Origin of the sequence: Micromonospora cremea (assembly GCF_900143515.1) — a bacterium.
GTDB classification, from domain to species: Bacteria; Actinomycetota; Actinomycetes; order Mycobacteriales; family Micromonosporaceae; genus Micromonospora; species Micromonospora cremea.
Map to the genome: position 1 here is coordinate 2,679,037 of NZ_FSQT01000002.1, position 56,100 is coordinate 2,735,136.

55 protein-coding genes and 2 pseudogenes (2 of these 57 cut by a window edge) are annotated in these 56,100 nt (G+C 72.3%); 30 read left to right on the forward strand and 27 right to left on the reverse strand.

From position 1 onward, the window contains the following. From BUS84_RS25940 to BUS84_RS25965, 6 genes are all read left to right on the forward strand, one after another. Window positions 1-322: the final stretch of a hypothetical protein gene (locus BUS84_RS25940; protein ID WP_074316338.1), read on the forward strand. The gene continues 659 nt to the left of window position 1, outside the view; only the last 322 of its 981 coding nucleotides appear in the window; its start codon lies beyond the left edge, outside the window; its stop codon occupies window positions 320-322. Window positions 323-334: 12 nt separating this feature from the next. After that, window positions 335-2,590: a heavy metal translocating P-type ATPase gene (locus BUS84_RS25945; RefSeq protein WP_074319120.1), complete on the forward strand. Its 2,256-nt coding sequence runs from the start codon at window positions 335-337 to the stop codon at window positions 2,588-2,590. Between the two features lie 84 nt (window positions 2,591-2,674). Continuing rightward, window positions 2,675-2,848, forward strand: coding sequence for a CsbD family protein (locus tag BUS84_RS25950; protein WP_074316340.1), 174 nt, complete (start codon window positions 2,675-2,677; stop codon window positions 2,846-2,848). Window positions 2,849-3,009: 161 nt separating this feature from the next. Beyond that, entirely contained in the window at window positions 3,010-3,357 is a 348-nt protein-coding gene (locus tag BUS84_RS25955) for an ArsR/SmtB family transcription factor (protein ID WP_074316342.1), read from the forward strand. After that, window positions 3,354-3,632, forward strand: coding sequence for a hypothetical protein (locus BUS84_RS25960; RefSeq protein ID WP_208869733.1), 279 nt, complete (start codon window positions 3,354-3,356; stop codon window positions 3,630-3,632). The genes BUS84_RS25955 and BUS84_RS25960 overlap by 4 nt, the downstream gene beginning before the upstream one ends. 120 nt (window positions 3,633-3,752) lie before the next feature. Further along, window positions 3,753-5,228 (forward strand): alpha/beta hydrolase, encoded by a 1,476-nt coding sequence (locus BUS84_RS25965; RefSeq protein WP_074316347.1) that lies wholly within the window; start codon window positions 3,753-3,755, stop codon window positions 5,226-5,228. A 94-nt stretch (window positions 5,229-5,322) separates the two neighbouring features. Here the strand turns inward: BUS84_RS25965 and BUS84_RS25970 are convergent, their stop codons facing one another. The 4 genes from BUS84_RS25970 to BUS84_RS25985 all read right to left on the reverse strand — a co-directional run bounded on the left by BUS84_RS25970 (window position 5,323) and on the right by BUS84_RS25985 (window position 8,995). After that, the gene (locus tag BUS84_RS25970; RefSeq protein WP_074316349.1) at window positions 5,323-5,955 is read right to left on the reverse strand and encodes a dihydrofolate reductase family protein; all 633 of its coding nucleotides are present in this window, start codon (window positions 5,953-5,955) and stop codon (window positions 5,323-5,325) included. 29 nt (window positions 5,956-5,984) lie between these two features. Next, window positions 5,985-7,238: an RNA polymerase sigma factor gene (locus tag BUS84_RS25975; RefSeq protein ID WP_074316352.1), complete on the reverse strand. Its 1,254-nt coding sequence runs from the start codon at window positions 7,236-7,238 to the stop codon at window positions 5,985-5,987. Next, complete coding sequence (locus BUS84_RS25980; protein WP_244298901.1) at window positions 7,235-7,591, reverse strand: YciI family protein; 357 nt, start codon at window positions 7,589-7,591, stop codon at window positions 7,235-7,237. The genes BUS84_RS25975 and BUS84_RS25980 overlap by 4 nt, the downstream gene beginning before the upstream one ends. Window positions 7,592-7,738: 147 nt before the next feature. Further along, a complete protein-coding gene (locus tag BUS84_RS25985; protein ID WP_074316354.1) occupies window positions 7,739-8,995 on the reverse strand; it encodes a DUF2786 domain-containing protein in 1,257 nt (418 codons plus the stop codon). Between the two features lie 276 nt (window positions 8,996-9,271). On the opposite strand from BUS84_RS25985, the gene BUS84_RS25990 reads away from it, so the two are divergent. Both BUS84_RS25990 and BUS84_RS25995 read left to right on the forward strand, forming a co-directional pair. After that, window positions 9,272-9,763 (forward strand): DUF2243 domain-containing protein, encoded by a 492-nt coding sequence (locus BUS84_RS25990; protein ID WP_084757851.1) that lies wholly within the window; start codon window positions 9,272-9,274, stop codon window positions 9,761-9,763. Beyond that, window positions 9,760-10,644, forward strand: coding sequence for a cytochrome c oxidase assembly protein (locus tag BUS84_RS25995; RefSeq protein WP_208869734.1), 885 nt, complete (start codon window positions 9,760-9,762; stop codon window positions 10,642-10,644). The genes BUS84_RS25990 and BUS84_RS25995 overlap by 4 nt, the downstream gene beginning before the upstream one ends. A 65-nt stretch (window positions 10,645-10,709) precedes the next feature. On the opposite strand, the gene BUS84_RS26000 is transcribed toward BUS84_RS25995, so the two are convergent. From BUS84_RS26000 to BUS84_RS26035, 8 genes are all read right to left on the reverse strand, one after another. Then, a complete protein-coding gene (locus tag BUS84_RS26000; RefSeq protein ID WP_074316355.1) occupies window positions 10,710-10,979 on the reverse strand; it encodes a hypothetical protein in 270 nt (89 codons plus the stop codon). Between the two features lie 14 nt (window positions 10,980-10,993). Continuing rightward, on the reverse strand, window positions 10,994-12,079 hold the full coding sequence (locus BUS84_RS39090; RefSeq protein ID WP_208869735.1) for a WXG100-like domain-containing protein: 1,086 nt from the start codon (window positions 12,077-12,079) through the stop codon (window positions 10,994-10,996). Continuing rightward, on the reverse strand, window positions 12,057-12,398 hold the full coding sequence (locus tag BUS84_RS26010) for a WXG100 family type VII secretion target (protein ID WP_074316359.1): 342 nt from the start codon (window positions 12,396-12,398) through the stop codon (window positions 12,057-12,059). The genes BUS84_RS39090 and BUS84_RS26010 overlap by 23 nt, the downstream gene beginning before the upstream one ends. Before the next feature lie 4 nt (window positions 12,399-12,402). Then, entirely contained in the window at window positions 12,403-12,861 is a 459-nt protein-coding gene (locus BUS84_RS26015; protein WP_159451067.1) for a YbaB/EbfC family nucleoid-associated protein, read from the reverse strand. A 282-nt stretch (window positions 12,862-13,143) separates the two neighbouring features. After that, the gene (locus BUS84_RS26020) at window positions 13,144-14,289 is read right to left on the reverse strand and encodes a CaiB/BaiF CoA transferase family protein (RefSeq protein WP_244298730.1); all 1,146 of its coding nucleotides are present in this window, start codon (window positions 14,287-14,289) and stop codon (window positions 13,144-13,146) included. Further along, entirely contained in the window at window positions 14,286-16,454 is a 2,169-nt protein-coding gene (locus BUS84_RS26025) for a 3-hydroxyacyl-CoA dehydrogenase NAD-binding domain-containing protein (RefSeq protein ID WP_074316363.1), read from the reverse strand. Before BUS84_RS26025 ends, BUS84_RS26020 begins: the two co-directional genes overlap by 4 nt. Before the next feature lie 14 nt (window positions 16,455-16,468). Beyond that, window positions 16,469-17,683, reverse strand: coding sequence for an acetyl-CoA C-acetyltransferase (locus BUS84_RS26030; protein WP_074316365.1), 1,215 nt, complete (start codon window positions 17,681-17,683; stop codon window positions 16,469-16,471). Further along, window positions 17,673-18,839, reverse strand: a complete 1,167-nt coding sequence (locus BUS84_RS26035) for an acyl-CoA dehydrogenase family protein (protein ID WP_074319124.1) — start codon at window positions 18,837-18,839, stop codon at window positions 17,673-17,675. The genes BUS84_RS26030 and BUS84_RS26035 overlap by 11 nt, the downstream gene beginning before the upstream one ends. Window positions 18,840-18,946: 107 nt before the next feature. Between BUS84_RS26035 and BUS84_RS26040 the strand changes: the two genes are divergently transcribed. Further along, entirely contained in the window at window positions 18,947-19,273 is a 327-nt protein-coding gene (locus tag BUS84_RS26040) for a hypothetical protein (protein ID WP_143728511.1), read from the forward strand. Between the two features lie 77 nt (window positions 19,274-19,350). Then, window positions 19,351-20,025, forward strand: coding sequence for a TetR/AcrR family transcriptional regulator (locus BUS84_RS26045; protein ID WP_074316369.1), 675 nt, complete (start codon window positions 19,351-19,353; stop codon window positions 20,023-20,025). Here BUS84_RS26045 and BUS84_RS26050 read toward each other — a convergent pair whose 3' ends face one another. Beyond that, window positions 20,026-20,844 carry a zf-HC2 domain-containing protein gene (locus BUS84_RS26050; RefSeq protein WP_074316371.1) on the reverse strand — a complete coding sequence of 273 codons (819 nt, stop codon included), beginning with the start codon at window positions 20,842-20,844 and terminating at the stop codon, window positions 20,026-20,028. It lies immediately after the preceding gene. A gap of 72 nt (window positions 20,845-20,916) precedes the next feature. On the opposite strand from BUS84_RS26050, the gene BUS84_RS26055 reads away from it, so the two are divergent. The 8 genes from BUS84_RS26055 (at window position 20,917) to BUS84_RS26090 (ending at window position 31,444) form a co-directional block, all read left to right on the forward strand. Continuing rightward, window positions 20,917-21,957 carry a TRM11 family SAM-dependent methyltransferase gene (locus BUS84_RS26055; protein WP_074316373.1) on the forward strand — a complete coding sequence of 347 codons (1,041 nt, stop codon included), beginning with the start codon at window positions 20,917-20,919 and terminating at the stop codon, window positions 21,955-21,957. Window positions 21,958-22,419: 462 nt separating this feature from the next. Continuing rightward, window positions 22,420-22,509, forward strand: a complete 90-nt coding sequence (gene kdpF, locus BUS84_RS36770) for a K(+)-transporting ATPase subunit F (protein ID WP_036390805.1) — start codon at window positions 22,420-22,422, stop codon at window positions 22,507-22,509. Next, complete coding sequence (kdpA, locus tag BUS84_RS26065; RefSeq protein WP_074316375.1) at window positions 22,509-24,164, forward strand: potassium-transporting ATPase subunit KdpA; 1,656 nt, start codon at window positions 22,509-22,511, stop codon at window positions 24,162-24,164. The genes kdpF and kdpA overlap by 1 nt, the downstream gene beginning before the upstream one ends. Before the next feature lie 20 nt (window positions 24,165-24,184). Beyond that, window positions 24,185-26,392 carry a potassium-transporting ATPase subunit KdpB gene (kdpB, locus tag BUS84_RS26070; RefSeq protein ID WP_074316376.1) on the forward strand — a complete coding sequence of 736 codons (2,208 nt, stop codon included), beginning with the start codon at window positions 24,185-24,187 and terminating at the stop codon, window positions 26,390-26,392. After that, entirely contained in the window at window positions 26,392-27,273 is an 882-nt protein-coding gene (locus BUS84_RS26075) for a potassium-transporting ATPase subunit C (protein ID WP_074316378.1), read from the forward strand. The genes kdpB and BUS84_RS26075 overlap by 1 nt, the downstream gene beginning before the upstream one ends. A 74-nt stretch (window positions 27,274-27,347) precedes the next feature. Further along, complete coding sequence (locus BUS84_RS26080) at window positions 27,348-29,900, forward strand: sensor histidine kinase (protein WP_074316380.1); 2,553 nt, start codon at window positions 27,348-27,350, stop codon at window positions 29,898-29,900. Next, window positions 29,897-30,577 carry a response regulator gene (locus BUS84_RS26085; RefSeq protein ID WP_074316381.1) on the forward strand — a complete coding sequence of 227 codons (681 nt, stop codon included), beginning with the start codon at window positions 29,897-29,899 and terminating at the stop codon, window positions 30,575-30,577. Before BUS84_RS26080 ends, BUS84_RS26085 begins: the two co-directional genes overlap by 4 nt. Before the next feature lie 111 nt (window positions 30,578-30,688). Further along, window positions 30,689-31,444, forward strand: a complete 756-nt coding sequence (locus BUS84_RS26090) for a dienelactone hydrolase family protein (RefSeq protein WP_074316383.1) — start codon at window positions 30,689-30,691, stop codon at window positions 31,442-31,444. 44 nt (window positions 31,445-31,488) lie between these two features. Here BUS84_RS26090 and BUS84_RS26095 read toward each other — a convergent pair whose 3' ends face one another. The 6 genes and pseudogenes from BUS84_RS26095 to BUS84_RS26120 all read right to left on the reverse strand — a co-directional run bounded on the left by BUS84_RS26095 (window position 31,489) and on the right by BUS84_RS26120 (window position 37,875). Beyond that, window positions 31,489-32,013, reverse strand: a complete 525-nt coding sequence (locus BUS84_RS26095; RefSeq protein WP_074316385.1) for a DUF421 domain-containing protein — start codon at window positions 32,011-32,013, stop codon at window positions 31,489-31,491. A 72-nt stretch (window positions 32,014-32,085) separates the two neighbouring features. Beyond that, on the reverse strand, window positions 32,086-33,189 hold the full coding sequence (locus tag BUS84_RS26100; RefSeq protein WP_074316387.1) for an L-dopachrome tautomerase-related protein: 1,104 nt from the start codon (window positions 33,187-33,189) through the stop codon (window positions 32,086-32,088). A gap of 103 nt (window positions 33,190-33,292) precedes the next feature. Beyond that, window positions 33,293-34,177, reverse strand: coding sequence for an SMP-30/gluconolactonase/LRE family protein (locus BUS84_RS26105; protein ID WP_084757595.1), 885 nt, complete (start codon window positions 34,175-34,177; stop codon window positions 33,293-33,295). 38 nt (window positions 34,178-34,215) lie between these two features. Beyond that, the gene (locus BUS84_RS40185; RefSeq protein WP_244298731.1) at window positions 34,216-34,416 is read right to left on the reverse strand and encodes a PfkB family carbohydrate kinase; all 201 of its coding nucleotides are present in this window, start codon (window positions 34,414-34,416) and stop codon (window positions 34,216-34,218) included. Window positions 34,417-34,616: 200 nt separating this feature from the next. Then, window positions 34,617-35,036, reverse strand: a pseudogene (locus BUS84_RS41345) (ATP-binding protein); the annotation flags it as partial. 97 nt (window positions 35,037-35,133) lie between these two features. After that, window positions 35,134-37,875, reverse strand: a complete 2,742-nt coding sequence (locus tag BUS84_RS26120; protein ID WP_280175167.1) for a S8 family serine peptidase — start codon at window positions 37,873-37,875, stop codon at window positions 35,134-35,136. Window positions 37,876-38,461: 586 nt separating this feature from the next. Between BUS84_RS26120 and BUS84_RS26130 the strand changes: the two genes are divergently transcribed. Next, window positions 38,462-39,637 (forward strand): zinc-dependent alcohol dehydrogenase, encoded by a 1,176-nt coding sequence (locus tag BUS84_RS26130; RefSeq protein ID WP_074316395.1) that lies wholly within the window; start codon window positions 38,462-38,464, stop codon window positions 39,635-39,637. 9 nt (window positions 39,638-39,646) lie between these two features. Here the strand turns inward: BUS84_RS26130 and BUS84_RS26135 are convergent, their stop codons facing one another. Further along, a complete protein-coding gene (locus BUS84_RS26135) occupies window positions 39,647-40,126 on the reverse strand; it encodes a winged helix-turn-helix transcriptional regulator (protein WP_074316397.1) in 480 nt (159 codons plus the stop codon). A gap of 286 nt (window positions 40,127-40,412) precedes the next feature. Here BUS84_RS26135 and BUS84_RS26140 point away from each other — a divergent pair, with 286 nt between their 5' ends. Next, on the forward strand, window positions 40,413-41,882 hold the full coding sequence (locus BUS84_RS26140; RefSeq protein WP_244298733.1) for an MFS transporter: 1,470 nt from the start codon (window positions 40,413-40,415) through the stop codon (window positions 41,880-41,882). Here the strand turns inward: BUS84_RS26140 and BUS84_RS38355 are convergent. Further along, a complete protein-coding gene (locus tag BUS84_RS38355) occupies window positions 41,879-42,055 on the reverse strand; it encodes a hypothetical protein (protein WP_159451068.1) in 177 nt (58 codons plus the stop codon). The genes BUS84_RS26140 and BUS84_RS38355 overlap by 4 nt on opposite strands. 44 nt (window positions 42,056-42,099) lie before the next feature. Between BUS84_RS38355 and BUS84_RS38360 the strand changes: the two genes are divergently transcribed. Then, a complete protein-coding gene (locus BUS84_RS38360; protein ID WP_159451069.1) occupies window positions 42,100-42,258 on the forward strand; it encodes a hypothetical protein in 159 nt (52 codons plus the stop codon). 60 nt (window positions 42,259-42,318) lie between these two features. On the opposite strand, the gene BUS84_RS26145 is transcribed toward BUS84_RS38360, so the two are convergent. From BUS84_RS26145 to BUS84_RS26155, 3 genes are all read right to left on the reverse strand, one after another. Further along, window positions 42,319-43,500: a low temperature requirement protein A gene (locus tag BUS84_RS26145; protein WP_074316401.1), complete on the reverse strand. Its 1,182-nt coding sequence runs from the start codon at window positions 43,498-43,500 to the stop codon at window positions 42,319-42,321. A gap of 172 nt (window positions 43,501-43,672) precedes the next feature. Continuing rightward, window positions 43,673-44,227, reverse strand: coding sequence for a DUF5994 family protein (locus BUS84_RS26150; protein WP_143728512.1), 555 nt, complete (start codon window positions 44,225-44,227; stop codon window positions 43,673-43,675). A 7-nt stretch (window positions 44,228-44,234) separates the two neighbouring features. Beyond that, window positions 44,235-44,567, reverse strand: coding sequence for a lipopolysaccharide assembly protein LapA domain-containing protein (locus tag BUS84_RS26155; RefSeq protein WP_074316405.1), 333 nt, complete (start codon window positions 44,565-44,567; stop codon window positions 44,235-44,237). Window positions 44,568-45,185: 618 nt separating this feature from the next. Here BUS84_RS26155 and BUS84_RS38710 point away from each other — a divergent pair. The 6 genes from BUS84_RS38710 (at window position 45,186) to BUS84_RS26185 (ending at window position 51,308) form a co-directional block, all read left to right on the forward strand. Beyond that, window positions 45,186-45,359, forward strand: coding sequence for a hypothetical protein (locus BUS84_RS38710; RefSeq protein WP_167627081.1), 174 nt, complete (start codon window positions 45,186-45,188; stop codon window positions 45,357-45,359). Then, window positions 45,356-46,360, forward strand: coding sequence for a glycosyltransferase family 4 protein (locus BUS84_RS26165; RefSeq protein WP_074316409.1), 1,005 nt, complete (start codon window positions 45,356-45,358; stop codon window positions 46,358-46,360). Before BUS84_RS38710 ends, BUS84_RS26165 begins: the two co-directional genes overlap by 4 nt. Window positions 46,361-46,472: 112 nt before the next feature. Next, entirely contained in the window at window positions 46,473-47,609 is a 1,137-nt protein-coding gene (locus BUS84_RS26170) for a glycosyltransferase (protein WP_074316410.1), read from the forward strand. After that, window positions 47,606-48,658: a glycosyltransferase gene (locus tag BUS84_RS26175; protein WP_074316412.1), complete on the forward strand. Its 1,053-nt coding sequence runs from the start codon at window positions 47,606-47,608 to the stop codon at window positions 48,656-48,658. The genes BUS84_RS26170 and BUS84_RS26175 overlap by 4 nt, the downstream gene beginning before the upstream one ends. Beyond that, window positions 48,655-50,145 carry a glycoside hydrolase family 130 protein gene (locus BUS84_RS26180; protein ID WP_074319127.1) on the forward strand — a complete coding sequence of 497 codons (1,491 nt, stop codon included), beginning with the start codon at window positions 48,655-48,657 and terminating at the stop codon, window positions 50,143-50,145. The genes BUS84_RS26175 and BUS84_RS26180 overlap by 4 nt, the downstream gene beginning before the upstream one ends. A 95-nt stretch (window positions 50,146-50,240) precedes the next feature. Further along, a complete protein-coding gene (locus tag BUS84_RS26185) occupies window positions 50,241-51,308 on the forward strand; it encodes a DUF2855 family protein (protein ID WP_074316414.1) in 1,068 nt (355 codons plus the stop codon). Window positions 51,309-51,342: 34 nt separating this feature from the next. Here BUS84_RS26185 and BUS84_RS26190 read toward each other — a convergent pair whose 3' ends face one another. Beyond that, window positions 51,343-52,143, reverse strand: a complete 801-nt coding sequence (locus BUS84_RS26190; RefSeq protein ID WP_074316416.1) for an SDR family NAD(P)-dependent oxidoreductase — start codon at window positions 52,141-52,143, stop codon at window positions 51,343-51,345. Window positions 52,144-52,848: 705 nt separating this feature from the next. Here BUS84_RS26190 and BUS84_RS26195 point away from each other — a divergent pair. Beyond that, complete coding sequence (locus tag BUS84_RS26195; protein ID WP_074316417.1) at window positions 52,849-53,157, forward strand: helix-turn-helix domain-containing protein; 309 nt, start codon at window positions 52,849-52,851, stop codon at window positions 53,155-53,157. A gap of 160 nt (window positions 53,158-53,317) precedes the next feature. On the opposite strand, the gene BUS84_RS37725 is transcribed toward BUS84_RS26195, so the two are convergent. After that, window positions 53,318-53,503, reverse strand: coding sequence for a hypothetical protein (locus tag BUS84_RS37725; RefSeq protein ID WP_143728513.1), 186 nt, complete (start codon window positions 53,501-53,503; stop codon window positions 53,318-53,320). 227 nt (window positions 53,504-53,730) lie between these two features. Beyond that, window positions 53,731-53,989 (reverse strand): annotated as a pseudogene (locus tag BUS84_RS26200) (GNAT family N-acetyltransferase); the annotation flags it as partial. A 71-nt stretch (window positions 53,990-54,060) separates the two neighbouring features. Here BUS84_RS26200 and BUS84_RS26205 point away from each other — a divergent pair. Next, window positions 54,061-55,230, forward strand: a complete 1,170-nt coding sequence (locus tag BUS84_RS26205; protein WP_074316419.1) for an ATP-grasp domain-containing protein — start codon at window positions 54,061-54,063, stop codon at window positions 55,228-55,230. Then, on the forward strand, window positions 55,227-56,100 hold the 5' portion of the coding sequence (locus BUS84_RS26210) for an IucA/IucC family protein (protein WP_074316420.1). The gene runs 752 nt beyond the window's last position; the window shows 874 of its 1,626 coding nt (coding positions 1-874); the start codon lies at window positions 55,227-55,229; its stop codon lies beyond the right edge, outside the window. The genes BUS84_RS26205 and BUS84_RS26210 overlap by 4 nt, the downstream gene beginning before the upstream one ends.

The window sequence follows — 56,100 nt, forward strand, 5'->3', positions numbered from 1 at the left end:
CTACCTGGGCGCGTACGGCCATCTCGTGGCGCTTCGCCGGGGCGACCTGGCGTACCTGCACGTCCACCCGGAGGGGACACCCGGCCACGGGCGCACCCGGCCCGGACCGGCCGTCAACTTCCTCGCCGAGGTGCCCTCGGCCGGCAGTTACCGGCTCTACCTCGACTTCCGGCACGGCGGGTCGGTGCACACCGCCGAGTTCACCGTGGTCGCCGGCACCCCGCCGACCGGCGCACCGGCGACCGGTGGCGACCCCACCCCGAGCGGACCCACACCGACCGGGGGCGCCGACCACGGCACCCCCGGGCACGGGCACAACTGACGGGACCAGATGATGACCACCACCAGCAGACCGCTGCCCGAGGCGCCGAACCGGATCGAGTTGGCGATCGGCGGAATGACCTGCGCCGCCTGCGCCGCCCGGGTCGAGAAGAAGCTGAACCGGATGGACGGGGTCAGCGCGACCGTCAACTACGCCACCGAGAAGGCCACCGTCCGGTACGCCGACGGTGTCACGCCGGACGACCTGATCGACACGGTGCAGAAGACCGGCTACACGGCCGCTCTGCCGTCCCCGCCGGCCACCGCCGAGGAGCCGGTGGACGCGCTGCGCGGTCCGCGTACCCGGCTCTGGGTGTCGGTGGCGCTCAGCGTGCCGGTGGTCGTGCTGGCGATGGTGCCGGCCTGGCAGTTCGACTACTGGCAGTGGCTGTCGTTGACCCTGGCCGCCCCGGTGGTGGTCTGGGGTGGGCTGCCGTTCCACCGGGCCGCCTGGACCAACCTGCGGCACGGCGCGGCGACCATGGACACCCTGGTCTCGCTCGGCACCCTCGCCGCGTTCGGTTGGTCGCTCTGGGCGCTCTTCCTCGGCGATGCCGGGGTGCCCGGAATGACGCACCCGTTCCGCTTCGACATCACCCGCAGCGACGGCGCCGGCAACATCTACCTGGAGGCGGCCGCCGGGGTGACGGTGTTCATCCTGGCCGGCCGCTACTTCGAGGCCCGCTCGAAGCGGACCGCCGGCGCCGCCCTGCGCGCCCTGCTCGAACTGGGCGCCAAGGAGGTGGCGGTGCTCCGCGACGGGGTGGAGACCCTGATCCCGGTGGACCAGCTCGCCGTCGGTGACCGGTTCGTGGTCCGCCCCGGCGAGAAGATCGCCACCGACGGCGTGGTCGACGAGGGCACCTCGGCCGTCGACGCCAGCATGCTCACCGGCGAGTCGGTCCCGGTCGAGGTCGGCCCGGGCGACGGCGTGGTGGGTGCCACCATCAACGCGGGCGGCCGGCTCGTCGTCACCGCCACCCTGGTCGGCGGGGACACCCAGCTCGCCCGGATGGCCGACCTGGTCGAGCAGGCCCAGAGCGGCAAGGCGGCCGTGCAACGGCTGGCGGATCGGATCTCCGGCGTGTTCGTGCCGATCGTCATCACGCTCGCCGTGGGCACCCTCGGCTGGTGGCTCGGCACCGGTGCCGGGCCGACCGCCGCGTTCACCGCCGCGGTGGCCGTGCTGATCATCGCCTGCCCCTGCGCGCTCGGTCTGGCCACGCCGACCGCACTCCTGGTCGGCACGGGCCGGGGCGCCCAGCTCGGCGTGCTGATCAAGGGACCGGAGGTGTTGGAGTCGACCCGGCGGGTGGACACCGTGGTGCTGGACAAGACCGGCACCGTGACGACCGGCCGGATGACCCTGGTGGACGTGGTGCCGGCGGCCGGTGCGGACCGTGCCGAGCTGCTCCGGCTCGCCGGGGCGGTCGAGGCCCCCTCCGAGCACCCGATCGCCCGGGCGGTCGCCACGGGCGCGGCCGAGGCCGGGGCGCTGCCGTCGGTGACCGGCTTCGCCAACGTCGAGGGACTGGGCGTGACCGCCACGGTGGACGGCCGGAGTGTGCTGGTCGGCCGGCTCCGGCTGCTGCGCGAGCGCGGGCTCGACGTACCGCCGGAGGTCCAGCGGGCGGTCGCGGACGCGGAGGCCGCCGGCCGGACGGCGATCGTCGCCGGTTGGGACGGGCGGGCCCGGGGGGTGCTCGCGGTCGCCGACGTGGTCCGGCCGACCAGCCGGGCGGCGGTGGCCCGGCTGCGCGCCCTGGGGCTCACCCCGGTCCTGCTGACCGGGGACAACGTCACCGTGGCCCGGGCGGTCGCCGCCGAGGTGGGCGTGGACGAGGTGATCGCCGAGGTGCTGCCGGCCGGCAAGGTCGACGTGGTCAAGCGGCTCCAGGCCGAGGGGAGGTCGGTCGCGATGGTCGGCGACGGGGTCAACGACGCCCCGGCGCTGGCGCAGGCCGACCTGGGCCTGGCGATGGGCACCGGCACCGATGTGGCGATCGAGGCGTCGGACCTCACCCTGGTCCGGGGGGATCTGGACGCCGCGGTGGACGCCATCCGGCTGTCCCGTCGCACGCTCGGCATCATCCGGGGCAACCTGTTCTGGGCCTTCGGGTACAACGTGGCGGCCCTGCCGCTGGCCGCTGCCGGGCTGCTCAACCCGATGATCGCCGGCGCCACGATGGCCCTCTCCTCGGTGTTCGTGGTGGCCAACAGCTTGCGCCTGCGCCGGTTCCGCTCGGCCGCCCCCGGTGACGGGGTGTAGTGGCGGAGCCGACTGAGATGGTTGGACCGGGGACGGCGGGGGTACTGCTGGTGGCGTAGCAACGCTCGCAATGGAGGTTGGCACATGGGTATCGACGACAAGCTCAACAACGCCACCGAGGACGCGGCCGGCAAGCTGAAGGAAGGCGCCGGTCGGGCCACCGACAACGAGCGGCTCGAGGCCGAGGGTCGCAACGACCAGGCCGGGGCCAAGCTCAAGCAGGCGGGCGAGAAGATCAAGGACGCCTTCAAGAGCTGACGTACGACGTACTCCGCACGCCGGGCCGGTGATCTCACCGGCCCGGCGTGCTGTCTGTCCGGCCAGTGCGGCGACCCTGAGATCCCCCTGATTCCGCTCCCGATCCCGGTCGCCGCACACCGGCACCTGCTAACTTCTCTTGGCATGTGCAAGGGCTGCTTATGAGTGCCGCTCCGCCGCCGACCGGCGACGACCTGGTCCGGGTGCTGGCCACCCTGGCCAACCCGCACCGGCTGCGGGTCGTCGCCGCTCTGGCCCGGGAGCGCGCCTACGTGAGCCGGCTGGCCCGGCAGCTGGGCATCAGCCGGGCGCTGTTGCAGGTCCACCTACGGAAGCTGGCGGCGGCCGGGCTGGTCACCGCCCGCCTGGAGTTGTCGGAGGACGGGAAGGCCATGAACTACTACGAGGTGGAGCCGTTCGTGCTCACACTCACCCCCGAGATCATCGCGGCGGCGGTCGAGACGCTGACCGTGCCCGAGTCGGCCGAGCAGCCCGGAGCGGAGCGATGACCGGGATGAGCGACCACGACTGGACCGAGGTGGTCGGTGCGATCGGCATCTTCGCCCTGCTGATCACCGTGTTCGCGGTGACCGTCGTCCAGATCGCTAAGACCCGGCGGGCCCGGTACGACGGGGCCCGCTCCGACGACTACCGCCGGATGGCGGAGACGGCCGCCCGCGCCCAGGAGGAGAACGCCCGCCTGCTGGCCTCGCTGGACGGCCGGCTGGGCGGAATGGAGACCCGGATGGGCGTGCTGGAACGCGTCCTGCGCGAGGTCGACTGAACCCGGTGGAAAAGGCCCGGGCCGTCGAGCGGCTACTCGACGGCCCGGTGGAAGCAGCACCACCTCGCCCGATGGGCGAGTTTCTCCCGTGACGCTCCTTCGAGGAGAGGACAGCACTCCATGCTGCGCGTACGCAAATCGACCGTCGGTTGGGCGGTCGCCCTGGCTCTCACGGCCACCGGTCTGGCCCCGGTCAGCCCGGCCGCCGCTCGACCACAACCAGGCCTCACCATCGACTGGCGGCCCTGCCTCAAGGACGTGACCGCCGAGTGCGGCACGCTGTCCCTGCCGGTGGACTGGCGCCGACCCCGGGGCGAGCGCTTCGACCTGGCGCTGGCCCGGCGGACGGCCACCGACCCGTCCGCCCGGATCGGCGCGCTGGTGTTCGGCCCCGGCGGGCCGGGCGACAGCGGGGTCGACCGGGTGGTGACCGGCAGCTCCCGGTTCAGCGCCGAGCTGCGCCGCCGCTTCGACATCGTCAGCTTCGACCCGCGCGGCACCGGTCGCAGCCACCCGGTGGTCTGCTCGACCGACCTGCTCGCCCGGCAACCGCAACTGCTGGCCGATCAGGCTCAGTTCGACGCCACGCTGGCCGGCAACGCGTTGCTGCGGGCCGACTGTCGGGCCCGCACCGGACCGCTCTACGACCACGTGGACACGACCAGCGCGGCCCGCGACCTCGACGCGGTCCGCGCCGCGCTCGGCGAGCGGCAGCTGACCTTCCACGGCAGCTCGTACGGCACCCTGCTGGGGCAGCGGTACGCGGAGCTGTTCCCGCACCGGGTCCGGGCCATGGTGCTGGAAGCCGCGATGGATCACAGCCTCGGCATCCGTGCCTTCCTCGACACCCAGGCCGTCACCGCGGAGGGCGCGTTCGACGAATTCGTCGCGTGGTGTGCCCGGTCCACCGGCTGCGTGCTCAAGGGGCGGGACATTCGGGAGGTCTGGGCCGAGCTGCACGGCCGGGCCGCAGGCGGGACGTTGACCGACCCGGACCGGCCCGGGGTGGCGCTCACCCCGTTCGAGCTGAGCCGGCTCGCCCACAAGAAGCTCTACGAGACGCACTGGTGGCCGGAGCTGGCCGGGTGGATCGTCAGAATGGACGCCGCCACCACGCCGAACACGGCATCGTCGGCCGGTGACAGGTCGACGGGCGACGCCGTCGCTCCGTACCCGTTCGCGGTCTTCTGCCAGGACTGGAGCCTGCCCGTCCGCGACTACCGCGAGTACGCCGGACACCTGCGCCGGATGGCCCGGCTCGCGCCCGACCTGCGCTACCCGCCGGCGGTGTTCGCTCCGGTGACCTGCCTGGGCACGCCGGCGCCGGTCGCCAACCCGCAGCACCGGATGCGGGTCCGCACCGATGTGCCGCTGCTGCTCGCCGCCACCGTGCACGACCCGGCCAGCGGGTACAACTGGGCCACCAACGTGGCCCGGCAGTTGGGTGAGCACGGCGTGCTGCTCACCTACCAGGGCTGGGGGCACGGCAGCTACACCACCAGCCCGTGCGTGGGCGGCGCGGTCGACCGCTACCTGACCAGCGTGGTGGCGCCCCGCCCTGGCACCAGCTGCCCGGCCATCGAACCGTCGTCGTGACCGACCTGCCGGTCTGACCGGGCGCAACCTGGGCCTGTCGACCCCCGGTCGCCGAGCGGCAGGATCCGCGCGGCGACCGGGGGCGGCGCCCCGATCAGCGCAGGACGCGGTAGCGCAGGTGGGCCACGGTCGGCCCGGCCACCACCGCCTCCTGCTCCAGCCGCGGCGCGATGCCATCGAAGAGCCGTTCGCCGGCCCCGAGCACGATCGGCACCACATGCAGATGCAGCGTGTCGATCAGCCCCGCGGCCAGGCACTGCCGGACCGTGCTCGCGCCGCCGCCGATCGACACCTGCCGCTCACCCGCCGCCTCCCGGGCCTGCCGCAGCGCCGACTCGATCCCGTCGGTGACGAACCGGAACTCGGTGCCGCCCCGCATCACCAGCGGTGCCCTGGGATGGTGGGTGAGCACGAAGACCGGGGTGTGGAACGGCGGATCGTCGCCCCACCAGCCCTGCCAGCTCTCGTCCCAGTCGCCGTCCCCACCGCCGAACATCCGCCGGCCCATGACGTACGCCCCGACGTCGCGGGTCAGCTCCTCGACCAGTTCGGCGTCGACGCCCCGCTCGCCGCCGGTCAGCCCGTGCTGCGCCCGCCAGCTGTCCAGGCCGAAGAACCACTCGTGCAACCGCAGCCCGCCCCGGCCCAGCGGATCCTGCCGGCTCTGGTCCGGCCCGGCCACGTACCCGTCCAACGAGATCGACAGTTGACTGCTCACCGTTCCCATGCCAGGTCGACTCCGGCGACCGCCGGAACTCATCGCTGTGCGGCCAGTCGGGCGGCCCGCAGCTCCAGGTAACGCTGCTCGGGCAGGCTGGTGGTGCCGCGGGCCGCCGCCAGGTACGCGTCCCGCGCCGCCGCCAGCTCCCCGGCGAGCTCCAGCAGGTGGGCCCGGACCGCGGCGAGCCGGTGGTGCCCGGCGGTGCGCTCATCGGCGTCCAGCGGAGTGAGCAGGGCGAGCCCGGCCCGGGGCCCGTCCACCATGGCCACCGCCACCGCCTGATTGAGAGTGACCATCGGATTCGGCGCGATCCGGGCGAGCAGCCGGTAGAGCGCGGCGATCTGCGGCCAGTCCGTCGCGGCCGCCGTCGGCGCCTCGGCGTGCACCGCGGCGATCGCCGCCTGGAGCTGGTACGGGCCGGGCGGTGACCAGGTCAGCGCCTCGGTGATCAGCGCGATGCCGGCCGCGATGGCCGTCCGGTCCCACCGGGTCCGGTCCTGCTCGGCCAGCGGCACCAGCTCGCCGTCCGGGCCGACCCGGGCGGCCCGGTGCGCGTCGGTGAGCAGCATCAGCGCCAACAGCCCGGCCACCTCGCCGTTGCCGGGCAGCAGCCCGTGCAGGACGCGGGCGAGCCGGATCGCCTCGCCGGTCAGCTCCACCCGGTGCAGGTCCGGCCCGCTGGACGCGGTGTACCCCTCGTTGAAGATCAGGTAGAGCACCCGGAGCACCGTCCCCAGCCGCTCGTCGCGCTCATCCGGTGCGGGCAGGCTGAACCGGGCACCGGCGCCCTCGATCCGCTGTTTGGCCCGGCGGATCCGTTGGCTCATCGTCGCCTCCGGCACCAGGTGCGCCCGGGCGATCTGGGCGGTGCTGAGCCCGCCGACGGCGCGCAGGGTGAGCGCCACCTGTGCCGAGGGTGCCAGCGCCGGGTGGCAGCAGAGGAAGAGCAGCGTCAGGGTGTCGTCGGCGTCCGCCACCGCGGGCTCCGCGTCGGCCGCCGGCGCCACCCCGGCGTACGCCGGCTCGCGCAGCGCCACCGCCACCTCGCGGTCCCGGCGGGCGCGCTCGCTGCGCCACTCGTCGGTGAGCCGGCGGGTGGCCACGGTGAGCAGCCACGCGCGGGGGTTGTCCGGCACGCCCTGCCCGGGCCACTGCGTCGCGGCGGCGAGCAGCGCCTCCTGCACCGCGTCCTCGCACCGGTCGAACTGCCCGTGCCGGCGGACCAGCAGGCCGAGGACCTGCGGCGCGAGCGTGCGCAGCAGGTCCTCGACCGTCCGGTCGTCGGTCACATCTCCGTCCCGGCCTCGTCCATGATCGGGCGGACCTCCATCGCGCCGCCGAAGCGCACGTCCGGCCAGCGGGCGGCGATCTCGGCGGCCCGTTGCGGGCTGTCGCAGTCGACGGTCAGGTAGCCGGCGAACTGCTCCTTGCTCTCCATGAACGGCCCGTCGATGACCTCCGGGTGGCCGCCGGCGAGCCGGACCGTCCGGGTCTGCGACGGGTCGGCCAGCGCCTGGCCGCCGACCAGCTCGCCGGACTCGGTCAGCTCCTTCATGATCTCGTCGACCTCGCCGAACAGGGCGGTGCGGTCCCGCTCGGTCAGCTCCTCGGTGAAGCCGGGCCGGTTCCAGATCAGCAGCATGTACTTCACGGCGATGCTCCTCGGGTTTGGGTCGCGTCCCGGTCGGGGCGCGGTTCACCGGAGGGTCGGAGCCGAAGCTCCGTTCCCTACCGCCTACCGAAGAACATCGCAGAATTCTTCGACGGTGGCGGTCCCACGCCGGGTGGGTCAGCGTGGGTCGGGTCGTTCCGGCACCTGTCGGGGCGGTGGCCCGCCGCCGACGTCCAGCGACGCGCGGTCGGCCGCGGAGGTGCCGGACGACCAGCCCTCGGCGTCGCGGACGCTGAGCCGGTGCCGGGTGACGCCGGGGAAGAGGGTGTCCAGCCGCTCCCGGACCGCCTCGCCGCGTGCGGCGAGCACCGGGAGGAGCCGCTCCGGGCCGGCCGTCTCGGCCGCCGCCCGATCCGCCGCGTCGGTGGTCGCGCGCAGCCGCTCGCCGATCCGCAGCGCGAACGCGTTGAGGAAGGACTCGTCCCAGACGCGGGTCCGCCGCCCGGTCCCCGGTCGCCGCTCGGCCCGCCCGCGCAGCATCGCGGCGGTGGCCTGGACCAGCAGCGAGGTGTAGAGCAGCTCCACCGCCACGAGGTCGGCCGGCCAGCCCAGCACGGTGGCGAAGCCGAGGTCGTCGGACCAGACCGCCTCACAGCGGTTCGCCGCCGCGACCTCCTGCACCAGCAGCGCCTTGGCGCCCGCGTACGGGGCGTCGGTGCCGAGCCGCACCCCGCCGGGCAGGTCGCCGCGGTCGGCACCGGCGGCCAGCAGCGCCTCGTCGATGCTGTGCCGGGCGATCAGCTCCTGCGCCTTGCCGGTCAACGCCTCTGCCTCGGCCGGGAAGGTGGTCGACTCGGCCTTGGCCAGCAGCGCCCGTACCCGGTCGAGCATTCCGGACCCACTGCGGGCCGCGCCGGCCGGCCGGCTGGCGGCCGCCGCACCGGTCGTGCCGGGTGGTGGGCGGAGCACCGCGATCGGCGGCAGGCTCTCCACCAGGGCGAGGGTGTCCACCGCCGTGCGCAGGGCGTCGACCCGGTCCAGCCCCTCCCGGGCGGACCAGCCGGCCAGAACGCTCCGGTCGTCGTCCCACCACACCTCGGCGGCCAGCTCGCGCAACTGCTCGTCCCACCAGGCCGGGACCGGTCCGGCCTGCTCGCGCCGCTGGGCGGCCATCGCGTCCCGGACCAGTCGGGCCGGGCGGGCGCCGAGCCGCCGGGTGGTGAGCCGGTCCAGGTCGGCCGGTTGCCAGCCACGTGGCCAGAGCCGCGCCACGCCGCGGACCAGGCGACGCAGCAGCGCCGTGTCCACCGCCGCCGTGCCGTCCGCCGCGCCGGTGCCGACCATCAACCGGTCCAGCTGCCGTTCGGCCTGCCGTACGTCGGTGCCGCGCACCGCCGCGAGCGCATCGGCGACGAGTTCGTCCGGGTCCGGCACGGGCACCTCCTCTCGGCTTCCGCTGTGTCTCAAACTCCATGATCATGCCGTCCGCCCTACCGGTGGCGCGAAACGGGGATGTCGTCGCCCCGATGACCGACGGTGCCTCGATCAACACGGGGTCCGGGAAGCAGCGGTGTCCCACCAGGTCCGACACCCCGATATCGCCGATCTCGTGTCGATCACCGCGGTCCGCCGCCCGTTGCGGCTCCGTGGGCATGTTCCGCCCAGTCTCGGGTAGTTCGACCCTCACCCGAGGCGGATGGGAGGTGTGTGGTGGTCGGTTCGAGCCTGCCCGGTGCGCGCAGCGCCGCCGTGCCGGACGTCCGCTCGTCCATCCTCGCCGGCGTCCTGATCGGGATCGCGGTGATGGCCGCGGTGGACGAGATCATCTTCCACCAGCTGCTGGCCTGGCACCACTTCTACGACCGGTCCACCCTGTCGGTGGGCCTGCTCTCCGACGGGCTGCTGCACGCCGCCGAGCTGCTGGCCCTGGTCGGCGGGTTCTTCTGGTTCGCCGACCTGCGCCGGCGGGGTGCCCTGGCGGCCCGGTTCGCCTGGGGTGGGTTCCTGCTCGGCGCCGGGGGCTTCCAGCTCTTCGACGGGCTGGTCGACCACAAGGTGCTCCGGCTGCACCAGATCCGCTACGGCGTGCACCTGGTCCCGTACGACGTGGTCTGGAACGTGGGCGGCGCGATACTGCTGCTCGCGGGTGCCGCGCTGGTCTGGCGGGCCCGGTCCCGGCCGCCCCGCGACGGCCAGCGGTGACGGAGCCGCTCGCCCCGGCCTGGTTCGCGTCGCCGGTGGTCGCGCACGGGGGGCACGGGCACGCGGCGGCGGATGGCCCGAGCTGGTTCCCCCTCGCGGCGGTCGTCCTGCTGGCCGGTGGCTACCTCGTGGCTGCCGCGCGAGATCCGAGGGGCTGGGACCACCGGCGCAGCGCCGCCTGGCTGGCCGGCTGTGCCGTGCTGGCGGTCGCGGTCGGGCCGCTCGCGCAGCTCCCCGACGACCCGCGCGGACACATGGCGCAGCACCTGCTGCTCGGCATGGTGGCCCCGCTCGGGCTGGTGCTCGGCGCCCCGGTGACACTGCTGCTGCGGATCGCGTCCACGCCCACGCGCCGGTTCGTCGGCCGGATGCTGCGCGCCCGCCCGCTGCACCTGATCGCTCACCCGGTCACCGCCGCGCTGCTCAGCACGGGCGGGCTGGCGCTGGTGCTGCTCACCCCGCTGTACGCGGCGGCGGAGCGCCAGCCCACTCTGCACCACGCCCTGCACCTGCACTACCTGGCCGCCGGATACCTGTTCGCCTGGTCGCTGGCCGGCCCGGACCCGGCACCCCGCCGTCCCGGGCTGGCCGTGCGGATCGGGGCGTTGCTGGGCGCGGCGGCCGGGCACTCCGCGCTCGCCAAGTACCTCTACGCGCACGCCGGCACGCTGCCACCCGGGCTGGCCGATCCCGACCCGACGGCGCTCCGCTCCGCCGCCCAACTCATGTACTACGGAGGGGATGTGGCTGAGCTGCTGCTCGCCGTCGCCCTCTTCGCTACCTGGTACCACCGCCCCTCCCGCCTCCACCCGGCGCGACCATCCCGGTTGATCAAGAAGTTCGCGTCCCGCAAAGGCAATGCCCTGACGGAAACCTCTTGATCAACACCGAGGTCGGGCGGGCGGCGGGCAGGAGCGTCGCTGTTCGGGGGATCCGGGGTGGAGGCTCAGCCGCGCGTGGAGAGGACGGTGGAGAGCCGACCGAGGAACGCGCGGATGCTCTCCTCACTGTGGTGCGTCTCGGCCTGGTCGTTGAGGGGGCCCGAGTAGCGCAGCGCCTGGTCGAGCGCGTCCAGCGTCTCGGCCCGGTCACCCGGGTAGAGCCCGCCGAGCACACCGTCGGCGACTCGCGTCACCACCGTGTCGTCGAGCGCCTGGTCGAACTGGATCCCGTAGAGGATCCCGTTGACGTGGCCCTTCCAACTGTTCGTTTCCATGCTCGTGGTCTCCCCTAGAAGATCCGGCCGCCGTCCCAGCCCAGGATCGGGACGTCGCCGCGACCGTTTCGCTTGAACTCGGCGTCGAGATTGGCCATGTGGCTGACCTCGGGCTGGTAGTGGCCGCTGCGCGCCGTCGCGTACTGGACCATACCGTCCTTGACGACCAGCTCGCCCGCCGCCGCGACCGGCTGCCCGTTACCCAGCGTCGAGTGGTGGAAGTCGCCCACCTTCTGATAGTTGGACGCGTAGAGGTTGCCGTTCCGGTCCATCACGAAGATCGCTTGGCCGTTTCCACTGAACACGGTCTGGGCGCTCGAGGTGTCGAACGGCTCGCCGTTCCTCGCGCTGCGCAGGACGCCGTTGCCGTCGAAGAACACCCGGTGCTGTTCGAGCTCCTCCGGACTGAGTCGGCGCACCGCCGTCGGGAAGTGCCCTCCGGGCAGGTGCTCGTTCCGGTACCTCTCGAGCATCGGCTTCGTGTTGTGGTAGCGGGGCGTGGTGTGCGGGCCGGGCACGCCGGGCCGTCCCGGGCCGCCCCGCCTCGGGCCCTTGCTGGTGAACCGGCGCAGCAGCGTCTTCGCCCGCTTCAGCAACCGCGGAATGATTTCCTTGACGACCCGCTCGACGACCTCCTTGATGATCCGTTGGATCGCCATCCGGGCCAGGCCGATCGAGACGGGGATCTGGGCCAGCGAGGCACCGAGGGTGGGAGCCGCCGCCGCCAGCGCGATCGCCACCTGCACCACGAGGATCGTCAGCTGGACGATGACGAGGATCTTCTGCGTCAGGGTGATGATGGCCATCACCAGCAACGCCATGCCGATCAGCTCGGCGGCCTGTGCGCCGTCCTCCATCCGGCGCGGCGCACCCTCCTCGCCTCCCCATGCCTGCTCGAAGGCGCGGACGTCGTCCCCGCTGTTGGTCGCCCCGACCTTCGCGGCGCCGGCCTCCGCCTCCGCGAGCGTCGTGCGCAACCGGCCGGCGAACGCGAACCACAGCTGCGACGCCTCGAACAGCAACTCCTCGTCGGCGGTCGGCCAGGTGAAGCCGACCCAGCCCAGGGCCTCGACGAGCTCAGGAGGTAGCTGCATACCCATGGGGCAGCTCCATCCGGGTGAAGAGTTCCGCGTTGGCGGTGTCGGTCGCCTCGTGCGCGTCGGCACTGAGGTCGAGGTTCGCGGCGGCCTCCAGCAACTGGTCGGCCATCGACCGGTACACGTCGAGCGCATGCGTCAGAACCTCGACGTACACGGCTCCGAAGAGGGAGCCCGGCTCGTCGGCGCCCCACGGATTACCCGCGCCGTTCACCGTGGACTCGAGGCTGGTGACCTCGGCGCCGAGCTGCTGGCCGGTGGCTGCGAGCGATCCCGCCGCGGCATGGAGAGCGTCGACGTCGACCTGAATCCCGTCGGACATGGGCTCAGCGTCGATCCATCCGGCGGGTGACCGCGTCCAGGTCGCCGATCATCTGCTCGAACCCGCGGAACGCCTCCTCCGAGACACGTTCGAGCTGCCGGGTCAGGGCCGCGCTGTCGGCACCGACGGCGGCCGTCAGCTCGGCGCGCCGGGCGCGCTCGTCGGCCTGTGCCGCCTTGACCGCCTCGAGGACGTACGCGGCGATCGCGCTGGTCCCGGCCCGAGACAGGCTCGGGTCGATCACCAGAGACTCGAGGCCGCCGAAGGCGGACACCTCCGCCTCGACGAGACCGTCACCGCCGGTGCCCCGCCCCACCATCTGCTCAGTAGCCGGTACGGCCCGGTCGCCCAGCTCGTCGGCCCCGTCCGGCTGTGCCGAGGTGGAACCCGTGGCCTGGCTCAGCAGGCGCATCGCCTGTTCGAGTGAGCGACTCAGGCCGGATGGATCGATTCCGCTCGTCATGCTCGTCCCCCTACGACTCGCAGTCCTCATCCGGTGAGCGACAGTACCAACGCGACGCCTGACGCCGGGGGCCAAAGTCCTTTGTAGAGCACGCGGACGGCGGTTGACCTGCTCGTCGTCGTTGGACGCGTCCGGATGGTCAGGGTCGGGGGGAGGCCAGGGCAGCGGCGAGCGGCCAGGTCAGCTCGGGGCACGCTGCCATCCGGGCAGCCTAGCCCCGGTCGGCCGGTGACGCGCTGCACGCGGTGGCGGGCAGGTCCCTGGCGCCCGGCCCGCTGCGACTCACCGCCAGCCGGCGAGGATCGCGTCGACCGGTAGGACGTCCCGCTCCGGGTCCGGCGCCGTGGCTGGCTGGCCGGTCGGCGTCCGGTCGAAGCGGGGTGCCGGGGCCGGCTGGATCTCGCCGCCCACCTCGATGAAGGTGCCCCGGGCGGCGTTGTGCGGATGCCGGTGCGCCTCGCGGGGGGCGAGCACCGGCGCGACGCACGCGTCCAGGTCGGCGAAGACCGCCGTCCACTCGTCCCGGCTCCGCTCGGCGAACCGCTCGGTGAACCGCCGGCGCAGCTCGTCCCAGCCGCTCGGGTCGTACTGGGCGGGCAGGCCCGGCTCGTCGGCGAGACCGAGGCCGGTCAGCAGTTCGGCGTAGAAGGCCGGTTCCATCGCGCCGACGGCCATGAATCCGCCGTCGCCGGTGCGGTACGTGTCGTAGAACGGTGCCCCGCCGTCGAACATGTTGCGCCCACGCGGCGCGGCCCACAGACCGGTGCCGAGCAGCCCGTGCAGGAACGCGGTGAGCAGTGCGGAACCGTCCACCATCGCCGCGTCGACCACCTGGCCGACGCCGGAGCGTTCCCGTTCCAGCAGTGCGGCCAGCACGCCCACGGCGAGCAGCATGCCGCCCCCGCCGAAGTCGCCGAGCAGGTTCATCGGGGCGTACGGACGCTCGCCGGCGCGACCCAGTGGCTCCAGCGCCCCGGCCACCGCGATGTAGTCGATGTCGTGCCCGGCCCGCGGTGCCAGCGGGCCGTCCTGGCCCCAGCCGGTCATCCGCGCGTACACGAGCCGGGGGTTGCGGGCCCGGCAGGTCTCCGGCCCGAAGCCCAGCCGCTCGGCCACCCCCGGCCGGTACGCCTCGACCAGCACGTCGGCCCGCTCCACGAGGCGCAGCAGGTCCGCCACCCCGGCCGGGGACTTCAGGTCCAGCGCGGTCACCCGCCGACCGCGTTGCAACGGCCCGACGGTCGGCGCCGCCAACCGCCCCGCGGCCGGGCCGCCCGGCCGGTCCACCCGCACCACGTCCGCGCCGAGGTCGGCGAGCACCATGCAACCGAACGGCGCCGGAGCGAGGCTGGCCAACTCGACAACACGTATCCCGGCCAGCGGCCCGCCGCGCCCTGGCCCGTCCGCTGGCACGTCGGTGGCCGTCACGCGGCGCCCACCGCTTCGGCGGGGCGGGTGGCGGAGGCGGCGAGCCGGTCGACCAGGTCGGCGGGGGGCATGAACCGGTCGCCGTAGCGGGCGGCCAGCTCGGTGGCGCGGGCTGCGAAGCCGGCCGGGCCGCCCGCGTACTGCCGGACGTAGCGGATCACGCCGCCGGTCCAGGCCGGGAAGCCGATGCCGAAGATCGAGCCGATGTTCGCGTCGGTCTCGGTCCGCAGCACTCCCTCGTCCAGGCAGCGCAGCGCGTCCAGCGCCTCGGCGAAGAGCATCCGCTCCTGGAGGTCGGTGAACGGCACGGCCCGCCCCGCGTCGGTGGCCAGGTCGGCGAGACCGGCCCACAACCGACCCCGGATGCCTTCGGCGTACCCGTAGAAGCCGCGCCCGGCGGCGCGCCCCGGCCGGTCGTACGCGTCCACCATCTCGTCGACGAGCCGGTGCGCGGGCAGCGGCGCAAAGCCTTCAGCGGCCGCCTCGAACTGTCGACGGATCCGTTGGATCAGGGTGAGGCTGACCTCGTCGGCCAGCGCCAGCGGCCCGGTCGGGTAGCCGGCCTGGAGGGCGGCCTGCTCCACCGAGGCGGCCGGCACCCCCTCGGCGACCATGCCGACCGCCTCGTCGAGAAACCGGCCGATGACACGGCTGGTGAAGAAGCCCCGGCCGTCGTTGACCACGATCGGAGTCTTGCCGATACGCCGGCCCAGGTCGAACGCCCGCGCCAGCGCGGCGTCGCCGGTACGCTCGCCGACCACGATCTCCAGCAGCGGCATCCGGTCCACCGGCGAGAAGAAGTGCATGCCGATGAAGTCGGCCGGGCGGTCCACCCCCGCGGCCAGTCCGGTGATCGGCAGGGTGGAGGTGTTGGACGCGAGCAGGGCGCCCGGCGCCAGTACCGGCAGCACCTCGGCGAAGACCGACCGTTTCAGCGCGGGGTCCTCGAAGACCGCCTCGATCACCGCGTCGCAACCGGCCAGCGCGTCCACCCGGTCGGTGGTGGCGATCCGGTCCAGCACGGCTCGGGCGTCCGCCTCCGTCGCGCGGCCCTTGCGGACCTTCCGCGCCAGCAGCCGCTCGGCGTGCGCCCGAGCCCGCAACGCCGCCTCCGGCGAGACGTCCTTCACCACCACGTCCAGGCCGGCGCTGGCGCAGGCGTACGCGATGCCGGCGCCCATCATGCCGGCACCCAGCACCGCGACCCGGCGCACCGGGGCGACGTCCACTCCGGACGGCCGGGCCGCGCCGCCGTTGACGGCCTTCAGGTCGAAGAAGAACGCGCCGATCATGTTCTTGGCGATCTGCCCGGTGAGCAGGCCGATCAGATGCCGGGTCTCCACGGTGAACGCGGTCTCCAGGTCGACCTGCGCGCCCTCGACGGCGGTGGCCAGGATCGCCTCCGGCGCCGGCAGCCGGGCACCCTTGAGCTGCTTGCGCAGGGTCGCCGGGAACGCCGGCAGTTGCGCGGCCAGCGACCGGCTGGCCGGGGTGCCGCCGGGCATCCGGTAGTCCGGCCGGTCCCACGGCTGGGTCGGGTGGGGATTGGCGGCGATCCAGGCCCGCGCCCGGGCCAGCAGCTCCGCCGGGGTCGCCACCACCTCGTCGACCAGCCCGGCAGCCAGGGCGTCGGTCGGGCGCATCCGCCGGCCGGTGAGCAGCACCGTGGTCAGCGCCCCGGCCAGGCCGAGCATCCGCACCGTCCGGGTGACCCCACCGGCGCCGGGCAGCAGGCCCAGGGTCACCTCGGGCAGCCCGAGCCGGCTTCCGGGCGCGTCCAGGGCGACCCGGTGGTGGCAGGCGAGCGCGATCTCCAGGCCGCCGCCGAGCGCCGAGCCGTTGACGGCGGCGACCACCGGCCGGCCCAGCGTCTCCAGCCGGCGCAGGTCCCACTTGATGGTGCCGAGCAGTTCGGCCAGCGCGGGCGCGTCGGCCCGCGTCGCCCGAACCATCTCCGGCAGGTCACCGCCGGCGAAGAAGGTCGACTTCGCGCTGGTCACGATGACCCCGGTCAGCTCGTCGCGCTCCGCCTCCAGCCGGTCCAGCACCGCGCTCATCGACGCGGCGTACGCCCGGTTCATCGTGTTGGCGGACTGGTCGGGGTCGTCCAGGGTGAGCGTGACGACGCCGTCGGCGCCGCGGTCGTACCGGATGGTGTCGGTCATGGTCGTCCTCCGGGTCAGCAGCGCTCGAGAACGGTGGCGACGCCCATGCCGCCGCCGATGCAGAGGGTCACCACGGCACGGCGCAGGTCGCGGCGCTCCAACTCGTCCAACGCGGTGCCGAGCAGCATCGCGCCGGTCGCGCCGAGCGGGTGGCCGAGGGCGATCGCCCCGCCGTTGACGTTCACCCGGTCCGGGTCCAGGCCCAGGTCGCGGACGTACTTGAGCACCACCGCGGCGAACGCCTCGTTGATCTCGAACAGGTCGATGTCGGCGAGGGTCAGCCCGGCGGCGGCGAGCGCCTTGTGAGTGGCCGGGATCGGGCCGGTCAGCATCAGCGTCGGGTCGGCGCCGCTGACCGCCGCGCCGACGATCCGGGCGCGCGGGGTGAGGCCGAGGTCCCGCCCCACCTCCGCCGAGCCGATCAGGACCAGCGCCGCGCCGTCCACGATGCCGGACGAGTTGCCGGCGTGGTGGACGTGCTCGATCGCCTCCAGCCAGTGGAACTTCTGCAACGCAACCGCGTCGAAGCCGGCCGCCTCGCCCATGGTGGCGAAGGACGGGGTGAGCCGGGCCAGCGCCTCCCGGGTGGTCTCCGGGCGGGGGTGCTCGTCCACGGTGAGGATGTCCAGCCCGTTGCCGTCGCGAACCGGCACCACCGAGCGGGCGAAGTGGCCGCCGGCCCACGCCTTGGCCGCCCGCTCCTGCGAGCGCAGCGCGTACCCGTCCACGTCGTCGCGGGTGAAGCCCTCCAGGGTGGCGATCAGGTCGGCGCTGACGCCCTGCGGCACGAACGAGGTGGCCAGCGCGGTCTGCGGGTCGGTGGCCCACGCGGCGCCGTCGGAGCCCATCGGCACCCGGGACATCGACTCCACCCCGCCGGCCAGCAGCAGGTGCTCCCAGCCGGAGCGGATCCGCGCCGCGGCGGAGTTGACCGCCTCCAGCCCGGAGGCGCAGAACCGGTTGAGCTGCACCCCGCCCACCTGGTCGGGCAGCCCGGCCAGCAGCGCCGCGGCCCGGGCCAGGTCGCCGCCCTGCTCGCCGACCGGAGTGACGATGCCGAGCAGCAGGTCCTCCAGCCGGTCGACGTCCAGGCCGGGGTTGCGTTCGCGCAGCGCGTCGATCAGGCCGACCACCAGGGAGATCGGCTTGACCCCGTGCAGCGCGCCGGTGTCCCGGCCGCGTCCGCGCGGGGTGCGGACCGCGTCGTAGACGTACGCCTCAGAGGGCACGGGCGATCAGCTCCTTCATGATCTCGTTGGTGCCGCCGTAGATCTTCTGGACGCGGGCGTCGGCGTACATCCGGGCGATCGGGTATTCGGTGGTGTAGCCGTAGCCGCCGAAAAGTTGCAGGCACCGGTCGATGACCTCGCACTGGCCGTCGGTCAGCCAGTACTTCGCCATCGCGGCGGTGGCCACGTCCAGCTCGCCGCGGGTGTGCCGGACGATGCAGTCGTCCAGGAAGACCCGGCTGACCCGGGCGCGGGTAGCGCACTCGGCGAGCACCATCCGGGTGTTCTGGTGGCCCATCAGCGGCTTGCCGAAGGCGGCCCGCTCCTTCGTGTACGCCACGGTCAGCTCGATCGCACGCTCCATCGCGGCGACCGCGCCGACTCCGATCACCAGTCGCTCCTGCGGGAGCTGCTGCATGAGCTGGATGAAGCCCAGCCCTTCGGCGCCGCCGAGCAGGTTGTCCGCCGGCATCCGGAACTCGTCGAAGAACAGCTCGGCGGTGTCGTTGGCGTGCAACCCGATCTTGGACAGCAGCCGACCCCGGCGGAAGCCCGCCGGGTCACCGCTGACCTCGCAGACCAACAGCGAGACACCGGCCGCCCGCTGCTCGGGGTCGGTCTTCACGGCCACGATGATCAGGTCGGCCAGGCCACCGTTGGTGATGAACGTCTTCGCCCCGGTGACCAGGTAGTCGTCGCCGTCACGGACCGCCCGGGTGCGCATCGCCTGGAGGTCGGAGCCGCCGTCCGGCTCGGTCATCGCGATCGCGCCGACCAGGTCACCGCTGCACAGGCCCGGCAGCCAGCGCCGCTTCTGCTCCTCGCTGCCGTACGTCGCCAGGTAGCCGGTGACGATGCCACTGTGGACGGCCAGCCCGAGGCTGCTCTCCCCGGTGTACGCCTGCTCGTGCAGCATGACCGCCTCGTGGGTGAAGCCGCCGCCCCCGCCGCCGTACTCCTCGGGGACGGACAGGCCGAGCAGCCCCAGCTCGCCGGCGCGCCGGTAGTGCTCGCGGTCGGGGTGGCCCTGCGCCAGCAGGCGTTCGCTGTGCGGCAGCACCTCCTTGGTGAAGAAGGTGCGGGCCAGATCGGCCAGGTCGTCGTGCTCCGGCTCTCGCCAGGGCGAGGAGGGACCGTCGGATGCGAGCGTCGGCATGTGCACCACCCTCGCGCGCTGTTGACGGCATGTCAATAACTCTCGATCAGGACCCGGGCGCGGACCGCCGGGTCGTCGTAGAAGAGCTGGTACGCGAGGATCGTGCGATGAGTGCCACCCCTCCTGCCCTGCTCGACGGAGCCCGGGTCGAGATGTTCGCCAACCTGGGGCCGTTGCGGTCGCCAACCGGTGCCACCCGCCACTCCATCGGCAACTTCGCAGAGGTGGTCGCACGCCTCGCCATAGCTCGTTACGACGATGCCGCGGACGTCTACCTCTTCTACTGCAGGCAGGAGTGGGAAGTCGTGACGGACACGTGCCACTCGACGGAGATGGATGCCGTCGCCCAGGCCGAGTTCGAATTCGGGGACGTCACGTTCCTGCCGATGCCCCCAGCCGAACCTGGCGGCGAGCAGTCCGGCTGCTGCGCATGATGTGATCAAGGAGGGCAGAGGCTTGCTCGCCGTTGACGCCTGGGCGGACGTCGTGAGCTGCCGATAGGGTCGGGCAGATGAGTGTCGAGACCGCTCCGCGTCGCCGCCGGCTGGAGCCGGACGCCCGGCGTGGGCAGATCCTCGCCTGTGCGGTCCGGCTGTTCGGCGAGCGCGCGTACCCGAATGTGTCGACCACCGACATCGCCCGGGAGGCCGGTGTCGCGCGCGGCCTGGTCAACCACTACTTCGGCACGAAGAAGGACCTCTACCTGGAGGTCGTCCGGGTCATGGTGACCATTCCCGAGGTGGCCCTGGAACGGCTGCCCAAGGGGGACCTGCGCAGCCGGGTCGACGCCAGCGTCTCCTGGTTCCTCGACGTGGTCTCCCGGCACAGCACCTCCTGGCTGGCCGCCGTCACCGCGCGGGGGATGGGCGGCGACGCCGACGTGGAGCGGGTGCTCGCTGAGGCCGAGGAGGTCGCCGCGGACCGGATGCTGGTCGCGGTCGGCCTGGCCGACGAGGCGGAGCACCGCGAGGAGTTGCGCGGCATGGTCCGGGCCTACGGCGGGCTGGCCACCTCGACCGCGCGGGAATGGCTCCAGCGGGGCGCGCTGACCCGGGCCCAGGTGCACCTGTTGCTCACCGTCACGCTGCTGACCATCGTCGAGCAGGTCATCCCGGAGGTCATCGCGGGCGGCGACCAGGCTGGCGCGACCGAGACGGTCCGGCCCGCTCAGCCGATTTCTCCCTGATCAGGCGGCGCGACGGCCGCCCCTCTGATCGGCACGCGCGGCCGGAACGGCACGTGCCGCCGGGGCGGCGTGGCGGTCGGCGGCCTGTGCCGGGTAGGGCTCGGAGCGGACCACCCGCAGCGGCCGCTCGACCTCGTCCGCCCGGAACCGCCAGCGCGACGGCGTCGACTGCCGCTGCGGCGCGGGGCCTCCGGGGCGCAGCCCGGGCCGGGACAGCAGCACGGTGATCAGATAACCGCCCACCAGGAAGCCGTGGCTGACCAGCCGCTCGGCACCCACCGTGCCGGTGGCCAGATCGTTGACCGAGAGCAGCAGCAGCGTGCCGACGAACGCGCTGAGCATCGGCACCAGGCCGGCCGGCGGGCTGCGGCGTACCGCCACGAAGAGGAACCCGGCGCCCACCGCCACGTTCCAGGCGGCCGACTCGTGCCACAGGTGCTGACCGGTCGGGTGCAGGTGGTCGGCCGCCGCGCCCCGGCCCACCTGGGCCAGGCCGAGCACCAACTGCACCGCGCCGAGCAGCCCGAGCGCCGCGCGCAGCCCGGCGATCAGCGGGCCGCGCCAGGCCGAGCCGGGCCGCCACCGCCACCGCGACCGGCGGGCCGGTGGCGCGGCGGCGGCCAGGATCGCGTCGGTCCGGTCGGGCGGTTCGGTGACCAACCGGGTACGCACTCGACGGGTCACCGCCGCCGCGGCCGTCAACCACGCCCGGCACTCGGCGCACCCGTCGAGGTGCCGCTGTACCGCCGTCCGTTCCGTGGCGGTCTCCTCGCCGTCCAACTGCGCGGAGAGGACCTCCCGCCACTGCTCACACCCCATGTACGGGTAGTCGCTCCGGTCGCCGCTCCAGTTCCCGGGGGCTGGGGCGGGTTGTGGAATACTCGCCGGACCATGACGCGCTACGGCCTGCTGATCCTGCCCTCCACCAACCGGGTGTACGCCCGCTCCGCCATCGACCTCACCCGGGCCGAGCTGGAAATCTTCGGCCGGTCGGCGCTCGACGGCCGGATCGGCGAGCTGGACACCGAGGTCGTCGGAGGGGCCAGCTACGTCACCTTCACCGGCGACGGGCTGACCGAGCGGGACCTGGCCATGCTGGGTAACCTCTCCGCCGGGTACGCGCTGTTCGAGATCGTCGGCGAGCTGCTGCGTCCGATCGAGTGGAGCCGGCTGGACCGCTACGACGACGACCTGATCACCATCCAGAAGTACCCGGGCAAGACCAACGAGCAGTTCACCAAGCTGCTGCTCAACGTCACCCTGCTCGCTTCCGACTGGGCCGGTGAGCTGACCACCCGCCGGTTCCGGGTGCTCGACCCGCTCTGCGGTCGCGGCACCACCCTCAACCAGGCGCTGATGTACGGCTTCGACGCCGCCGGGGTGGAGCGCGACCAGAAGGACGTCGAGGCCTACCGGGCGTTCATCACCACCTGGCTGAAGCAGAAGCGGATCAAGCACCGGGTGCTGGAGTCGGGGCCGGTGCGCCGGGAGCGCAAGGTGGTCGGTCGCCGGGTGCGGATCGAGCTGGCGCCCACGCGCGAGGCGCACAAGGCCGGGGATCTCCAACTGCTGGACGTGGTCAACGCCGACACCACCCGCGCCGGGGAGTTCTTCCGGCCGGAGACCGTCGACCTGGTCGTCGCGGACGCCCCGTACGGCGTGCAGCACGGCAGTCGTACCGCCGACCATGGGCTGACCCGGGATCCGCTGGCGCTGCTCGCGGACGCCGCGCCGGTCTGGGCCCGGCTGCTGCGCCCCGGCGGGGCGCTCGGCATCTCCTGGAACACCCACGTCGCCAGCCGGGACGACGCGGCGGCGGCACTGGCCGCCGCCGGACTGACCGTGGTCGACGCGGAGCCGTACCGCGCGTTGCGGCACCGGGTGGACCAGTCGATCATGCGTGACGTGCTGGTGGCCCGCCGCCCGGCCTGACCCGGCCGCCACCCGCAGCCCCCGTCCAGCCACACCCGGTCGCGCTCGCGACACATCGGGCTCGCGTCTCGTCCGGCCAATCGTGGCGGGCCCGCGTCCCGGCGCCCGCCTCCGTCTGGCCTCAGCCCGGCCGACCGTCACGCAGCCTGTCGCTGTGCCCGCCACCCGGCGCCGTCCGCGGCTTGCCTCCGGCCGGGTTCCGTGAGCGATTTGTGCCTCATTTCACCTGTTCATTGGCCGGGTGTGAAAAGCACGTCAAGAAATCGTTCGCCGCCGTCATGGTCGCGTTATGACCCCTGCCGTCGGGGAGGTGGTGGGGCTTTGATTGCCCGGCGCGACCGGGAGGCGGTCGCGACGAACCTTTCCGGTATGAGGAGTCAGCGTGTCTGACCTGGTGTTCGTGATCCTGACGGTGGCGCTGTTCGCAGTGCTCGCCCTGGTGGTCCGGGCGGTGGAGAAGCTGTGAACGCGGTCAATGCCGTCGGGCTGGTGCTCGCGATCGTCCTGGGCGCGTTCCTGGTGTTCGCCCTGTTGTTTCCGGAGCGCTTCTGATGACCATGACAACAGCGGGCGTCATCTTCGTGCTGGCGCTGGTGGCGGCCCTGGTCGCCGTCTACAAGCCGTTCGGCGACTACATGTTCCGGGCGGTCTCGGGCACCCGGCAGTCCCGGGTCGAGCGGGGGATCTTCCGTCTGATCGGGGTCAACCCGGCCGCCGAGCAGACCTGGGGCGTGTACGCCCGCAGCGTGCTGGCGTTCTCCGCAATCTCGCTGCTGTTCCTGTACCTGTTCCAGCGGGTGCAGAACCACCTGTGGCTGTCGCTGGGTTTCGACCCGGTGGTGCCGCACGGCGCGTGGAACACCGCCGTGTCGTTCGTGGCCAACACCAACTGGCAGTCGTACTCGGGTGAGTCGACGATGGGCCACCTGGTGCAGATGGCCGGTCTGGCGGTGCAGAACTTCGTCTCGTCGGCGGTCGGCATCGCGGTGGCGGTGGCGTTGCTGCGGGGGTTCGCCCGCAGCCGCACCGGGCAGCTCGGCAACTTCTGGGTCGACCTGACCCGGATCACGCTGCGGATCCTGCTGCCGGTCGCGGTGCTCGGCGCCGTCGCGCTGATGATCGGCGGGGCGGTGCAGAACCTCTCGGCCGGCACCGACGTGACCGCGCTGACCGGCGGCACCCAGACCATCACCGGCGGCCCGGTGGCCAGCCAGGAATCGATCAAACTGCTGGGCACCAACGGTGGCGGCTTCTACAACGTCAACAGCGCCCACCCGTTCGAGAACCCCACGACGTGGACGAACTGGATCCAGATCTTCCTGATTCTCCTGATCCCGTTCAGCATGCCCCGGGTCTTTGGCCGGATGGTCGGGCAGAACCGCCAGGGCTACGCCATCGCGGCGGTGATGTCGATCCTGGCCATCGCCAGCGTCGCCCTCACCAACATCTTCGAGCTGTCCGGGCACGGCACGGTGCCGCAGGCGGTCGGCGCGGCGCTGGAGGGCAAGGAGGTCCGGTTCGACGTGTCGAACTCGGCCACCTTCGCCGCCGCCACCACGCTGACCTCGACCGGCGCCGTGGACTCGTTCCACGACTCGTTCACCTCGCTCGGCGGCATGATGACCATGTTCAACATGATGCTCGGCGAGGTTGCCCCGGGCGGTACCGGTTCCGGTCTCTACGGCCTGCTCATCCTCGCGGTGATCACGGTCTTCGTGGCCGGCCTGATGGTGGGCCGCACCCCGGAGTACCTGGGCAAGAAGATCGGCTCGCGGGAGATCAAGTTCGCCTCGCTGTACTTCCTGATCACGCCGATCCTGGTGCTGGTCGGCACGGCGGCGGCGTTCGCCACCGGCAACAACTCCACCGCGCTCAACGTCGGTCCGCACGGCCTCTCCGAGGTGCTCTACGCGTTCACCTCGGCCAGCAACAACAACGGCTCCGCCTTCGGCGGCATCACGGTCAACACCACCTGGTGGGACACCGCGCTCGGGTTGTGCATGCTGCTGGGCCGGTTCCTGCCGATCATCTTCGTGCTCGCGTTGGCCGGTTCGCTGGCCCGCCAGGCACCCACCCCCGCGTCCGAGGGCACCCTGCCGACCCACCGACCGCTGTTCATCGGCATGGTCGTCGGCGTCACGGTGATCCTCGTCGCGCTGACCTTCCTGCCCGCACTCGCGCTCGGCCCGCTGGCAGAGGGGCTCTGACCATCATGAGGAACGAGGACATGTCCGTCACCTCCGTGACATCCGGGACCGGCGAGCAACCGACCGCCGGCACCCCGGCCACCCAGGGCAACCGGGTCGGCGGGGGCCTGCTCGACCCCAAGCAGCTGATCCGGTCCCTGCCGGACGCCGCGCGAAAGCTCAACCCCACCACGCTGTGGCGCAACCCGGTGATGCTGATCGTGGAGGTCGGCGCGGCGTTCACCACCGTCCTGGCGGTGACCGACCCGTCGGTGTTCGCCTGGGCGATCACCATCTGGCTCTGGCTGACCGTGCTCTTCGCCAACCTGGCCGAGGCGGTCGCGGAGGGTCGGGGCAAGGCCCAGGCCGCCGCCCTGCGGCAGGCCAAGCAGGACACCATCGCCACCCGGCTGGTCGGCTGGACGCCGGGCGCCCGGGCCAACACCTACCGCGACGAGGCGGTGCCCGCGCCGGAGCTGCGCCAGGGCGACGTCGTGCTGGTCGAGGCGGGCGGCATCATCCCCGGTGACGGCGACATCGTCGAGGGCATCGCCAGCGTCGACGAATCCGCCATCACCGGCGAGTCGGCCCCGGTCATCCGGGAGTCCGGCGGCGACCGCAGCGCGGTCACGGGCGGGACCAAGGTGCTCTCCGACCGGATCGTCGTGAAGATCACCCAGAAGCCGGGAGAGAGCTTCATCGACCGGATGATCGCCCTGGTCGAGGGGGCGAACCGGCAGAAGACGCCGAACGAGATCGCGCTGAACATCCTGCTGGCCGCGCTCACGATCATCTTCCTGCTGGCCGTGGTCACCCTGCAGCCGTTGGCCATCTTCTCGAAGGCGTACCAGGCGGCCGCGCCGGACACCGGTGCGATCACCGACTCCGGTGTCACCGGGGTGGTGCTGATCTCGCTGCTGGTCTGCCTGATCCCCACCACCATCGGCGCCCTGCTCTCCGCCATCGGCATCGCCGGCATGGACCGACTGGTGCAGCGCAACGTCCTGGCCATGAGCGGCCGGGCCGTCGAGGCGGCCGGCGACGTCAACACCCTGCTGCTGGACAAGACCGGCACCATCACGCTGGGCAACCGGCAGGCCGCCGAGTTCGTACCGGTCGAGGGGGTCACCGGCGCGGCCCTGGCCGACGCCGCGCAACTGTCCAGCCTGGCCGACGAGACGCCCGAGGGCCGCTCGGTGGTGGTGCTGGCGAAGAACGAGTTCGGGTTGCGTGAGCGCGAGCCCGGCGTGATGCCGCACGCCACCTTCGTACCGTTCACCGCGCAGACGCGGATGAGCGGCGTCGACATGACCCCGGACGCCAGCGTGGACGGCGGGGCGGTCGAGACGGCGCGCCGGGTCCGCAAGGGCGCCGCCGCCGCGGTGATGAAGTGGGTCCGCGAGAACGGCGGGCACCCGACCGAGCAGGTCGGCGAGATCGTGGACGCGATCAGTGGCACCGGCGGCACCCCGCTGGTCGTCGCCGAGCACGTCGACGGTGAGCCCGCCCGCGCGCTGGGCGTCATCCACCTCAAGGACGTCGTCAAGTCCGGCATGCGGGAGCGGTTCGACGAGATGCGCCGGATGGGCATCCGGACCGTGATGATCACCGGTGACAACCCGCGTACCGCGAAGGCGATCGCGGACGAGGCCGGCGTGGACGACTTCCTGGCCGAGGCGACGCCGGAGGACAAGCTCGCGCTGATCAAGCGGGAGCAGGAGGGTGGCCGGCTGGTCGCGATGACCGGTGACGGCACCAACGACGCACCGGCGCTCGCCCAGGCCGACGTCGGGGTGGCGATGAACACCGGCACGTCGGCCGCCAAGGAGGCCGGCAACATGGTCGACCTCGACTCCGACCCGACCAAGCTGATCGAGATCGTGGAGATCGGCAAGCAGTTGCTGATCACCCGGGGCGCGCTGACCACGTTCAGCATCGCCAACGACATCGCGAAGTACTTCGCGATCATCCCGGCCATGTTCGCCGGCCTGTACCCGAGCCTGGACGCGCTGAACATCATGCGGCTGTCCAGCCCGGAGTCGGCGATCCTGTCCGCGGTCATCTTCAACGCCCTGGTGATCATCGCGCTGATCCCGCTCGCCCTGCGCGGCGTGCGGTACCGGCCGGCCGCCGCGTCGAAGCTGCTCAGCCGCAACCTGTGGCTGTACGGACTGGGCGGCATCATCGTGCCGTTCGTCGGGATCAAGCTCATCGACCTGCTCATCCAGTTCGTCCCGGGGATTTCGTGATGCGCCTACCTACCTGGCTCGCCCAACACCTCGCCGCCCTGCGCGCCCTGCTCGTCTTCACGGTGCTGCTCGGGCTGGTCTACCCGCTGGCCCTGGTCGCGGTCGGCCAGCTGCCCGGCCTCAACCACAAGACCGACGGCTCGCTGATCGACGTGGGCGGTACGACCGTCGGCAGTTCGCTGATCGGCCAGTCCTTCACCGACGGCGACGGCAACCCCGTCCCGCGGTACTTCCAGTCCCGCCCGTCGGCCGCCGGCGACGGCTACGACCCGACCTCCACCTCGGCCAGCAACCTGGGCCCGGAGAGCGTGGTCGACACCATCGCCACCGACCCGGAGGAGTCCAGCGAAAGCCTGCTCACCCAGGTCTGCGGGCGTAGCAAGGAGGTCGGCGAACTCAACGGCGTCGACGGCGGGCGCCCGTTCTGCACCGCCGACGGGGTGGGCGCCGTGCTCGCGGTCTTCCGCGCGGACGGGCTGACCGGCCCCGTCATCCGGGTGGTCAGCGTCAACCAGGCCGCCCCGGCCACCCCGTTCGTCCCCTCGTACCAGGGAGTGCCGGTGGAGCTGGCCCAGCCCGGCGAGGACTACGTGGCCGCCGGTGGCGTGGTCACCCCGATCCGTGGCAACGCCCCCGCCGACCCGGCCGTGCCCGCCGACGCGGTCACCGCCAGCGCCAGCGGCCTCGACCCGCAGATCAGCCCGGCGTACGCCGAGCTGCAGGTGAACCGCGTCGCGCGCGAGCGCGGCGCGGACCCGGCGGAGGTCCGCAAGCTGGTCAAGGAGCACACCGGCGGGCGGGGGCTCGGCTTCATGGGCGAGCCGGGGGTCAACGTGCTGGAGCTAAACATCGCCCTCGACAGGCAGTTCGCAGCACGCTGACCGTCAGGAAGGGCCCCTTCATATCGCCAGGCGTTACGAAGGGGCCCTTCCTTCTGATCGGAGAGGATGGTTCCGTGGCACGCGGAGAACTGCGTATCTATCTCGGGGCCGCTCCCGGCGTCGGCAAGACGTACGCGATGTTGGAGGAGGCGCGGCGGCGGGCCGCGCGCGGCACCGACGTGGTGATCGGCTTTGTGGAGACCCACGGCCGCCAGCACACCGCGGCCATGCTCGGCGACCTGGAGCAGGTCCCCCGTCGCACGATGAGCTACCGGGGCGCCGAGTTAACCGAGATGGACCTGGACGCGGTCCTGGCCCGCCGGCCGGAGGTCGCGGTGGTCGACGAGTTGGCGCACACCAACGTGCCCGGCTCCCGGCACGACAAGCGCTGGCAGGACATCCAGGAGTTGCTCGACGCGGGGATCGACGTGCTGTCCACGGTCAACGTGCAGCACCTGGAGTCGGTCAACGACGTCGTCGCCCAGATCACCGGCACCACCCAGCGGGAGACCGTGCCGGACGAAATCGTTCGCGCCGCCGAGCAGGTCGAGCTGGTCGACATGACCCCCGAGGCGCTGCGCCGGCGGATGGCGCACGGCAACATCTACCGCCCCGACAAGATCGACGCCGCGCTGGGCAACTACTTCCGGGTCGGCAACCTCACCGCACTGCGCGAACTGGCGCTGCTCTGGCTGGCCGACAAGGTCGACGAGCAGCTTGACCGGTACCGCAGCCAGCAGGGCATCGAGGCCACCTGGGAGGCCCGGGAACGGGTCGTGGTGGCGCTGACCGGCGGCCCCGAGGGTGAGACGCTGATCCGCCGGGCCGCTCGGGTCGCGGCCCGCAGCAAGGGCGCCGACCTGCTCGCCGTGCACGTCGCTCGCAGCGACGGCCTGGCCGGCGCCGACCCGGCCCAACTGGCCCGCCAGCGGGTGCTGGTGGAGAGCCTGGGCGGCACCTACCACCAGGTGCTCGGCACCGACGTGCCGGCCGCACTGCTGGACTTTGCCCGCGGCGTGAACGCCACTCAACTGGTGCTCGGCGCCAGCCGGCGGGGCCGCTTCGCGCAGCTGTTCGCCAGAGGCGTCGGCGTGACCACCACCGCGCTCTCCGGCTCGATCGACGTGCACCTGGTCACGCACACCGAGGCCGGCAGGGGACGCCGGGCAGCGGCCGTGCCGGCAGCGCTGTCCCGACGCCGCCGGTTGCTCGGCTTCGCCCTGGCCGTGCTCGGCGTGCCGCTGCTCACCCTGCTGCTGAAGACGCTGCCCGACCTGACGCTGACCAACGACATCCTGCTCTTCCTGGTGGCCGTGGTGGCGGTCGCCCTGGTCGGTGGGGTGTGGCCGGCCCTGGTCGCCGCGCTCGGCGGCTCGCTGCTGCTGAACTGGTTCTTCACCCCGCCCTACCGCACGCTGACCATCGCCGAGGCGGACAACCTGCTCGCCCTGGCCGTCTTCGTCGGCGTGGGGTTGGCGGTGAGCTGGATCGTCGACGTGGCCGCGCGGCGGACCCGTGAGGCCGCGCGGGCCGCCGCCGACGCGCAGACCCTCGCCGCCGTCGCCGGTGGCGTGCTGCGCGGCGAACGCCCCCTGCCCGCGCTGCTGGAGCAACTCCGGGAGACCTTCGGGCTGCGCGCGGTGAGCGTGCTGGAGCTGGCCGAGGAGGCCAGTGGGCGCCCGGAGCGGGCCCGCGAGGAGCACGCCTGGGGCGTGGTGGCCAGCGTCGGCGAGCGGCCGGCCTGCACGCCGGACAGTGGTGAGACGGCGGTGCCGGTCGACGAGCGGATCACCGTCGTGCTCAGCGGCCGGCGGTTGGAGGCGGCCGACCGGCGGATCGTCGAGGCGTTCGCCGCCCAGGCCGCCGTCGCGCTGCGCCAGGAACGGCTGGCCGAGGAGGCGGCCACCGCCCGGCCGCTGGCCGCGGCGGACCGGATGCGTACCGCGCTGCTCGCCGCGGTGAGCCACGACCTGCGTACGCCGCTGGCTTCGGCGAAGGCGGCTGTGACCAGCCTGCGCAGCCCCGACATCGAGTTCGACGAGCAGGACCGCGAGGAACTGCTGGAGACCGCCGAGGAGTCACTGGATCGGCTCGCCCGGCTGGTCGGCAACCTGCTGGACATGAGCCGGCTCCAGGCCGGGGTCCTCGGCATCACGGCGACCGCGATCGGCTTGGAGGACGCCGTGCCCCGGGCGCTGGACGAACTCGGCCCGCCCGCCGCCGCAGTCGGCACCGACATCCCGGCCGACCTGCCCGCGGCCACCGCCGACCCCGGTCTGCTGGAACGGGTCCTGGTCAACGTCATCGCGAACGCGCTGCGGTTCAGTCCGCCCGGCCAACCTCCCACCGTGACCGCGAGCGCGCACGCCGGCCAGGTGGAGTTGCGGATCATCGACCGTGGACCGGGCATCCCGGAGGAACAGTGGGAGCACGTCTTCCTGCCGTTCCAGCGCCTCGGCGACCGGGACAACCAGACCGGTGTCGGCCTCGGGCTTGCCCTGTCCCGGGGTCTGGCCGAGGCGATGGGTGGCAGCATCACCCCCGAGACCACCCCGGGCGGTGGGCTCACCATGGTGCTGCGGTTGCCCGCCGCCGCGCAGACCAGCCCGGAGGGGCCGCAGGAATGACGCGCATCCTGGTCGTCGACGACGAACCGCAGATCCTGCGGGCACTGCGGATCAACCTGCGTGCCCGCCGTTACGACGTGGACGTCGCCGGGACCGGAGCGGCCGCGCTGAAGGCCGCCGCCAGTCACCCGCCCGACCTGGTGGTGCTCGACCTCGGGCTGCCCGACATCGACGGGGTCGAGGTGATCCGCGGCCTGCGCGGCTGGACCGGCGTGCCGATCATCGTGCTCTCCGGGCGGGCCGGCAGCGTGGACAAGGTCGCCGCGCTCGACGCCGGCGCGGACGACTACGTCACCAAGCCGTTCGGGGTGGAGGAGCTGCTGGCCCGCATCCGCGCGGTGACCCGACGGCTCGGCACGTCGAGCGAGGCGGTGCCCGCACTGCGGATCGGCCAACACACCGTCGACCTCGCGGACCACCGCGTGTGGCGCGACGACGACACCGAGGTCAAGCTGACCCCCACCCAGTGGAGCGTGCTGGAGAAGCTGCTGCGCCACCCCGGCAAGTTGGTCAGCCAGCGCCAGCTGCTGCACGACGTGTGGGGGCCGGAGTACCAGAACGAGACCAACTACCTGCGGCAGTACCTCGCCCAGCTGCGGCGCAAGCTGGAGGACGATCCGGCCCGACCCCGGCATCTCATCACCGAGCCCGGGATGGGCTACCGCTACCGGCCCTGACCAGGCCCCCACCAATCCTTACGCTTTGTTCACGCCGACTGTCGGTGGGGCGACCTGGCGCGACGGGTAGCGTTCCAGACGGACCAACGGTGGGCGTACGAGGAGGACCGGGTGCAGACGACGACGGTGGACATTCCGACCGGCGACGGGGTCGCGGACGCGTGCCTCACCCTGCCGGACGGGGACGGCCCGTTCCCGGCGGTGCTGCTCTTCCAGGACGCGTTCGGCCCGCGTCCGCGCCTGGTGGAGATGGCGGAGCGGATCGCCGCCCGGGGTTACCTGGTGCTGACGCCCCACCTGTTCTACCGGGCCGGCCGCGCGCCGCTGTTCGACCTGTCCCGCCTCGGCGAGGCGGACCAGCGCGGCGCGATCTTCGAGAAGATCATGCCGCTGGTCGGGGCGTTGACCGCCGACGTGATCAGCCGGGACACCGCCGCCTTCCTCGACTTCCTGGCGGCCCGCGACGACGTGCGGCCGGGCCCGGTGGCGATCACCGGCTACTGCATGGGCGGCACGAATGCGCTGCGGGCCATCGAGGCGCACCCGGACCGCATCGCGGCGGCGGCCAGCTTCCACGGCGGCCGGATCGTCACCGACGCGCCGGACAGCCCGCACCTGGGCGTCGGCTCGATCACCGGTGAGCTGTACTTCGGGCACGCCGACGAGGACCAGTCGATGACGCCCGAGCAGATCGCCACGCTGGAGAAGGCGCTCGACGCGGCCGGCGTCCGGTACCGCTCCGAGGTGTACGAGGGCGCGCACCACGGCTTCACCATGGCTGACACCCCCGCCTACGACGAGTCGGCCACCGAGCGGCACTGGGCAGCGCTGTTCGACCTGCTGGACCGGGCCCTGCCGACTGGCTGACTCACCGCACCCGAGCTGTGCTGACCTGGCACGCGGGCCGGTCGTCAGCCGAGGCCGCCCGACGCGTCGCCGTCGTTGGATCGGCCGTGCGTGCGGGTGGTGACGCTGAACTGGCCGTCGGACTCCATCCGCATCTCGCTGACCTGCGCGAGGTCGGTGACACCCTGCTTCCGCAGCAGGCCGTACAGCTCCTCGTCGGTGATCAGCTCGCGCCGCATGTTCGCGCGCATGATCCGTCCGTCCCGCACCAACACCAGCGAGCCCGGCCGGATCAGCCGGGCGGCGGCGGGCCAGCGGTAGGCGACGGCGTTCAGCAGGTACGACCAACCGATGATCACGGCGACCAGCAGCACCCCGTCGGTGACCGAGGTGTAGCCGCCCGACAGGCCGTTCTGCGCCGCGTCGGCGAGCAGCACGATCACCAGCAGGTCGGTGACGCCGGTGGTGCCACTTTCTCGCTTGAGGATGAAGCGCAGCAGCGTGAACAGCGCGAGGTACATGACGCTGCCCCGGACCACGATCTCCAACAGCGGGGTGTCCGGGAGTAACACCTCTGACCAGTCGGCCACCTGACGGGCTACCCGCCGGTCGCCCCGCCATGCCTGCCGGCCAGGCGATCGAGGGCACCAGCTCGCGGGCGCTCAGCGGCGCAGGAGCACCGGCCCGGCGTCGATCCGGGTGCGGAACAGCGCGTACGGCCGGCGGCGCAGGTCCTGCCCCCGCTGGTACTGCGGTTGCCGGTGCAGCTGGTTGGCGGTCACGTAGAGGTACCCGTCGGTGGCCACCGACATGGTGTCCGGCCAGAGCAGTCGAGGGTCGTGGACCAGGGTCTCGTACTCGCCGTCGGGCCGCCGGCGCAGCACCGCGTTGTGCTCATAGGAGGTCAGGTAGAGCCGCCCGGCGTCGTCGGTCTCCAGGCCGTCCGACGCGGTGCCCTTGTCCCCCTCGTCGACCACCGTCGCCGCGACCGCCTCCTGGGTGACCGCCGGGTCGGCCAGGGCCTCGGTGGACACGCTGTACCAGCGTCGGGACGCCAGCGGGCAGTAGTGCAGCCGGGTGCCGTCGGCCGAGATGGCGATGCCGTCGGCGCCCATGGTGACCGGCTTCGGCGGCCCGTCCGCCGGCCGCTCGAGGAATGGCTGGCCCTCGACCACCGGGCGGAACGTCGTCAGGGGCTCCGCCTTCGTGGACGGGTGGTCGTGCAGCCGCCGCCAGGAGGCTCCACTGGCCAGGTCCACCACGATGATCCCGTTCGGCCCGGAGCTCGCCGAGTCGGTGATGTACGCGACCCCCGACTCGCCCCGCCGCAGGTCGAAGCGGACGTCGTTGAGGTACGTCGTGGGCAGCGCCACGTCCGGCGGGAACGTGATCACCTGGGCCACCGTGTCGGTGTCCAGGTCGACCCGGACCAGCTTCGGCCCGCCTGGCTTCGTCGGTTGGAACATCGGGCTGCCGGTGTCCAGCACCCAGAGTCGGTCGGCCGGGTCCACCACGATGCTCTGCACCGAGACGAACGCGCCCGCGTCGTCGTCGCCCGACGGGTCGTTCCACGGCTGGTCGGGGTAGGACACCTCGCGGCCGTCGCGCAGCTCGACGGCGGTGGCCGGCACCTCGTCGCCCCACTTGGGGAAGTTGACGAAGATCCGGCCCCGGTGCGAGACGCTCACCCCGGTCGGCATCGGGCCGGTGAAGGTGTGCACCAGCTCCAGCTCGCCGAGCGGCTCGTCGCCGACCGGCCCGTTCATGACGCCCGCCCCACGGATCTCATCGCCTCGCCCCCTACCGGTCGGCCGGACCCTCGCCGACCGAGGGTGGTCATTCCCGCCCCGGCGTCCGATATGCCTTCGGTCAGCTGGCGTCGGGCGCGGCGGCGAGCGCGGTGGGCAGCCCGGGGACCGGAACGTCCACCGCGAGCAGCGCGCCGTCCAGTGCTCCGGCCGGCGCGAGCCCGTGCCGGGCGGTGCCGATGAAGAGCCGGCGCAGGTCGGGGCCGCCCAGGCAGATGCCGGCCGGTTGGGTGGCCGGCAGCCGGATCTCGCGGTCCAGCGCGCCGTCCGGCCGGTAGCGGCGCACCGCCGATCCACCCCAGAGCGCGACCCAGAGGTGACCCGCCGCGTCGACCGTCATCCCGTCCGGGCCGCCGTCGGTGGCGGCTAGCCGCAGGAACGGCTCCCGCCCGTGCAGGGCCCCCGTGTGCGGGTCGACGCTGAACCGGTCGACCTCGCCGCGCGGCGAGTCGGCCAGGTACATGGTGGTGCCGGCGGCGTCGAACGCGGGGCCGTTCGGCACCGTCAGCCCGGTCACGGCCGGCACCGGCGCCGCGCCGGGAGCCAGCCGGTACAGCGTGCCCCCACCGGGTACCCCGGCGTACGTCATGCTGCCCGCCCAGAACCGGCCGTGCGGGTCGGCGACCGCGTCGTTCATCCGGGCCGGGTCGGGCCCGTCGGCGACCAGCTCGGCGACCGGCCGGGGGCCGCCGGTGGCGGGCAGCAGCGCGATGCCGGTCCCGGCGGCGGCCAGCCAGTCACCGGCGCTGCCGGCCACCGGGGCGACCGCGCCCAGTGGGACATCGAGTCGGCGCAGCTCCCGCAGCGGGCTTGGCCGGTCGCCGCCGGTCTCCAGCAGCCGCCCGGCCAGCAGGTCCACCAGGACCAGCCGGTCGTCCACCCAGCGCAGCCCCTCGCCCAGCTCCAGCCGGTCCGTGCTCCACGCGGTCGGTTCGGTCAGTTCCATCTCGCTCCTCCAACGATCGTTCCCGGCCGCCCCGGTGATCAGCGCACGGTGCCGCCGGGCCCGTGGTCGAGCAGCGCCAGCTCCGCCCGGTCGGGCAGGCCCTCCCAGTCGCCCCGGGTGGCCACCGCGAACGCGCTGGTGGTGACCGCCCGGTCCAGCCGGGCCGGCGCGTCGGCCCCGTCCAGCCAACCGGAGAGCAGCCCGGCCACGAAGGCGTCACCGGCGCCGACGGTGTCCACCACCGGCACCGTGCGGGCGGGGCGGGGCGGTGCACCGTGCCGTGCGCGCTGTGGCTGGTTGCCCCGCCGGCGCCGTGTTTCACCACGACCTCGGTCACGCCGGCCGCCCGTAGCGCCGCGACCGGGTCGGCGGCGTCGGTCAGCAGGTCCTCGAGCAGCAGCGTGGCGGGGCTCAGCGCGGCCAGCACCGCGGCGACGGCCCGGAGCAGCCGGTGCCGTTCGGCCGCCGGGTCCGTCAACGGGGGTGGCGCGGCGGGCAGCACGTCGGCCAGTTCGGGCAGCAGCGGCGCCAGGGCGCCGGCCACCGGGCTGAGCCGGTCGGCACCCGCCCGGACGGCGTCCAGCAGCACCCCGAGCGCGAAGGGTTCCGGTACGTCGTCGCACTCGCCGACCAGGTGGCGCTCCGGCAGTGCGGCGAGCAGTTCGGCGACCAGACGGCTCTTGCCGATGCCGGGCTCACCCTCCAGCAGGACCACGCACGGCGGAGCCTCGACGAGCCGGCGCAGCAGTTCCAGCTCCGCCGCCCACCCGACGAACTCGACCGGACCGCGCAGGCGTGCGGGGCGGACGGGGGATGGACCCCCGCCGCCCCGCGTCTTGTCCTCGCCGCCGTCGATCACCGTGGAGCGAGCAGATCACCCCCGCGGCGACCGGCGACCGGCCGGCGGACGGACGGTGACCCAGGTCACACGGCGGCCACGCCGGCCGGTGGCACCGTCAGGATTGGACGGTGATCGGCACGGTCTTGAGCGAGCCGTTGGCGTTGCGGAACTCCACCTGTCCGATGTAGCGCTTCCCCGGGGCGAGCCCGGGCCAGCGCAGCGTCAGGTTCGCCGTCGCGCCCGGCTGCACGCTGCGCTGCTTCGGGTCGATGGTGAGCCGGCCGGTGGAGGAGCCCGGCGCACCCGGCAGGTAGCTGGTGACGGTGTACACGTTGCCGTCCTGCCCGTCCGGCAGGTTCTCGGTGAACTCCTGCTCGACGACGAGGATGTAGTCACCGGCGCCTTGCGGCAGCGTCACCTTCGCGCCATCGCGACCGCTGACCGTGGCGGTGACGAACGTGCCGGCGGTGTCGTACACGTTGACGCTGAACTCCGTGCACTCCATCACCCCCTCCTCGTCCTCCCAGTCGATGTGCGAGCAGGTGGGCCGCTCCGACGTCACCCGCACCTGCGGGTTGACGGTGCCGGCGGGCACGTGCAGCGTCGTCCTGCTGATGGACGCGGGCAGTGGCACCGGCAGGTTGTTCGACGAGCTCCAGTCCCAGGACGGTCCGTCACCGTGCAGGGTGACGGTGTTGCTGGTGCCCGCGGTCAGGCCGGTGAGCTGCGAGACCAGCTGACCCTTGTAGCCGGCCTCGGCGGCGATCCGGATGCTGCCGGAGGTGCCGGTGCCGGTGATCGCGTCGGGAGCGATCAGGCCGGAGTTGTGCACGACCAGCGGGGTCCGTACCTGGTGCTTGAACTGGTCGCGCCAGGTCAGCGTGCCGTCGGCCCAGGTGTCGAACGGGCCGCCGGTGTTGGTGACCTCCACCGTGAAGCTGGCGGTCCGGCCGGGCCGGATCTGCATCCTGGCCGGGGTGACCTTCACCGAGTAGCCCGGCGGCGCCTGCACCGAGGAGGTGTAGGTGCTGGTCTTGTCACTGACGTTGGTGACGGTCCGGGTGACCGTCTGCTTGCCGACCATCCGACCCAGCGAGATCGACGGGTAGTTCAGTTGGGCGGTGTCGATCGCACCGATGGTGTCGCAGCCCTCCAGGTCGCTCAGCCCGTAGTCACCGCCGCGGTCGGCGGAAACCCCGCACAGGTACCGGATCCAGTCCTGCGCGTTGGAGTCGTAGACCAGGCCGGGGTCGAAGGCGCCGCCCGGGTGCACCTGGCCGGCCCCGTAGTTGAGCGGGGTGGCGTCGTAGGTGCGGATCTTGATCGGGTTGCCCTTGTCGGTCTTGTCCACGGTGCTGGTCATCAACGCTGAGCGGACCGCCGCCGGCGACCAGCCAGGGTGCTTGGCCAGCACCAGGGCCGCGATGCCGGCGATGTGCGGCGCCGCCATGGACGTACCCGACTCCAGCGCGAAGTCGTTCCCACCGATGGACGGCGAGAACGCCGCCGCGATGTCCTGGCCGGGCGCGCTGATGTCCGGCTTGAGCAGGTCACTGCCGTTGAGGCCGGACGGGCCCGCCGAGGAGAACGCGGCGACCGAGGGACCTTCGACGATCTCCAGCTTGCTTCCCGAGATGCTCGCCGTGGCCTTGCCGGTGGCGATGTACGCGGTGACCGCGGCTGCGTCGATCTCGTTGATATGCACGGTCGGCACGGTCTGCACGTCGGCGTTCAAGCTGTTCAGCGAGTCGTTGTACAGCACCATGCCGACTCCGCCGGCCTGCGCCACCGCGATGCTCTTGTCGGTACGCGGGATCTCGCCGCGCAGGCAGAGCACGATCGCGCCCTTGACCTTGGCCGGGTCCAGCTCGTCGTCGGCGCAGAGTTCGGCGCCGTAGGTGTCGTTCGGGTCGAGGGAGCTCTCCTTGGCGGAGACCAGCCGCACCGGCCCGACACCACTCTCGCCCATGCCCACCCCGGCGATGGTGGTGCCGTTGCCGAGGGTGAGCGTCCGGGTGTGCTGCCGGTCGGTGGTGCTCGCGGCCACCGTGGTCACCCAGGGGGTCGAGTTGTCGACGGTGTTGGCGTACGGGCCGGCGTTGCCGGCGGCGGCGGACACGAACACCCCGGCGGCGGCGGCGTTGTAGAACGCCGCGTCGATCGCGCTGAACCGCTCGGTGTCGTCGCCGATCGAATAGTTGATCACGTCGACGCCGTCGGCGACCGCGTCGTCGATGGCGTGCACGATGTCGATGTCGGTACCGGTCGCCGAGCCGGCGCCGTCGTCGTAGAGCGCCTTGTAGATCGCCAGCCGGGCGGCCGGCGCCATGCCGGAGATCATGCCCAGGTCCTGGGTGCCCGACTTCGCCGGCACGCCGTGGATGCCGGCCGCGGTGCTGACCGTGTGGGTGCCGTGGCCGTTGCGGTCGCGGGGCGAGGAGAAGTCGTCCGGGAAGGCGTCGGGGATGCCGCTGTCGTTGTACCAGCGGGCTCCGATCACCTTGTTGTTGCAGCTGACCGGCGCCTCGATGCCGACGTCGCAGGTGCCCTTCCACTTGGCGTCGATGGCGGCCTGGTCCGGCCGGGGCGTGGGCAGCGGCGCGAAGCTGGCGCTCTCCGGCCAGTAGCCGCTGTCGATGACGCCGACGATCATGCCTTCGCCCGCGCGGGAGTCCCCGCCGAACTCCTGGTTCCACACCCCGCCCGTGCCGGTCAGGCCCAGGTAGTCGGGGGTGTGCGAGGTGGTCGCGTGCACCTTGTGGCTCTCGTACACCGCCCGTACGCCGCGGGTGGCGCGCAGCCGGGCTGCCTGCGGCCCGGTGAGGTCGGCGGCGAAGCCGTTGAACGCGGTCTCCAGGTCACCCGGGTGCGGTCGGCCGGCACGCCGACGCCCTCCAGCACGGCCTTGCGCTTCTGGCGCAGGTGCTCCCGGTACGCGGTGGCGCTGCCGGAGGTCCGGTTCAGCTTGCCGCCGGGGGTCGGCTTGGTGGCGGCGATCCCGGGACGCCGCCGGTGTAGGTCGCCAGCGGTTCCTCGGAGAGTTGAACGAGGTAGCGGGCGGTCGGTCCGCTGCTGGCCGGGGCGGCGGTGGCCCCCGCCGGTAGGGTCGTCAGGCCAGCCGCGGCCAGCGCGACGGCGGCCAGCATGCTGACCCCGCGCCTGGTCCGTCCGGGCCGATGTGCGTTCGGTTGTGGCACGTCGTTGCCTCCACGTTCGGTGCCGGCCGCCACGACTGATGACGGTGGCCGAAACCTAGGAGCGGCATCGATCGTCGAGAAGTGCCCGTAACCTGCCGGAAACCTTGGAAACAAGCTCGTAACGTCACGGGTACTTTGCGCGTCATTTTGGGCCCATGGCCCGGGCTGAACCACCCGCCGCCACGCGGGCTCCCCGCTAGCGTCGGACCGGATGGTGACGCGGCAGGGCCGACGGGAGGGGCGGCTGTGAAGGCACTGGTGTGGCGGGGCGCCAACGAACTGGCGGTGACCCAGGTGCCGGAACCGCAGCTGCGCAACGAGCAGGACGCGATCATCCAGGTGCGCAAGACGGTGACCTGCGGCTCCGACCTGCACCTGCTGGGCGGCTACGTCCCCTCCATGGAGCGCGGCGACGTCCTCGGCCACGAGTTCCTGGGCGAGGTGGTCGAAGTCGGCCCCCAGGTGCGTAGGCACAGGGTGGGCGACCGGGTGGTGGTCTGCTCGTTCATCTCCTGCGGTCGCTGTTGGTACTGCCAGCAGCAGCAGTTCTCGTTGTGCGACAACGGCACCACCAACCTGGCGGTCACCGAGAGCGCCTGGGGTCTCGCACCCGGCGGCTGCTACGGCTCCTCGCACGCCCTCGGCGGCTTCGCGGGGAGTCACGCGGAGTACATCCGCGTCCCCTACGCCGACCAGGGGGCGTTTTCCGTCCCGGACGGGGTGAGCGACGCGCGTGCGCTGTTCGCCTCCGACGCCGCCCCGACCGGGTGGATGGGCGCCGACCTGGGCGGCGTGCGGCCCGGTGACGTGGTGGCGGTGTGGGGCGCCGGCGGGGTGGGCCAGATGGCGGCGCGGGCAGCGATGTTGCTGGGCGCCGAGCGCGTGATCGTGATCGACCGTCTGGACGACCGGCTACGGATGGCGGAGACGCACCTGGGGGTGGAGACCCTCAACGACCAGAGCCACGATGTGGGCGGCGAACTGCTGGAACGCAGCGGCGGGCGCGGGCCGGACGTGTGCATCGAGGCGGTCGGGATGGAGTCGCACAGCACCGGCCCGCAGTCCTGGTACGACCAGATCAGGCAGCAGTTGCGGCTGGAACCGGACCGACCGGTAGCCGCCCGGGACGCTATCCACCACTGCCGCAAGGGTGGCAGCGTGTTCCTGCTCGGCGTCTACGCCGGTCTGGTGGACAAGTTTCCGCTCGGCGCGGTGATGAGCAAGGGCCTCACGCTGCGCGGCGCCCAGCAGCACGGCCACCGGTACATCCCGATGTTGCTCGAACGGATGGCGCGCGACGAACTGGTCACCGAGCACCTGGCGACCCACACCATGCCGCTCGACCAGGCTCCGCAGGGCTACGACATGTTCAAGGACAGGACCGACGGTTGCGTACGGGCCGTCTTCGAACCCGCCGGATGACGCCTGCGGTCACCCGAGCCGGATCAGGCCCGGCCCGGCGACGATGTCCGTTTCGTTCTCCTTGACGTCGTGGCCGGCTGCGCAGCGGAGCACCGCGCGGACCGGCTCGCCGCAGCCGTGGTGGGTGACGAGGAGGCCGGGGCCGGTGTCGTCGGCGGCCCAGGTGTCGCCCCAGTTGCGCAGGGCGGTGACCACGGGCAGCAATTCGCGTCCCTTGGGGGTGAGCTGGTACTCGTGGCGGGTGCGCTGCCCCGGCTCCCGGTAGGGGATCCGTTCGAGCAGGCCGGCGGCGACCAGCTCCTTGAGCCGGGCGGCCATGGCGGGCTCGCCGACCCCGACCCGACGGACGAAGTCGTCGAAACGGCGCGTACCGAGCAATGCCTCACGCATGATCAGCATGGTCGATCTGCTGCCGACGATGTCCATCGCGCGGGCGACCGAGCAGTTCGCCATCGACCAGGAGTCGCGGTCGTCACGTAGATCCGCCATGCCACCAGGGTACGGCCTGACTTGCGCGAACGCTAGTCAGGTGCTTGACTGGGCTGCTGCTGGCTTCGTTATGCGAAAGTCAGCCGTGCCAGCCGGCGCTGCCCTGATCGGCGCCGTCCGCCTCTGCGCGTCGCCGCCGACTCCGGCACCTGCGCGGATCGAACCCCTAGGACGCCTCGTGACCGACCAGCGCACCACGGCCCCGATCGGACCAGCACGCCCGCGTCACGCGGGCGCACCCGCGTCGGCCACCACCGCGCGCCCATCCGCTCGCGGCTCCCGCGCGGTGACCCTGATCGCCATGTGCCTGGGCGCGATGATCACGTTCCTCCAGATCACCGCGACCGTGTCCGCCCTGACCACCATCCAGCGGGACCTGGGCGTCGACCCGACCACCGTGATCTGGATTCCCAGCGCCTACACCCTGGTGGTGGCGAGCCTGGTGCTGTCCGCCGCGACGTTGGGAAACCGGTACGGGCGCAAGCGGATGTTCGCTGCCGGCGTCGTCGCCATGATCGTTGGTGGCGCTGTCGTCGCCGAGGCCCCGACGGCGGCCTGGGTGATCGCCGGGCAGTTGGTGGCGGGCCTCGGCGGAGCCCTGATCCTGCCGAACAGCCTGGCGATCCTCGGCGCGACCTTCACCGACCCGCACCGACGCACCGAGGTCATCACCGCCTGGTCGGCCGCCTCCGGCATCGGCCTGGCGGTCGGCCCGCTGATCGCGGGCACCCTGCTGCGGCACTTCCACTGGCACAGCGTCTTCCTGTCGACGATCGTGCTGGGCGTGGTCACCCTCGTCGTGGCCGCGGTCGGGGTGGCCGAGTCCCGGCAGGCCGCTGGCCGCCTGGACGTGTCCGGCCTGCTGCTCGGCACCATCGCCATCGCCGCCGCCGTCTACGCCATGATCAGGGGCGGTCGGGACGGCTACACCAGCCCGGTCGTGGCGACGACCTGGATCGTCTCCGCCGCCGCGCTGGTCGGATTCGTGCTGGTCGAGCTGCGCACCAGCGCGCCGATGCTCGACGTACGGCTGTTCCGGTCCGCGTCGTTCAGCGCCGTCATGGTCGTTGCCGCTGTGTCGCTGTTCGGCTTCACCGGCGTGGCGATCCTGCTCGTCCTGTTCCACGAACGTGCCCAGGCGCTCAGCCCGCTGGACACCGGCTGGCGGATGCTGGTGCTCTTCGGTGTCTACGCGGTCGTCGCCTTCGCCGCCGGGCGGACGATCCGCCGCACCGGGTTCAAGACCCCCCTCACCGCTGGCCTCGTCCTCGGTGCCCTGGCCAGTTTCGGTCTGGCCGCCCAGGGCCCGGCCACCCCGTTCGAGCACCGCTGGCCGCTGCTGGCGCTGTTCGGCGCCGCCAGCGCCCTGGTGGTTGCCCCGGCGACCGCGGCGGCGCTGGCCAGCGTTGCGCCCGCCCAGGCGGGCATGGCTTCCGGCGCGGTCAACGCCGCTCGCCAGGTCGGCTCGGTGCTCGGTTCGTCCCTGCTGGGCACGCTGCTCACCACCACGATGCTGGCCGACCTGCCCCATCGGCTCGCCGCTCACCAGGTGGGCGAGCCCACCCGGACGGCCGTGCAGTCGGCGGTGGTCGGCGGCGCCACCGGTGACCAGACGCTGCCCGACCCGGTCCGGTCAGCGCTCGCCGAGGCCCTGACCGCCGGCGTGCAGGCCGGGCTACGGGTCAACGGCATCGTCTTCCTCGCGACCGCCGTGCTGGCCCTCGCCCTCGTCCGGAACCGGCCGCACCAGCACTAGCCGGCGCGGGGGGCCGCCTGGGTCGGGATGTGCTCGTAGCGCTTACGCATGATCTCGCTGGCGGCCGGGCCGGCGGCGAAGACGAAGTCGCTGTCGTCGAGCGGACGCCCGGTGCTCCGGTCGACGATGACCGGATCGGCCTCCACGCCGGTGTTCCGGTCGACCAGGATCATGCTGCGTTCACTCGGGTCCAGGCGGGAGTTGCGAGGTGCCGCTGGTGTCGTACGAGATCACCGACGTCGACGGCACTCCCACCGGCACCATCGTGACCACGACGATCACCGGTGACTTCCCCGGCAGCCCGTTCGCCGGGCTCAGGTACCGCTTCAGTGACTACGACGACAGCGCGATCCGGGTCCTACGCATCGCGCCCTGACGACCTCTCGGCGGTCTGCGCCGGAGGTTCGTCGGTCTGGCCCCGAGGAGGCTGTCGCCCTTACGCCGAGGGTATTGGTGGTTCGGGCGGGTGTCCGTGGGCCCGGATGCTGTCGGTGACGGCAACCCCGGCGAGCACGAGGGTGGCGGTGAGACCGGCAACCAGCGCGGGGGTGAGCACCAGGACGGGGCCCGCAACCACCAGTACGAGCAGCGCGACCAGCCGGGACGGCGACACCCGGCTGAACACCTCGTACTCGAATCGGGCGCGTCCGGCCAGGAACAACGCGGGCCCGCCGAGGATGACGCCGGCAAGCCAGGGCGCCGTCTGCTCGGTGGGGTGGACGATGACGACCTCGATACCGGCAGCGGTGGCGACCACACCGGCCACCATGAGCAGGTGAGTGTAGGGCGCGGACCGTACGAATCTGCCTGGATTTCGGGATGTTTCGATGGCAGCTTGCAGCAGGGCCCCGGCGCGGTGGACGTAGATCTGCCACAGCAGCACGGTGGCGGCGAAGCCGACCAGGAGCGCCACCGTACGGACGGTCGTCGGGTCGTTGTCGGCGTAGGCCAGCGTGGTGACGAGGATGAGGTCCCCGAGGGCGAGGGTGAAGAACTGCTGGTAGCGCTCCGCCAGGTGGTCGGCTGCCACCGCGTACTGGGGCATGGGTACCCGGCCGATCCGCGGCGTGGGGTAGCGGAGCGAGGCTGACCCGTAGTCGACGGCGAGCGCGGCGGCCCACAGCAGGCCCCGCGCCGGGCCTGCCACGAGACCGCCGGCGAGCCACGGTACGGCGGACACGACGAACCAGAAGATGAACCGGCTGGCAGGTAGTCGCGCCGCGCGGCCGCGGAGCGCGGCGACGAGAAAGATGCCACGTCCCACCTGGATCGCCACGTATGCGCCCGCGAAGAGCAGGGCGTGCGCGGCGAAGGCTCCGGGCAGTGAGCCTGCCATCAGGATGGTCCCGAGCATGACCCAGAGCGTCGTGACGAAGATGGGCGGCCGTTGCGCGTAATAGAGGTCGGTTGCCAGCGCGGTGGCGGACCAGACCCACCAGATCGCCATCAACAGCAGCAGGGCCTGGAAGCCCCCGACCCAGTCGAGACGCTGCGCCAGGGTTCGTGAGGTCAGGGCGAGCGCAGCGACGAACACCAGATCGAGAAACAACTCCAGCAGGGTGGCCCGCTGCGGCCCCTCATCCCTACGGGTCAGCCCTACCGCTTGATCGGTCGTCATCAGGTGCCCGTCTACTGACTCCGAGGTCTGGTGGGACTCGAGAGCGGCCTGCGACAGGGAGAACGGGCCGAGTCGTATGCGGCGAGAAAGCCCTGATTGATGTTACGGGAGCATCAGCCGTAACTAGGGCGAAGAGGATGTTCTGTTCTCCGCCCGCCCGGAAAGACCCCTGTCACCTCGGGCTGCCCTGATGCTCCCTGCCCCTCATGGCGACTCCGTCGCTACCACCTTCGTTGTCCCAGACCTCGTACCGATCGGCGGGCGTTGTCGCCGCGGCACCCGCTGGCGCCAGGGCGGCGGCCAGGATGTCCGGCGCGTGTCTGAGGTTGGCCGGGTCGGCGGCGGTCGCCATCGCCCACTCGGCTGCCGACGGCGGGGTGGCGGGTGGCACCACGAGCAGGTCGACCTGGATGTCCCGGCCCGTGGTGGCGACAAGAACGGCGGGGTCGAGGGTGTCGAACCACCCGAGACGAACCACGTCCCGTCCCACGGTCAACCGCCAAAGCCGGGAGTCCCAGGCGTGGATGTTGAGCATGAGGTGCCGGATCCGGCCATGTCGTTCAGCCAGGGCGTGCAGAAGGCCGGGGAGTTCGGCGGCCGGGTCCCAGGACCGCGGCCACCAGCCGCCGTCGAGCACCGTGCTTCCCCGATCGGTGGCGAGGACGAGCCGAGGTGCGGCCGGCGTCGACGCGGGGGCCCTGGCGGTGTGTCGCTGGGTGACGGACATGGCTGGCTCAGCCTTCCTGGTGGGGCGGCGGGGCCTGGGCAACGCCGGTCATCGGTGGGGTTGGTGAACCGGGCGCGGGCCAACCGGCCGGCGGTGTCGCGGAACTGCGGTTTCGCATCCTCAGTTGGAGGATCCGGGCGGTGCCGGGGAGGGCGACGAGCAGGACCCCGATCACCGCCGCCAGCAGCAGCGCCACACCGGTCGGCAGAGCCACCCGTGCACCGAAGAACGCCACGTCGGCCCGCTGTCCGTTCTGAAGTACGAAGATCAGGAGCAGCAGGAGCACGATCGCGAACACCACGGCGACGATCCACAGATCCCCGACTCGCGAGCGCTTCATCGCAGGCCGAAGGGGTTTCGGGCGGGAAGCGGCGGGGCCGTCGTGTCCGTTGACGGTGGAGGGTTGGACGTGCCTGTCTCGGGGTGCGGTCATGACGAGCCGCCGCCTTCCGATGGGTGCCCGGCGTAGCTGGCCGTCTGTGTGCGCCAGCGCGGGCGAGGGTTTGGGCGAGCGGCGACATACTGTCGGGGCCCGGGGTATGCCGGTGCGGGGAAGGGCCGGCCATCGGCGCCGCGGAGAGGCGGCGACCTGGTCGATGGATGTGCGGGGGGCGGGTGATTTGAGCGTACGCCTCCGCGGCGGCCGCCGCTGTGCGGGCAGTTTCCGCCGCGCCCGGCCACCGTGCGGGTGCAGGTTCACAGGGCGAGGGCGTACGGTGAACATGTCGCCCGGGACCCGGTGGCCGCCAGATGCCGTCGCCACCAGCCCATGAGGGGCGTTATCCCCATCGCCGCGAGGTGCTGGTCGTGTTGGTTGATCGCCGACCACGTCCGGCCGTCGGATTCACCGGTCACCGCACATTCGGGCTCGGCGCGAGGGCCGGTGGTGGATTCCGACCCGTTCACACCGCCGTCCGCGAGCATGACCGTTTCGGACGGCTCAACAAGGGAGCACCTGATGAGGATTGCCAGAAACAGGATCGTCAGCGCACTTCGCGACCGAGGCCAGCAGGCCAGGGCCGACTGGGTCGAGCGCGAGCTGCCGGAGCGCGTTGACCCCGCCAAGCACTCCGGCCTGCTCGCCACCCTGCATCTCGACCCGGCTGACCTCGCCGACGCGCCCTCTCCGTGAGGGTGGCGCTGCTCGGACCAGTCGCCTGGCGCACGCCTCCGCACCACTACGGCCCCTGGGAGCAGGTGACCGGCCTGCTCGCCGAGGGGCTGGCCAGCCGCGGCGTCGACGTGACTCTCTTCGCGACGCTGGACTCGGTCACCTCGGCCCAGCTGGACGGCGTCTGCCCCCGCGGGTACGCGGACGACCCGGACATGGACGGCCGGGTGTGGGAGGCGATGCACGTCGCCTACGCGCTGGGCCGCTCAGCGCAGTTCGACCTGGTGCACAGCCACCTCGACTGGCTGCCGCTGGCCTTCGCGGAACACTGTCGCGCTCCGCTGCTCACCACCGTTCACGGCTTCTCCGGCGCGGGGATCCTGCCCGCCTACGCCCGGGCCCGCTCGTCCTACGTGTCGATCTCCGACGCCGACCGGGCCCCCGAGCTCGACTACCTCGCCACGGTGCAGCACGGCGTGGACCTCACCGGGTTGCCGTTCACCCCCGATGCCGGCCCCGGACTGGCGGCCTTCGGCCGGATCCATCCTGACAAGGGCACCCACACCGCCATCGAGATCGCCCGCCTCGCCGGCCGGCCCCTGACCATCTGCGGCATCGTGCAGGACGAGCGGTACTTCGCCGAGCAGGTGGCCCCGCACATCGACGGTGACCAGGTCATCTTCCTCGGGTCGGTCGGTCCCCGCCGGCGTGCGGAGGTGCTGGGAGCCAGCACCGCCCTGCTGCACCCGATCGCGTTCGACGAACCGTTCGGACTGTCGGTCGTGGAGTCAATGGCCTGCGGGACGCCGGTCGTCGCGTACGCGCGAGGGTCGATGCCGGAGGTCGTCGACGATGGCGTGACGGGGTTCCTCGTCCATACCGTCGAGGAGGCCGTCGACGCGGTGACCCGGGCCGCCGGCCTCGACCGCGAAGGTTGCCGGGCGCGGGCTCAGCAGCGCTTCAGCGCGGACCGGATGGTCACCGACTATCTCGCCGTCTACGACCACCTCCTTCACAGCTGAACCGCCTCGAATCCGTTCCGCCGGTCACACACGCTGACCGGTGTGCGCCGTCACGCGTGAGGTTCGTCCCTCGTACTCCCGGGGCGGCCGACAACCGGAAGGCCCGACACCCATGCCCAGCTACGGATTCCTCAGCACCCACCCACCGACCCGGTGCGGACTGGCCACCTTCAACTCCGCCCTCGCCGCCCAGTTGACCGCCGACGGCGCGCGCGGCGGCATCGTGCGGGTCACCGACCACGGCGATGACCAGCGGCCCGGGCCCGGGGTGGTGCACACCTGGTCGGCGCGCACCCCGGCCGGCTGGCGGGACGCCGCGGCGGTCCTGAGCAGCTTCGACGTGGCCATCGTCCAGCACGAGTACGGCATCTACCCCGGCAACGACGGCGAGGACGTCCTGCCCCTGCTGCGCCGGCTCACCGTGCCGAGCATCGTGGTCCTGCACACCGTGCTCCGCCAGCCCTCCGCCCGGCAGAAGTCCCTGCTGGAGCAGATCGTCGCCACCGCGGGTGCGGTCGTGACGATGACCGACACCGCCCGTGACCGGCTGCTCGTCGGCTACGCCGTGTCGCCGGGCAAGGTCACGGTCATCCCGCACGGCGCCGCCGAGCACGTCGGCGTGCGCGTCGACCGACGGGCCCGCCCGCACCTGCTGACCTGGGGGCTGATTGGTCCCGGCAAGGGCATCGAGTGGTCGTTGCGGGCCCTCGCGCGGTTGCAGGACCTGGAACCGACACCCACCTACACCGTCGCCGGCCGGACCCACCCCAAGGTGATCGAGCACCAGGGCGAGACGTACCGGTCGGGCCTGCACCGGCTCGGTGCGCAGCTGGGCATCGCGCACGCCGTGGACTACCAGGACGTCTACCACGACCTGGAGGCACTGGGTCGGTTGATTCGCTCCGCCGACGTGGTCGTGCTGCCGTACGACTCCCGCGAACAGGTCACCTCCGGCGTGCTCATCGAGGCGGTGGCCGCCGGCGTGCCCGTGGTGGCCACCGCGTTCCCGCACGCCGTCGAGCTGCTCACCGGTGGACCAGGTCTGGTCGTACCCCACCAGGATCCGGCGGCGCTGGCCGCGGCGATCCGGCGGATCCTGATCGAGCCCGGTCTGACCGCCCGGCTGGCCGGCCGCATCCGGCCACTGGCCGCGCATCTGCGCTGGCCGGCGGTGGCGGCCCAGTACGGCACGCTCGCCGAGCGGCTCACCGAGGCCCGCCCGGCCGTCGTCGGCGCGGCGTCGGCATGACCGCGACCACCGGCCACCCCACCATGTCGGCCGGCAGACGCTGGGTGACGGCGCCGGCGCCGAGCTTCGCGCACCTGAGCCGGCTGAGCGACGACACCGGCCTGTTCGAGCACGCGCGGCACGCCATCGTCCGCCGCGAGCACGGCTACTGCACCGACGACGTGGCCCGCGGCCTGGTGGTCATCAGCCGCGAGCCGGAACCCACCGATGAGGTGCTCCGACTCGCGGAGCGTTACCTGGCCTTCCTGACCCACGCGCAGGACGCCGGCGGCGCCTTCCGCAACCGGCTCGGCCACGACCGGCGCTGGGCCGACGATCCTGGGCTCGGCGACTGGTGGGGCCGAGCGCTGTGGGGGCTGGGCACCGCCGCTGCCCGCAGTCCCGCCGCCTGGATACGGGAGGAGGCGCTGGTCGCCTTCACCAGGGGCGCCACGCGGCGCTCCCCGGCCCCGCACGCGATGGCCTTCGCCGGGCTCGGCGCGGCCGAGGTGCTGCGCCGGCACCCGGGCCACGCCGTCGCGGCCGCGTTGCTCGCGGACGCGGCGACCACCATCGGCGTCCCCGGGGCCGACCAGCGGTGGCCCTGGCCGCGGCAGCAGCTGACCTACGCCAGCCCGGCCCTCGCCGAGGTGGTCATCGCCGCCAGCCAGCTGCGCCACGGCGGTCCAGCCCTCGACGAGGGTCTGCGGATGCTGACCTGGCTGCGGGACGTCCAGCTTCGCGAGGGGCGACTGTCGGTCGTGCCCGCCGGAGGCTGGCGGCGCGGCGCGGTAAGACTCCACCACGACCAGCAGCCGATCGAGGTGGCCGCCTTTGCCGATGCCTGTGCCACGGCAGCCACGGTCACCGGCGACGCCGATTGGGAGACCGGGGTGCGGCAGGCGGTCGGTTGGTTCCTCGGCGACAACGACGTCGGTACGCCGATGTGGGATCCGGCGACCGGCGGCGGCTACGACGGGCTGACCCCGCACGGACCCAATCTGAACCAGGGCGCCGAATCCACCCTCGCGCTCATCTCCACCCTGCAGCACGCCCGGCGGTGGTCGTGACCGGCATCCTGGCCGTCCGGCAGCACCGCATCCTCACCCCGGACCCACGCCGGGTCATCGTCAAGCTTTTCGTCCCAGGTGAGGACGCCGCGGTGGTACGCACCCGCGCGGGTGCGCTCATCGACCGTGTGGCGCGCCTCGACGAGGAGGAAACCGGCAGGCTGTTGAGGGACACCTTCGACCGCTTCGGCGCCCGGCACCGCGACCTGGCCGGTACGTTCCACCACCACTACGGCCTCGTCCGGCACCGCGCCGCCCGGGCCTGGGATCTCTCTCCCACCAGCCGGCTCCTGGTTGGCGCCTACTTCAGTCACGAGTACGCGGTCGAGTCCGCCGCCCTGTGCAACCCGTCGATGGTGGCCCACCCCGACCAGACCGAGCTGAGCGCCGGGCAGCTGCGCGTCGCGGTCAGCCTGCGCCAGATCGGCGAGGGCCACCTGTCGTCCATCGGCTTCGCCACCGCGGTCCTCGGACCCGGGCGCCAGCTCGTCATCGCCGACCGGTCCGGCCCTCTGGCCGTTGGACAGCGAACGGGCGTACGGCACCGCCGGGACCTGCTCGCTGCCGGGCTGGCCGAGGAGGACGTCGACAATGAGGTCAGCGCCACGGTGCTGGACGCCCTGCCCGACCGGTATGACGAGGCCACCTTCGAGCGGGTGCTCGGCGACCTGCCAGCGGATCTGCTCTCCCGCAGCACCGGGATGGGCACCCTCGAGCAACTGCGTCGCACCAACGCCGGCAGCTACGCCACGGCCTTCCCCGCCGACACGGCTCTGCACGAACGGGTGCTCTGGCCGGCCACCCCGGCAGAGAGCAACGGCATGGAGGACGCCCGGTTCGTTCGGTTCGTGGACGAGTCCGGCCCGATGTACCGGGCCACCTACACCGCGTACGACGGCCGGAACATCGCCACCCGCGCGCTGGCCAGCAGCGACCTGCGCCGTTTCGAGATGACCCCGATGCGTGGGCCGGGTGCCCGTAACAAGGGGATCGCGCTGTTCCCCCGTACCGTCGGCGGCCGGCACCTGGCTCTCTGCCGCGCCGACGGCGAGACCATCGGTTTGACCGTGCTGGACGGCGAAAACCGCTGGCAGTCCCCTGTCCCGCTGCACGCCCCCCGGGACAGTTGGGAGTTGATCCAGGTCGGCAACTGCGGGTCTCCCATCGAAACCGACGCGGGCTGGCTCGTGCTCACCCACGGTGTCGGGCCCATGCGCCGGTACGCCATCGGCGCTCTCCTGCTCGACCTGCAGCGACCGGAGCGGGTCGTCGCGCACCTTCCCGGCGTGCTCCTGTCAACCGACCAGGGCGACCGGGACGGGTACGTACCCAACGTCGTCTACTCCTGCGGCGGGCTGATCCACGACGGCGAGCTGTGGCTGCCGTACGGGGCCAGTGACACCCGGGTCGGTTTCGCCACCGTGCCGGTCGCCGCCCTCCTCGCCGCGATGGTGGAGTCCCCACCTACGGACGGCAGGAACGGGTGAGGGCCGGCCGTCGCGCCGCCCGTGAGCCGCGGTGAGTGGGATTTTGCACTCACAGTGCACTTGTCTCCGATTCCGGGGCTGTCTAGCTTCAGACCATGCCTGCCTCATGGACACTCGCCGTTGCCCGTGGTGACCTCGGCCGGACCACCTTCGTCGATGGCGTGACGCCCGCCCTGTCCGATGGTGAGGCGCTGCTCCGTGTGGACCGTGTCGGCCTCACGGCCAACAACGTGACCTACGCGGTGCTCGGTGACTCGATGCGCTACTGGCAGTTCTTTCCGCCGGACGCCCGTGGGCTCGGGCCGCAGTGGGGGCTTCCGCCGCTGTGGGGCTTCGCCGAGGTGATCGCTTCGGCGGTTCCGGAGGTCGCGGCGGGGCAGCGGGTCTACGGCTACCTCCCGTCCGCGGGTCACCTCGTGGTGCGGCCGCACCGGGTGGATGCGTCCGGTTTCCGCGACGCGAGCAGGCACCGCGCCGAGCTGCCCTCGCCGTACAACGCCTACCGGTCGACCACCGGCGACTCGGCGTACCGGCCCGACCAGGAGGATCTGCTGATCCTGTTCCGGCCGCTGTTCTTCACCTCCTTCATGCTGGCCGATCAGGTCGTCGACAACGGCTTCTACGGCGCGGCGTCGCTGGTGATGTCGTCGGCGTCCAGCAAGACCGCCTACGCCACGGCGTTCGAACTGCACGGTCGCGGCCCACGCCTGGTCGGGCTCACCTCACCCGGCAACCTCGCCTTCACGCGGTCACTCGGCTGCTACGACGAGGTCCTCTCCTACGACGACATCGGCGTCCTCGACGTGGGTCCGACCGTCTATCTCGATCTGTCCGGCGCGCCATCGACCCGTGCCGCTCTGCGACGGCATCTCGGTGACCAGCTCGTGCGGGACATCGCGGTCGGGCTCACCAACCAGACCCCGAACGCCGACGCCGCCGAGGAGGTGTTCTTCGCGCCGGTCCAGATGCGCAAGCGCAGTCAGGAATGGGGCCGCGAAGGGCTCGACCAACGGTTTACCGAGGCCTGGCAACGGTTCACCGCCGTGGTGAGTGGCTGGCTCGACGTCCGGGTCGGTGCGGGGCCGGAAGCCCTGCGGAACGCGTGGCTCGAGGTCCTCGGCGGTCGTACGCCACCACGGGTGGGGCACGTCGTCCAGTTGTGACTAATCCCTGATCGACCGGAAACGGCACTGACCGTTACGGGACGATCGCGTCGACGTAGCCGCCGTCGACCCGGACCGCAGCGCCGGTCGTCGCGGAGGCGAGGGGAGAGGCGAGGTACGTGACCATGTTGGCGATCTCCTCGGGCTCGATCAGCCGCTGAAGCAGGGACTGCGGCCTGTGCAGTCGCATGAACTCCCGCTGCGCCTCCTCCCACGGCAGGCTGTCGCCCATGAGCTCGGAGATGAAGTCCTCCACGCCTCCGGTGTGGGTGGGCCCGGCGAGCACCGAGTTGACGGTCACGCTCGTGCCGGCGGCAGCCTTCGCGAACCCGCGCGAGACGCCGAGAAGTGCCGTCTTGGTGACACCGTAGTGGATCATTTCGGCCGGGATCACGACAGCCGAGTCGCTGCCGACGTACTGCACGCGCCCCCAGCCGCGCTCCATCATCCCGGGCAGGTAGGCCCGGGTCAGCCGGACGCCGGCCAGCACGTTCACCTCGAAGTAGCGACGCCACTCGTCATCCGGGATCTCCAGCGCGGGGGTGGGGCCGAAGATGCCGAGATTGTTGATGAGAATGTCGACGGTGGGCAGCAGGTCGAGGGTCCGCGCGGCGCCCTCGTCGCTGGTCACGTCGGCATCGATCTCGATCACGTCGGCACCGGGGACCTCGTTCCGCAACGCCACCGCCGCCTGCTGGACGCTGGCGGCGGTACGGCCGTTGACCGCCACCCGGGCCCCCGCGCGGGCGAGGCCGGCGGCGATGGCAGCACCGATTCCCTGGGTCGAACCGGTGACCAGCGCGGTCCTGCCGGCGAGATCGATGTGAACCGTCATGTTGTCCTGTTCCTTCGCACTTCCCCGGCCACCCCGGGTCGGGGGACCGCTTCGGGCAACCTCGACCGTAACGGTGCCCGCCGAACCCGGCAGCGTGAGTCGCGGCAAATCCAGGCGCCACCTCAGTTTCCGTCGCCCCGGAACGCGAGGACCGGCGCGGCCGCGGTGCCGGACCTCGCCGCCGAACCTGGTACCGGCCGGCTCAGAAAATCTATGCCGGAACAGGTAGATATCCTCGGTGGTGCGGGGTAACGTTCTGCGAGTCGAGAGCAGAGAGTTACAAAGACGCAGACGGACCGCCCGGCCGTGAGGTCACGACGGGCGACAGGGATACCGCAGGTGGGGCCAAGGCTTCTCGCAGGGCTCCGCTTGATGTCCGCCGTAGGTGTGTGGGGCCATGAAGTCGCGTGGGCTCCGCCACCGGTGGACCGCACGTCAACAAGGGAAACAGGAAGCAGAGGAAAGGGAGGGCCGTACACCGTTGGATCGCCCGCCGTTGGCTGTCATTCCGGGCCAGGCGGACACCGCAGTTTCCATCGAACGAGAGGTGGTCTCCGGTCACGCATATGCGATCCTCGCACCCGATGCCTGTTCTGCGGGCTGGTGCGGATACGACAAGCCGACACTCCGGTCGGCAGATGGTGTTCTGACCCGTAACCCTGGGCCCCGGCGCGTAAGCGCCGGGGCCCTCGACGTGGAGGTGACATGGGGCTGAACCCCGATGACATGTTCGGCGACGAGGACTACCCCGCCTACACCATTGGTCAGGCCGCGGAGATGCTCGGTGCCTCGCAGGACTTCCTGCGCCGCCTGGACGAGGCGAAACTGATCCACCCACACCGCTCCGCAGGCGGGCACCGCCGCTACTCCCGTTACCAGCTACGCCTGGCAGCCCGGGCCCGGGAGATGGTCGACCAGGGCACGGCCCTGGAGGCCGCCTGCCGGATCATCATCCTCGAAGACCAACTCGAGGAAGCCCTTCGGCAGAACGAGAAGCGGCAGTACGGGACGTAACGGCTGGTTCAGGCGCGGTCGTCGAAGAGGTGGCCGCGCAGCCTGGCCTACGATCGGGTGATCAGCCGGGAGACGTGCATCGGCAGCGTGGCGAGGGCGTGCTCGTGAGTGGGGAGCGCGTGGTGGGGCAGATCGAGTCCCGGTTCAGTGGAGCCCTGGATCAATCGAGCTGATCCGGGTTGTCGCCCGCCATCGCAGTCGGCCGGGCCGGCTTCACCGCGAACGGATGGCGTAGGCGCTGCATGGCCTCCTCGCTGCCGTCGAAAGTCACGTCCGAACTGTCCAGCCCATCGGCGGTCACATTGGCGAGAAACAACACGGGCCGATCATTGCCGTTCGATGTCATGCATGAGTCCTGTCTTCAACAAGGAGTGGGTCTGGGCCGTCGGCACTCCTGCCGCACAACCTCGTGACGAACGCGGCGCTCACACTGGCGCCAGAGAGCGGTGTCTCGATCCCGGGCGAAGGCCCGACGACACCGATACATCGCACCATACCCGGCATCGCCCTTGGTCATGCGCTGCCGCATGCTCCTGTGCACACCCCGACCTCCGTTGCCGGCCGAGTCGGTGGTCAAGCCGGGGTCGGGTGGTCCGACTCGAACCGCTCGCGGGTCAGGAACGCGAGTCGGGCACGCTTGTCCGGCATGTCGATCTCGGACCCGAAGGTGAAGCCCTCGATCTCCAGCCGGCGTAGCGCGAGCCCGGTTGCGGACGTCCGGCTCGACGACGATCCGCTGGGCGGCCGGGTCACGGAACAGGAAGCGCGCCAGGGCGGGGCTGACGGCCGTGGTGAGGCCGTGGGCGAGTCGCCGGTCGGGGCTGAGCAGCAGAACCGCGCATACGGCCACAATAAGGGTAGGCTATCCTAATCGCGGCGATAGTCCTAGTCGATGGAGGCGGTATGCGGCTGTACATCACCGCGCTCAACCCCACCGACGCGGTCCTGGAAGGGTTCCTCCCCGCGGCGGCCTCGCTCGGGCTGCCGGTCACCGTGCTGACCGATCGACCCGGGGAGTGGCCGGCCGGTGCGCCGGTGACGCGGTGCGCGGTCCGGGACGCGGCAGCCGTGGTCGCGGCGACAGCACCCGACCGACCGGTGGCGCTGCTGTCCAACAGCGACCACCTTCAGGAGGTGACCGCCATCGCCGCCCGCAAGCTCGGTCTTCCCGGCAAGGATCCCGACGCGGCACGTCTGTGCAAGGACAAGGCCGCGGCCCGCCGGGCGATCGAGGCTGCGGGACTCGACCTGGTCCGCTCGGTCACCGTCGACCCTGGTGCGTCACCCGCGGTGTCGGGCGAGATGTTCCCGGCGGTGGTCAAACCCCGCGAGGGGGTTGCCAGCGAGGACGCCTACCTCGTGACCGACCACCGCGAGCTGACCGCCCGGGTCGCCGAGATCCGCGGCCGGCGGCCGGACGTGGCCCTGGTGGTCGAGGAGTACCTCGCCGGAGAGCTGCGGACCTACGACACCCTCGGCGACGGTACGGCGCTCGCCGACCTCGGCGGGTGGCGTACCCACCTCGGGCCGCCACCGACCTTCACCGAGGAGAGCCTCGACTGGTCGCCGCCGGAGGAGCAGGTCAGCAGCCAGCTACGGGCGCGGCTCGACGCGCTGGGGGTCGGCTTCGGCGCGTGCCACGCCGAATACGTCGTCCAGGGCGGCCGGGTCCGCCTGATTGAGGTCAACTACCGCCTCATCGGTGACCGGATGGATCTGATCCTCGCCGAACTGCTCGACGTGCCGCTGTTCGAGTACGTCATCCGGCTGCACCTCGGCGAGCCGCTGGCCGCTCTCGACCTGCCCGCCACCGTCGACCGGTACGCCCGGGTCGAGTACGTCTGCGCGGACCGGACGGGCCGACTCGCCGCCGCGCCCGGCCGACTGGACACCACCCACGACGGCGTCCGGCTGAGCTGCCGACCCCTGCGCGAGGTGGGGCGCACCGCCGCCCGCACCGGCACCAACCGTGACTACCTCGCCGTGCTGCACGCGATCGGCCCCGACCAGGACACCGTCCCGGCGTCGCTGGCCGCCTTCCGCCGTGACCTCCAGTGGACGATTGTCGAGTGAGCGACGACTGCGAGCGGGAGGTGTTCCTCCGGGTGCTCGACGCCCTCCTGCGGGAGGACCACCTCGGCCTGCTCAGCCGAGGCAGGCTGGCCGCACCCGACTGGTGGGAGGTCCCGCGCCCTGCCGGGCTGCTACGGATTCCGGTTCGCGCGGACGGCTTCCAGCAGGTCGTGCGCAGCGCCGCAGCGGTGGTGCACGTCGTCGTCGACGGGGACACCCGCCGGACGGCCACGCTGGATGGTCTGCTGACGTTGCTCGCTCCGCACGGCGACGTCGAGGCCGAGGCCGGCTGGCGGGACTTCGGTGCCGAGTGTCGAGCCGACCTGCGGGCCCGGCGGCTCGCCGCCCGTGCCCGGCCACGCGTGCTCGCCGCCGTGGCCGCCGAGCGCGCGGCCACCCCCACCGGGATGCCGGCGGCGCTCCTAGACGACGTGCTCGCCGCGCACCACGGTCATCCGGTCTACCCCACCGACCGGTGCCGGCGTGGGCTCGACGACGACGACCTTCTCCGGTACGCACCCGAGCACGCGCCGCGCTTCCCGCTGCGCTGGTACGCCGCCTCCGCCGACGAGGTGACCCGCACCGGTGACCTTCCGGCGTGGTGGCCGCAGGCGTCGCGTCCGGATCAGCTGCTGATGCCGGCGCATCCGCTCACCGCGGCACGCGACGCGCTACCGGTGGCGGACCTGCCGATGATCTCCGTGCGGCCCACCCTCTCCATGCGGACCGTCGCGCTCGACCACGACCCGTACCTCCACCTGAAGTTGCCGCTGCCGACCGCGAGCCTCGGGGCCCGCAACCGGCGGACACTGCACCCGGGCTCACTCGCCGACGGTGCCACGGTCGCCGGGCTGCTCGACCGGATCGCCA

Coding starts and splice junctions, on each gene's coding strand:
- BUS84_RS26205 (WP_074316419.1), top strand. CDS start 54,061: ATGCGGCTGTACATCACCGCGCTCAACCCCACCGACGCGGTCCTGGAA.
- BUS84_RS38710 (WP_167627081.1), top strand. CDS start 45,186: ATGAGGATTGCCAGAAACAGGATCGTCAGCGCACTTCGCGACCGAGGC.
- kdpB (WP_074316376.1), top strand. CDS start 24,185: ATGTCCGTCACCTCCGTGACATCCGGGACCGGCGAGCAACCGACCGCC.
- BUS84_RS26105 (WP_084757595.1), bottom strand. CDS start 34,177: ATGGAACTGACCGAACCGACCGCGTGGAGCACGGACCGGCTGGAGCTG.
- BUS84_RS26040 (WP_143728511.1), top strand. CDS start 18,947: ATGAGTGCCACCCCTCCTGCCCTGCTCGACGGAGCCCGGGTCGAGATG.
- BUS84_RS25955 (WP_074316342.1), top strand. CDS start 3,010: ATGAGTGCCGCTCCGCCGCCGACCGGCGACGACCTGGTCCGGGTGCTG.
- BUS84_RS38355 (WP_159451068.1), bottom strand. CDS start 42,055: ATGATCCTGGTCGACCGGAACACCGGCGTGGAGGCCGATCCGGTCATC.
- BUS84_RS25950 (WP_074316340.1), top strand. CDS start 2,675: ATGGGTATCGACGACAAGCTCAACAACGCCACCGAGGACGCGGCCGGC.
- BUS84_RS26135 (WP_074316397.1), bottom strand. CDS start 40,126: ATGGCGGATCTACGTGACGACCGCGACTCCTGGTCGATGGCGAACTGC.
- BUS84_RS26035 (WP_074319124.1), bottom strand. CDS start 18,839: ATGCCGACGCTCGCATCCGACGGTCCCTCCTCGCCCTGGCGAGAGCCG.
- BUS84_RS26010 (WP_074316359.1), bottom strand. CDS start 12,398: ATGTCCGACGGGATTCAGGTCGACGTCGACGCTCTCCATGCCGCGGCG.
- BUS84_RS25960 (WP_208869733.1), top strand. CDS start 3,354: ATGACCGGGATGAGCGACCACGACTGGACCGAGGTGGTCGGTGCGATC.
- BUS84_RS26075 (WP_074316378.1), top strand. CDS start 26,392: ATGCGCCTACCTACCTGGCTCGCCCAACACCTCGCCGCCCTGCGCGCC.
- BUS84_RS25970 (WP_074316349.1), bottom strand. CDS start 5,955: ATGGGAACGGTGAGCAGTCAACTGTCGATCTCGTTGGACGGGTACGTG.
- BUS84_RS26055 (WP_074316373.1), top strand. CDS start 20,917: ATGACGCGCTACGGCCTGCTGATCCTGCCCTCCACCAACCGGGTGTAC.
- BUS84_RS26175 (WP_074316412.1), top strand. CDS start 47,606: ATGACCGCGACCACCGGCCACCCCACCATGTCGGCCGGCAGACGCTGG.
- BUS84_RS26045 (WP_074316369.1), top strand. CDS start 19,351: ATGAGTGTCGAGACCGCTCCGCGTCGCCGCCGGCTGGAGCCGGACGCC.
- BUS84_RS26185 (WP_074316414.1), top strand. CDS start 50,241: ATGCCTGCCTCATGGACACTCGCCGTTGCCCGTGGTGACCTCGGCCGG.
- BUS84_RS26155 (WP_074316405.1), bottom strand. CDS start 44,567: ATGAAGCGCTCGCGAGTCGGGGATCTGTGGATCGTCGCCGTGGTGTTC.
- BUS84_RS25980 (WP_244298901.1), bottom strand. CDS start 7,591: ATGCTGCTGATCTGGAACCGGCCCGGCTTCACCGAGGAGCTGACCGAG.
- BUS84_RS25965 (WP_074316347.1), top strand. CDS start 3,753: ATGCTGCGCGTACGCAAATCGACCGTCGGTTGGGCGGTCGCCCTGGCT.
- kdpA (WP_074316375.1), top strand. CDS start 22,509: ATGACCATGACAACAGCGGGCGTCATCTTCGTGCTGGCGCTGGTGGCG.
- BUS84_RS26000 (WP_074316355.1), bottom strand. CDS start 10,979: ATGGAAACGAACAGTTGGAAGGGCCACGTCAACGGGATCCTCTACGGG.
- BUS84_RS26170 (WP_074316410.1), top strand. CDS start 46,473: ATGCCCAGCTACGGATTCCTCAGCACCCACCCACCGACCCGGTGCGGA.
- BUS84_RS37725 (WP_143728513.1), bottom strand. CDS start 53,503: ATGACATCGAACGGCAATGATCGGCCCGTGTTGTTTCTCGCCAATGTG.
- BUS84_RS25945 (WP_074319120.1), top strand. CDS start 335: ATGACCACCACCAGCAGACCGCTGCCCGAGGCGCCGAACCGGATCGAG.
- BUS84_RS26085 (WP_074316381.1), top strand. CDS start 29,897: ATGACGCGCATCCTGGTCGTCGACGACGAACCGCAGATCCTGCGGGCA.
- BUS84_RS26100 (WP_074316387.1), bottom strand. CDS start 33,189: ATGAACGGGCCGGTCGGCGACGAGCCGCTCGGCGAGCTGGAGCTGGTG.
- BUS84_RS26025 (WP_074316363.1), bottom strand. CDS start 16,454: ATGACCGACACCATCCGGTACGACCGCGGCGCCGACGGCGTCGTCACG.
- BUS84_RS26050 (WP_074316371.1), bottom strand. CDS start 20,844: ATGGGGTGTGAGCAGTGGCGGGAGGTCCTCTCCGCGCAGTTGGACGGC.
- BUS84_RS26150 (WP_143728512.1), bottom strand. CDS start 44,227: ATGTCCGTCACCCAGCGACACACCGCCAGGGCCCCCGCGTCGACGCCG.
- BUS84_RS26015 (WP_159451067.1), bottom strand. CDS start 12,861: ATGACGAGCGGAATCGATCCATCCGGCCTGAGTCGCTCACTCGAACAG.
- BUS84_RS26195 (WP_074316417.1), top strand. CDS start 52,849: ATGGGGCTGAACCCCGATGACATGTTCGGCGACGAGGACTACCCCGCC.
- BUS84_RS26145 (WP_074316401.1), bottom strand. CDS start 43,500: ATGACGACCGATCAAGCGGTAGGGCTGACCCGTAGGGATGAGGGGCCG.
- BUS84_RS39090 (WP_208869735.1), bottom strand. CDS start 12,079: ATGGGTATGCAGCTACCTCCTGAGCTCGTCGAGGCCCTGGGCTGGGTC.
- BUS84_RS26190 (WP_074316416.1), bottom strand. CDS start 52,143: ATGACGGTTCACATCGATCTCGCCGGCAGGACCGCGCTGGTCACCGGT.